Genomic DNA, 57,671 nt, shown 5'->3' on the forward strand with positions numbered 1-57,671 from the left:
GCGATGGCGTCGGTGAGGCCACCACCGCACCCATCTGGTGCGACGCCGAAAAAATTCAAACGCCAAACCGTCCCCATGGCGACAGTTCGGCGCCTTTACGACATGAGTTCGCGCAATGGCATGGCCGCTGCAACACCCAGTAATCATTCCAACCCGTTCAGGGAGCGCCACACGATGAACACACAACTCAAACCCACCTTGGGCACCCTGCATTTATGGGGCATTGCCGTCGGGCTGGTGATTTCCGGCGAATACTTTGGCTGGAGCTATGGCTGGGGCGTGGCCGGCACGCTGGGCTTTTTGGTGACCTCGTTGATGGTCGCCGCCATGTACACCTGCTTTATATTCAGTTTCACCGAACTGACCACCGCGATTCCTCACGCGGGCGGGCCGTTCGCCTACAGCCGTCGCGCCTTTGGCGAGAAAGGCGGTTTGATCGCGGGCCTGGCGACCTTGATCGAATTTGTCTTCGCACCACCCGCGATTGCCTTGGCCATCGGCGCTTACCTGAACGTGCAGTTCCCGGCACTCGATCCGAAACACGCGGCTGTGGGGGCCTACATCGTGTTCATGGGCCTGAATATCCTGGGGGTGAAGCTCGCCGCGACCTTTGAACTGGTGGTGTGCGTGCTCGCCGTCGCTGAATTGCTGGTGTTCATGGGCGTGGTCGCGCCGGCGTTCAGCTTCAGCAACTTTGCCCTGAACGGCTGGGCGGGTTCCGACACCTTTGGCGCACCGGCCATTGCCGGGATGTTTGCGGCCATTCCTTTCGCCATCTGGTTCTTCCTCGCCATCGAGGGCGCAGCCATGGCAGCTGAAGAGGCGAAAGATCCCAAGCGCACTATTCCAAAAGCCTACATCAGCGGCATCCTGACCTTGGTGATCCTGGCCATGGGCGTGATGTTCTTCGCCGGTGGCGTGGGCGACTGGCGCACCCTGTCGAACATCAACGACCCGCTGCCGCAGGCGATGAAAAGCGTGGTGGGCACCGGCTCCGGCTGGCTGCACATGCTGGTGTGGATTGGTCTGTTTGGCTTGGTGGCAAGCTTTCACGGCATCATCCTCGGCTATTCGCGGCAGTTCTTTGCCCTGGCCCGTGCTGGTTACTTGCCGCCGTTCCTGGCCAAACTGTCGCGTTTTCAGACACCGCACCGGGCCATTATCGCCGGCGGTGTGGTCGGTATCGCCGCGATCTACAGCGACGGCCTGATCAACCTGGGTGGCATGACGCTGACCGCAGCGATGATCACCATGGCGGTGTTCGGCGCCATTGTGATGTACATCATGAGCATGCTCAGCCTGTTCAAGCTGCGTAAGACCGAACCGCTGCTGGAACGCACCTTCCGCGCACCGGGCTATCCGATCGTGCCGGCTATTGCGCTGGTATTGGCGCTGGTGTGCCTGGTGGCCATGGCCTGGTTCAATGCGCTGATCGGCTTGATATTCCTGGGCTTTATGCTGGCGGGGTTCATCTACTTCCAGCTGACCGCCCAAGACCGTGCCGACGCACCGGCTGATGCGATGTTGACCGGGCGCTAAGGTTAACGAGGCGGAACAGGCCTACAATGAACTACTCAGAACGCCTGTTACTCAAAGCCGTTATTAGCGTGGGAACATCCTCCGACGCTGGTCCGCCTCAAGGAGAGCCTTATGCCGTGGTATGCGTGGTTGATTTTAGTGGTAGCGATCGGGTCGATCGTCGGTGGGCTGCTGATGCTGCGTGACAGCGCCAACAAGGTGGAACTCACCGACGAACAACGCAAACGCGTGGTCGAGCGCAACGCCCAGGCGGACGCCAAGGATGCGCAGGACCGCTGAAGCAGGTTATTCCCAGGCTGCCTTGGCAATATGCAAGCCGTGCTGCCCCTTGTAGGCAGCACGCTCAGGCTGGCTCCAGCCGTTGAGCAACTCCTCCTCCAAGCGATAGATCTCTACGCCCAGCGGGCGGCACACGGTCAATGGGTCTTGCGCGTCCGGCCCCCACATCGGTAGCGACAAGTCCCCGCCCGGGCACGTCGACAATGCGCAGAGCAAATCAATCTCGGCAAAAAACTCCAGGTAATCGCCCTTCTGCGCCGGGCAGGCTTTCATGAAGTACATGTCGTCATGATTAAGGCCGGTGCACTGGAAAATATTCAGCACATCGTGCACGTCAAATTCGGTCAGGCCATGGGGCAGCACGGCGCGGGTCAAGTTGGAATGGCAATGGTGGTGGAAGTCTTCGCCGGTGAGCATGCGGTTCACATACGGGTCACAGCGAGTGCCGAGCAAATCGTGCAGGCGCCCACCGTGTTCATCGATGCCGTAGCCCGCCAGGCTGTCATCAGTGATGGTCACCAAGGGGCGCAGAAACGGCAGGTTCGACCATAGCCGGTCATGGGTACTGACATGGGCGCCCTGCAACTGCCGCGTGCGTGCCGCCCATAGGCGTTCGCGCGGGTCATTGGCGTTCCACACATTGAAATCGCCGACCTGTGGCCCTACCGGCGTTGTCACGCGAAACACATGCCCGGCCGGCACTTTCCACGCCCTGCCCGTGCGAATCGGCACTTCAAACTGCTCGATCAATGTGCGTTTACCCGCCTGGTCGCGAATACGTGCGTAGAAGGCCGTGTCCACTTGCAGCGCCGAGCCTTTGCTGACCTGATAGGCAGCCGGATAATCTTTGTACATGGGTGCAATCCTCCATCAAGGGTAATCAAACAGCGCCAGGGACAGCTGTTCAGAATCGTGCAGATAGAGGCTCATCGCCTCCTGCGCAGCTGGTTTATTGCCCTGCGCCAGCAAGGTGTAGATCTCACGATCACGCTCCAGCCAGGGCGACTGAAAACGTTGTTCATCGGGCGCCGCACAAAACACCAGGCGCAATTGAGCAATCACTTGGGCGAAAAACTCATCGAATAAAGGGCTGCGCATCAACCCGACAATGTGCTGGTGGAACACCAGGCTATGAGTGGCAACGGCGCGCCAATCTTCGCGCTCTCGCGCCAGCGTGGTGGCGTCGATGGCATTTTGCATACGCACGTCATGGTCGCCCGTCAGCGTGCCACTCTGGGCGATGGCCTGCAGCTCAAGGGTACGGCGGACCACGAACAGGTCACGCACGTCGTCGCGCGCCACACGCCGGACCATCACGCCCTTGTTGCGCACATAACGGGTGAGCCCCTCCTGCCCCAAACGGTGTAACGCTTCGCGAATGGTATTGCGCGAGGCGTTGTAGCGCTTGACCAGGTCCACTTCGACCAGCGCCACACCTGGCAGCAGCCGCCCACTCATGATGTCGGCGCGCAGTTCAAGGGCAATCTGATCGGCTAGAGACAAGCTGAGCGTCATCATGGCACCTCGATTGTTGAACAATTCATGCAACGGATGTAATCACTTTTCATGCCAAGCCCGCTGAATACTGTCTCTATGGGTAAACAGGTTCGACTCCGCTAAAATGCGCACTCGTTCTCGAGGCCGTCCTATGCGTTATTCAACAGACCACAAAGCCCAGACTCACCAACGCATCATCAAGGAAGCCTCCGTACGATTTCGCCGCGATGGTATTGGCGCCACCGGCCTGCAGCCCTTGATGAAAGCGTTAAACCTGACACACGGCGGGTTCTACGCGCATTTCAAGTCCAAGGATGAACTGGTGGACAAAGCCCTTCTGGCCGCCGCCGCAGAGCTGGATGCCCATTGCGCAATGTTGTTCAGCCAGAAACGGCCGCTGGATGCGTTCATCGACAGTTACCTTTCGCAATGGCACCAGACCTCGCCGGGTGAAGGCTGCCCGCTGCCCACGATGTCGTCGGAGCTGGGCCTGCGAGGGCAGCATAGTCCGGTAACGGATGCGGTACTTGAAGCCAGGTTGACGCAGATCGACTCAGCATTGGAGCACCCAAAGGGGGAACACGAGAGCCTGGTACTGATGTCGACATTGGTGGGCGCATTGGTGTTGGCCAGAAGCGTCGAAAACCCGGGACTGGCAGCCCATATCATGGAAGTGGTACGCGGGTGTTTGAAAGAACAGGTCTCGGACAAACAGAAGGCCGGTCAATGACCGGCCTCTTGCCCAGGATTTACACCCTTAGTTGATTGCCAGCCTGTCGCGGTTTTTCTCCAGCAACGCCTTGCCGATGCCTTTGACTTCCAGCAACTCGTCTACCGCCGTGAAAGGCCCGTTGCTGTCGCGATAGGCGATGATCGCCTTGGCCTTGGCGGCGCCAATACCGAACAGGTCGCGGCGCAGGACTTCAGCATCGGCGGTGTTGAGATTGACCTTGGTGGATTGCTCGACGTTAGCCATCTGGGCCGTGATAGGCGCCGGGGCTTCGGGTTTGATGGAGGGGGCTGCGGTGGTTGCTACGGAGAGGCTGGTGAGGACGGCAAAGATCAGGGAAGAGATATAGGCGTTTTGCATTGGTGACACTCCATGACATCGGTAGAAGAAAAGCAGCTTTCCAAAAGCTGCTTTTCTAACTTAGGCGATGTGGGGAGAGAGTCAAAAGCGGGTGAGTAACAGGGTGTTAACTCACGGCTCCAAACGGCGCTGCTGGTAGATCCAATCGACGATTTCGCCGTCGGGCGAGTAGCCACTGACTGTCTCGCGCAGGATCTGACGCACACGGGTGTAATCGTCCTCACTCACCGCGCCGAGCAATTCGCTCAGTTTGCTTTTGAGTACGTCCCACGCCAGGTGATCCTCGTTGGCGCTCATAATCATCGGGTGCTGGGTAGCGACGACGTTGTTGCCGATCAGCAACTCCTCGTAAAGCTTTTCGCCTGGCCGCAATCCGGTGAACTCAATCGCGATATCCCCGAGAGGGTTTTTATCCGTGCGTACACTCAGCCCGGATAAATGAATCATCTTTTCCGCAAGCTCTACAATTTTTACGGGCTCACCCATGTCCAGAACGAACACGTCCCCCCCCTGCCCCATGGAACCGGCCTGGATCACCAGCTGGGCCGCTTCGGGGATGGTCATGAAATAACGCGTAATTTTTGGGTGTGTGACGGTCAATGGACCGCCTGCCTTGATCTGCCGGTGAAAAAGCGGAATCACTGAGCCGGAAGAACCCAGTACATTGCCGAACCTGACCATCGTGAAGCGCGTTTTGTTTACGCGGGCCACGCCAGACTTGTCGCCAAACATCACCGGCGCTTTTTCAACGCTGAGGGCTTGCAGGGCTAATTCTGCAAGGCGCTTGGTACTCCCCATCACATTAGTGGGGCGAACAGCCTTGTCGGTGGAAATCAGCACAAAGTTCACCACACCGGCCTTCAAGGCTGCCTGGGCGGTATTCAAAGTACCAATGATGTTATTCAAGACACCTTCGGCAATGTTGTGTTCGACAATCGGCACATGCTTGTACGCAGCCGCATGATAAACCGTGTCGACGTGCCAGCTCTTCATAACATCAAGTAATTTATTCTCGTCGCGTACCGAACCCAGAATAGGCAATAACTTAATGGGCATTGACTCATGCGCAACGCGGTGTTCAAGTTCGGACAGGATACTGTAGAGGTTAAATTCGCTGTGTTCGAACAAGAGTAAGGTCTTGGGTTTCTGCGTCAAAATCTGCCGGCATAGCTCAGACCCGATCGACCCCCCTGCTCCCGTGACCAAGACCGACTGGCCAACGATACAACGTGCAAGCAGGTCTTCCTGGGCTGGCACTGCATCACGCCCCAGCAAGTCGGCAATATCGACTTCCTGAATATCGTCGACCTTGACGCGGCCACTGGCCAGGTCCATAAAATCCGGAACACTGCGCACATGCAGCGGAAAACGCTCCAAGTTTGAGAGAATCTCACGCCTGCGCCCGCGGCCCGCCGAAGGCACTGCGAGCAATATCTGCTGAGCGCCTGTTGTGTCGATCATCTGCTGAATATGCTTGGGCTTGAACACCTGCAGCCCAGAGATGACACGACCTGCGATACTCCCGTCGTCATCGATAAAGGCGACCGGCCGCATGACACGCCCCATGCGCAACGCAGCAACCAATTGATTACCCGCCGAGCCGGCTCCGTAAATGGCAACTTTCGTCAAGCCATCATCACGATTGGTAAAGGGAACATGCTGTGCTGCAGAGAACCAATCCCCCATGAAGTACTGGCGCATCGCTAGTCTCAACCCGCCTACGGTAACCAGGCACAACCACCAATAATTGAAAATAACCGAGCGTGGAACAACGTATTGATGGTTGCTGTAAAGATAGACAGCCAAGCCAAGAATAAGTGAAGAAAGGCTCACCGCCTTGATAATAGTAATAAGTGCATCGTTACCAAAGTAACGCATGACGGCGCGGTACATGCCAAAGCGAACAAACAGGGGAATGGCAATAACCGGAGCGCTCACGAACAGCCATAAGTATCGCTGGATCGGTTGTTCCATCTCGGCAATTCCAAGCCGTACGACGAAGGCCAACCATAATGAAATCCACACCAGTACAATATCGACAAGCACCTGAAGAATGCGCTTGTGGCGGCGCGGCAGATTTAATAAAAAAACTCTCATCTTATCCATGCCCCTCTCCAACACTTTTCCACGCTCCTAGAATCAAAACCCTGCCCGCGAATAGACGAAAATAGCGATCCACAATGAATAACCCGCACTGAACAAAAATCGTACAGACGTGGCAACTGCATGAAAATCTCCTTTCAGAAAAATCGCACTCCTTTGACGACCTTTCCTTGGGTTAATAACCCCTATTCTGTACAGAAAATACCACGGTGGTACTCGACACCTACAGTAAACACCATAGATGGGATGATACCCTTGTTGTGTCGGAAATCCTTTGAAATCCTTTCTCAGCCCCAAAAAAACCAGGACGGGTAGGCACTGACCCCTACGAAACCGCGGGGTTCGAGCGCTCACGAACAAAAAATGGCGAACACCTGACAAGCTGCTAGGCTTGGCCCGAGACGTTGAGTTGCAGCCGTATCATTAGCTAGCACAGCAACAGTATCGTATAGCAAAATGTAACAAAAATGGTCACCCTTAAAACAATACGAGAGAGGCTGATGCCACCGTCGATGTTCATTAATGGTATAGCTGGACTCTAAGTCCCTTAATCTAGAACGTCCCGCGAATGCCCTTTTAGAGCCAGTCGAACAGCTGTTCCATTCCAATCTTGGAAAAAACACGCCTAAAGAGGCTATACTCCGCAACGCGTTCACCTGCGCCGCTACAGCGGAAAGCGCTGTAGGAAAAATCTGTAAGCATCCGCCGCGACAAAATAATGACCGGATCACCCGCACTTGACGGTTGACTTTAATCATAGAGATGCTAATCCGCGATCATGTTTTAACGAAACTAACCAGCCCCAATGCAAGCCAATTTTTGCCTTGGAGCCGAATGGGAGGGATACTTTAGAGTATGCGCACTACTTGCTGAGTGATCATCGCAGGTGTACATACGCACTGCCAAACGGGACGAAAGGAGGACGCCCGAGAATTTTCACTAGACCCAGGCAAATGGCTTGGAATTCGCACGAACCTCAACTCACGGGCCTGCAACTGCCTGCGATTGGAATTCCAAAAAATAACGCATGCACAACTATCAGATGTCATGTTTCCACTATCTGATTGTGCTGTCCCGCGGCCCTGCGCCCTGGCATAGCGTGTGCAAAAACGTATCACAACTGACGGCACCCTAATCCGCGGATTATGACGTAAGCGTGCATTGATTTTTACTTTAAGTAGCGGTGTTGCATGACTTTAAGAACCCTGTGTGTATTCGGCACACGACCTGAAGCAATCAAAATGGCTCCCTTGGCGTTGAGCCTTGCAGCAGATGAGCGCTTCACTGCCAAGGTCTGCGTGACTGGACAGCACCGAGAAATGCTCGACCAAGTGCTCAGTCTCTTTGAAATCAAGCCTGATTTCGATTTGAACATCATGAAGTCCGGCCAGGATCTGACCGATGTCACGAGTGCCATCTTGCAGGGAATGAAAACTGTCTTCGCAACCTTCAAACCGGATATTGTCCTGGTCCATGGCGACACAGCGACGACGTTCGCCACCACATTGGCCGCTTACTATCACCAAATTCCTGTGGCTCACGTCGAAGCCGGCCTGCGCACCGGAAACCTCTATTCTCCGTGGCCTGAAGAGGCAAACCGCAAGCTGACTGGCGCTCTTGCGGCATTGCACTTCGCACCCACTGAAACGTCCAGGCAGAATTTGCTGAGAGAGGGGGTCGCAAGCCAAAGCGTCCATGTGACCGGCAACACTGTCATTGACGCGTTGCTGGATGTGGTGGGCCGAATCAAGACCCGTCCGGCCCTGCAACAGCAATTTCACCAGCAGTTCTCGTTTCTGGGCGATTGCCAGCGAGTGATCCTGGTCACGGGTCATCGCCGCGAAAGTTTCGGCGGTGGCTTTGAGAATATCTGCCAGGCCTTGATCAATACGGCCCTGGAGTTCCCCGATGTCGAGATTGTGTACCCCGTTCACCTGAATCCGAATGTACGCGAGCCAGTCAATCGCCTGCTCAGCGACATCCAGAATATCCATCTGATCGAACCCCTGGATTATCTGCCCTTTGTGTATTTGATGGATCGCTCTTATCTAATTTTGAGTGATTCAGGTGGCATTCAGGAAGAGGCCCCCTCTTTAGGTAAACCTGTGCTGGTGATGCGTGACACCACAGAGCGTCCAGAGGCGGTTGACGCGGGCACAGTCAAACTTGTCGGGACTGAAATTGAGGCCATTACCTCTAACTTGAGAGTCTTGCTGACTGATGTTGAAGCCTATGGCCAGATGAGCTTCGCTCACAACCCCTATGGTGACGGAAAAGCATCCGCACGAATTCTCGATGTACTTTCACGAATTAAAAAGGCTAATTCATGAGCTTTGAAACTGTTTCTGTAGTCGGCCTCGGCTATATAGGGCTTCCGACGGCAGCTGTTTTCGCTGCACGTAAGAAAAAAGTCATTGGCGTCGACGTCAACCCGAACACAGTTGCAACCATCAACCGCGGCGAAATCCATATTATCGAACCGGATCTGGATATCGTCGTACGGGCCGCCGTTACCGAAGGCTATTTGCGGGCAACTCTAACCGCAGAGCCGGCCGATGCCTTCCTGATTGCCGTCCCGACACCGTTCAAGGGCGATCACGAACCCGATCTTTCCTACATCGAATCAGCCAGCCGAGCCATTGCTCCCGTCCTGAAAAAGGGTGACTTGGTCGTGCTGGAATCAACCTCCCCAGTCGGGGCTACCGAGCAAATGTCTGCCTGGCTGGCAGAAGCCCGTCCGGACCTGACATTTCCGCAAACCCATGGCGCAGAGTCGGACATCCGCATAGCGCATTGCCCCGAGCGCGTGCTGCCGGGTCACGTACTGCGGGAGTTGATCGAAAACGATCGCATCATCGGCGGGCTTACCAGCAAATGTTCAGAAGCAGCGCGGTCTCTGTATAAAACATTCGTTGAGGGTGAATGCATCATCACCGACGCCCGCACCGCCGAAATGTGCAAACTCACAGAGAACAGCTTTCGCGACGTGAATATCGCGTTTGCCAATGAACTGTCGATGATCTGCGACGAACTCAACATCAATGTATGGGAGCTGATCCGCCTTGCGAATCACCACCCTCGCGTTAATATCCTGCAACCTGGCCCCGGTGTGGGCGGTCACTGCATCGCTGTCGACCCCTGGTTCATTGTCAGCAAAACGCCCGCCCTGGCACGCCTGATCCGCACCGCAAGGGAAGTGAATGACAGCAAGCCAAAGTGGGTATTGGAGCAGGTTCAACTGGCTATCGGTCAATTCCTGCAGGAACACCCGTCGAAAACCGCCAAGGACGTTACGGTTGCCTGCCTCGGGCTGGCCTTCAAGCCGGACATCGACGACTTGCGTGAAAGTCCATCCTTAGAGATCACCGCACACATTGCCCAGTCCCATCCCGGTACTGTTCTGGCGATTGAACCGAATATCGCGCACCTGCCGGCTCGCCTTGAAGGTATTGCAACCCTGAGCGGAATCGATCAGGCGCTGTCATCTGCGCACGTGATTGTCCTGCTGGTCGATCACAGCGTATTCAAGAAAATCCCGGGCGCACGCCTGTCCTCGCTCAAAGTCATCGACACACGCGGTGTGTGGGCTTGAAAAAAGCTTGATGAATACCGCTTGGAAATCGACGCAAGCCGTTAGTATTGCGTCGGTTTCCGAGCACCGAGCTGGGCACGTTTGTTAAATGATCATGCAATTGCATTTGTCATGATGAGGTTCAAGAGGTTCTGGCATGGTCAATTTATTGATCCAGGTGCTGACACTGATAAGTGGCCTGGTTGTTAACTTTGTGATTCCCGGACTTTACGGCTTGGAAGCGTACGGCGCATTCATCAAGGCCAACGTGCTGGTATTTTTATTTCAAAAACTGTTGGATATCGTCAATGAGCAGCTGATTGCCACCGTGGAGGCCGAGTACATTCTGGTGACTTCATTATTTATGGCCGTACTGATTTTTGTACTGTTCAGCGCTGTGAACCTGATTGACCACATTGGCAACCCACTCCTGCTTGGGGTGATGCTTTTGAGCTCGGCATGCCTGTTATCGCTGTTCGGGCTACGCCTGCAATGCTGGATCGTGGCCTACCTGGTGCTATTTCTTGGCGTGTTTTTCACGCTCCTGTTTATCAGCTACCAACAAATAGTCTCGCTGACTATCGTCGACATACTGATTCTGACCAACTTGATTCCGTGCGCGTTTGCGGTAGCGGTGCTGTTTTTCAAAGGTGCGAAACTGCCCGTCGGCAAACAGCTGCTGCAGACCTGCCAAGGTGTGCTGCTGTTATTACCCAGAATGATATCCATCACCCTGGTGTTCAATCTGTTCACCAACATCTTGCCCTTCATTCTTTCCAAGAGCCTGCCCGTGCGCGACCTTGGATTGTTCAGGGTCATCGTCTCGATCATTCAATCCGCTACCAGCCTGTTCCCCATCAACGTCAGGGCAGTGTTTGTCGCCTTCGTCTCGGGCGGGCAACGCCAAGCGCAATATAGAATCATCACGTCGATCGCTATTTTCTACTTCGCGTTGGTAGGCTTATCGGGGTACGCAGCGGTTTGGCTGTTCCCTCAGTACTCGAACTATCTGGTGATGCTGCCCTGCCTGCCAGTGCTGTACTGGGCAGTGGTAACAGAGCGCTATCTGGTCGCCTCCGGCCTGCACCGTAAAGTCATCGTGGCAAACCTTGTCATTGCCCCACTGGCCATAACGAGCATGATTCTGTTTGTCAAAGACTTGAACCAGGCACAGTTGTTCTACGCTATCGGGTTCTCGGCCTACTTGTTGTTCCTGCACATAAGCTGCCGTCCAGGCATTCGCTTGCCGGTAGTTTTTTGGGTCGCCTTACTCTCTCCCCTGACTATCTTTTTGACACACATCAGCCTGGTCTGGGCCGTGCTGTATATGTGCTCGCTCATGATCATTGCAGTGGGAGCACTCCAGCTTCGACCCGCTGATCTTCGCACGCTGAGGTTTTAACCGTGAACGCAGTAAAACTTTATCGAGTTGGAAACTGGCTGCACCGGCGTCGAGTGCCGTTATTACCAGGCCTTGTTCGAAATGTGATTTTCCTACTGTTCAACTCTTACATTCCAATTACCGCAACGATCGGAAGGGGCACGATATTCGCCTATGGCGCGATCGGCGTTGTACTGCACGCAAATGCCAAGGTTGGCGACGGCTGTGTGCTGGGCCAAGGCATCACCATCGGCGCCGCTGAGGGTTATGTCACCAGCGAGATCAATCGCTGCCCCGTCATCGGTGACAACTGCTACATAGGGGCCGGGGCAAAGATCATTGGCGATATCGTCATCGGCAATAACTGTCAAATTGGCGCTTCAGCGGTCGTATTGAAAGACGTGCCTGATAATTCAATCGTTGTGGGAATACCCGCAAAAGTGATTGGACAAACAGCCAGCGACTATAAAGCCATACGCCCTTGAACAATGGAGTACCGCAATGCGTCAACCTGACTGCGTAAAAAATTCCATGGCGATCACGGCGGCAGCGCTCATCGCCATTTTATTTATGCTGGATCCTGGCGTGCTTTTCTACACGGCCATTATCGGCAGCGCTTTATTGGTATTGACGGCCATCATGTCGCCTTGGCTGGGTTTATTGGCGCTATTCCCATTGGCCTTTGCTCTCCACCCCGCGCCCACTTCGTTGGGCGCTCAGGAAGTGGCGTTTGCTGCCCTGCTGGTGACGGTATTCCTCAGCGCATTGATCAAATTGCTCCGTACTCTGGGTTTTACATCGGTCCTGCGCCTGTTCGCCGCGCCATTGCTAATAGGCCTTGGGTTTCTAGTGCTGAACCTGGTTGTAGCGATGTACCACCATGTTCCGATGACTGATTGGCTCAGAGGGGTCGTGCCCTTTCTGTTTATCTATGCACTGATCCCGATCTGCGCTCTTGTAGGCCGCGAAGAAAACAACGTTCGTTGGCTCGGCGCTTCGGTGGGAACCCTGATTTTATTGACCGCAGGCTACATCGTTTTCTATTACTTCTATCACGGTCTGTGGCAGCCGTACTGGACCCTTGAGGTCAACGGGGAGATGGTAAAAATCCCTTATGAAGAAGCGCTGCGCAACGTTAACGCACAGGGCCCAATGCGTGATCGCATCACCATGGTGCTGGCGCAAGCAACCGACGCGATCCTGCCGCTGGGCATGGTGCTCGGCTATGTCGTCGGCACGCTGACGCCTGACCGAAGGGTTGCATGGATCAGTGGCCTGATATCGCTGCTGTGCACAGCCGCCGTGCTGATCACATTCACACGAAGCATGCTGATCAGTGCATTTCTCGTCATTGGCTTGTTCGCGCTCTATACCTTTTTCGCGCGCAGGCACTTATGGCTAAAAGTAGTATCCGGCATTGTCATTCAAGCGCTGTTTTGCCTTGTGTTTATTTTTGCCACCGGCATGCAAGACGTATGGCTCGGGCGCATGAACTCCCTGGCGAATACTGCATTACCTATCGCAACCTCTTCCATTGCGTCCATGGGAGAGAAACACACGCAACCTGACGCTGCGGCGCCTGTAGCCTCCGAATCCAAGCCCGCTGCCAACGAGAAGCAGGACTTCAACGTCTCTTCCCGGGTACAGGAATATAAAATCGCCTGGCGCATGTTTCAGGACCACCCCGCGCTGGGCAATGGTATCGGGATCAAACACGAGATGCGCTGGGAGAGACCCGGCGGTGATTCATTCACGGAGTCAGTTGGCTATATCCATAACTGGCCACTGTACATGCTGATGGTCGGCGGCGTCTTAGGGCTGCTGATGTACATCACTGTCCTCGGTGCTCCCGTTTTATATCGGTTCACCACTCTAAAATCCGACCCCGCTCACCTCACCGTGATTCGCACGGCGGTCATGACGCTGGCGATCTACGGGTTGTTCTTCGCGGTGTTTCGCCTGATCTCTTTCAACTTACTGCTCGCAGCAGCTTGGGGCGTAATGCTGGCGCATAAGCATTCAAATCAAATGATGGGTACCGCCTTGCCTGACGGGCATACAGCGTCACTCTCCAACACCAGGCCGGAAACGGTCGTCAAAGACCCCAGGGAGACGTCGGTATAATGTGTGGCCTCAGCTTTTTTGCAGTCAAAGACGGTGTACCCGAGACCCAGGCCCAAATGGAAAAAAGCCTGGCGGTTACACGGCACCGTGGCCCGGATGCATCCGGCACCTATTTCGCCAGTGTCGCGGGCTATCAGGTAGGGCTAGGACACAACAGGCTGAGCATCCTGGATTTGTCACCGACTGGCAGCCAGCCGATGTTTGCCGACAATCATGGTGTAAGTATCGTGTTCAATGGCGAGGTGTTTAACCATCACGAATTGCGCCGGCAACTGATCGAAAAAGGCTATACCTTCAAAGGCACCTCCGATACCGAAGTTATCCTGCAATTGTACGTAGAACATCAAGAGCAGGCCTTTGCACTGCTTGAAGGCATGTTCACGTTTGTCATATTGGATGAGCCGCGCCAAAAAACCTTTCTGGTAAGGGACGTCGTTGGCATCAAGCCGGTGTATTGCTACACCGGCGTCGACGGCTTCTACGCCTGCTCAGAAATCCGCGGCCTGAAATGTTTTTCGCAGGTAAACACCGACATAGACCCTGATGATGTCTTTGAGTTTTTCAACAACGGCTTTCTCTACGAGCCCAACACCGGCTACACATCCATCAAGAAACTGATGCCCGGTAGTTACCTGGCGTTCGACCTGGCAACCGGCAAGATGACAACCCAGCGTTACCAGAGCGCCATGCACTTCAAGACCGAGCAAAGCCTCGTGCAGGATGTGCGTTCTGCCGTGACGCGCCAATTGGAAGCGGACGTCCCGGTCGGGGTATTTTTCAGTGGTGGCGCAGACTCCAGCATCCTGGCAAGTTTCACCGGTGATGCTGACTTATTTTTTGCACAGTACGACGCAACGGACGACTCCGCTGTCGATACGAAGTTTTCCGCCAGGATCGCCGAACACCTTGGCAAAAAGCTGGTGGTCACGGAGATTCTCGACTCAGATATAGACCCCTTCGAGTCCATCGACTTCGTCGCTGCCAACACCGAAGAACTGGTATCCGACTATACGTTCTGGGCAACCTACCGCTTGTCCACCGAAGCCAGGAAAAGTGGATATACCGTCATGCTCAGTGGCATGGGCGGAGATGAGGCGTTTGCAGGATACCCACGCTACACAGTACTCAAGCATCACACACTCATCAGGCTGCTGTATCCCGCATTAAGTGCACTGCTAAAACTCAAGTTATTTCCAAAGCGGCTCGACAAAAAGTTCGAACGGTTGGTGTCCTATGCTCAGGAAAACTATTGGCCCCTGGCGTATTCGCGCATGCTGGGGTACTTCTCCCGCCAAGAGTTGCAGGGCTTTTTTCGTGACTACAACGAGCTTGAACGACACTACAAGCAACGCCTGTCCGGCGTAATGGATCAGTACAGCGGCGCCGTTGAAGACAAAGTCAAATGTGCACAGCATTTTGACCAGACAGGCTTCTTGAGCCATAACCTGAGTGTCTCGGACAAGGCCAGTATGTTGGCCAGTATCGAACTGCGCGTTCCGTTGCTGGACGAGCGTGTGGTGGCCAGCGGTCTTGCAACCTCAAGTGCAGATTTGCTTAAAGGCGGAGCGCCAAAGGCCCCACTCAAACAGCTCCTGAAAAGTCTGCTTCCCGCCTCATTGGTTGATCGCCCCAAAACAGGCTTCAACCCACCTCTGGATGGCATTATTCAACGCATAGGCCAACAACGCCTGCTCGCCGAGTTCGAGCGCATCTACACCTATGTGGCCCGAGGAGAGGTGGAAAAATTAGTGAACAATCATTTTTCAGGCAGCGCAAACAACACCTACAAACTCTGGCAGGTGTTGTACTTCGAGCGCTGGCTGAAAATAAATTTCCCTTAACTGGCGTCAGTCAATACTCACTACTTTAACTTTCAAGTGACTGACCTAAGCAGGACGTTGATGCAACGAATAATCAAGCTCTACCACACCGTTAAAATGCTGCGATTGAAGCAGGTTGTTTACCGTCTTTACTATCGCTTCGCTAAAGTTCGGCCTTTTTCGGCACAAGGCTTTACCCGGCGCCCCGGAATTAACCTGGCGAAGGCTCCCCATTGGTGTGCCTCGCGCTTCGGTGCCGACGAACAGTTTGAATTCATGGGCCTGACGGCACCGATTGATTGGCACGATCAGACACGCCCGAAAATTTGGCAATACAACCTGCATTATCTGGATCATCTGGCCTCTTCAGGCGAAGACCGAAGAGACTTCGACACGCGCCTGGTCAACAGTTGGATCACAAACAACGCCCCCTTTCACGGATGCGGCTGGGAACCCTATACGCTCTCTTTGCGCATCGTAAATCTGATCAAGTGGATGCAACAACAACCGAGCCTGGAACCGCACTGGCTGGACAGCCTGGCTACACAGGCCTACGCGCTGTCTGAACAGATCGAATATCACATTCTCGCTAACCATTTGTTCGTGAATGGCAAGGCACTGGTGTTTGCCGGGAGCTTTCTGAACGGCGATCGGGCAGACAGCTGGCTGTCCAAGGGTTTGAAGATCCTTGATGAGGAAATCAAGGAGCAGTTTCTGGCGGACGGTGCGCACTTCGAACTTTCACCCATGTACCACGCGTCTCTTCTTTGGGACATCTGCGACCTGCTGAACCTGGCCACTCACTCCGAGCTGCCGGAACTTAACATTCGCAAAAACCAATGGAAGCACCAGATTGAGCAAGGCCTGGTCTGGTTACGCAGCCTCCAGCACCCGGATGGTGGCATTGCGTTCTTTAATGACTCGGCATTCGGCATTGCACCCACACTGCTCGATATAGAGGCGTACGCGTTTGAATTGGGATGCCGTGCGCCCAATGGCATGCCCACCGCTACGATTGCAGCTGTACACCAGGCTGAAAGTGGCTACGTGGCGATCAATTTTGGCGATCAGTGCAAGGCATTGTTGAACCTTGCGCAGGTTGCGCCTGATTACCAGCCAGGTCATACCCATGCGGACACCCTGAGCTTCGAACTCAGCCTGTTTGGACAGCGCGTGTTCGTCAACTCTGGAACGTCTCAATACGGCGAAGACGCGGAACGTCAACGGCAACGCAGCACGGCAGCGCACAACACAATAGAAGTGAACGGTGAAAACTCATCTGAAGTCTGGGCCGGATTCAGGGTCGCACGACGCGCACGCACCTGCGTGGATAAGCTGGAACACACAGTCGACACCGTACGTGTCAGTGGCAGCCATGACGGCTACCTGCGTCTACCGGGGAAAAACCTGCACGCTCGTGAGTGGGTTGCGATGGCCGGTGAATTACAGGTGATAGATTCCGTCTCCGGCAAATTCGATCAAGCTGTATCAAGGCTATTTTTACACCCTGATATCCACACCACTCAACAAGGCAACACGGTAACGATCACCCTGCCCGGCGGTCAGGTCGCTGTCGCGACACTAGAGGGCGCAACCCGGATCAATGTGGTGTCTTCCACATGGCATCCGGAATTCGGCAAGTCTGTTCCCAATCAGTGCATCGTCGCTGAAATGTCGACAGACAAACTGACCACCCGCATAACCTGGTGAGGCTTACGTGAAACTTTTGATTTTGAGCTTTTACTACCAGCCTGATCTGTCAGCCGGTTCATTCCGCACGACAGCACTGGTAGACGCACTTCTGGAGCAACTCCCTGCAGACGCCCATATTGAGTTGATCACAACCCTGCCGAATCGCTACAGCTCCTTCAGCAGTCAAGCCCCGGAACTGGAGAAGCACCCGAGGCTCACCATCCGCCGAGTGGCCCTGCCTGGCCACAAGAGCGGGATGGTCGATCAAGCAAGAGCGTTTCTGGTGTATGCCAACGCTGCACGCAAGATTGTGCGAAACCAAGACTACGATCTTGTCTATGCGACTTCTTCACGCCTGATGACCGCTACGCTGGGAGCGGTGATCGCACGCACAAAACGAACGCCACTCTACTTGGATATACGCGACATCTTTGTCGACACGATCAAGGATGTGCTGTCCAAAGAAAAAGTCTGGTTGCTTAAACCCTTATTATCGCTGGTTGAACGTTTTACCATTCACTCGGCGCAAAAGGTCAACCTGGTCTCTGAAGGTTTTCTTCCTTACTTCAAATCACGCTATCCCGACCAACGCTACTCCACCTATACGAATGGCATCGATGGCGAATTCCTGGATGCGCAACCCGTCGCTGAAGAAAAGGTGCCCAGCCCGATCCTGGACATTGTCTATGCGGGAAATATCGGTGAAGGCCAGGGGCTGCACAACATTATCCCCCAACTGGCCAAACAACTTGAAGGGAAGGTGCGATTCCGCGTGATCGGCGACGGAGGCCGGATCGAGCTGTTAAAACAAGCCATTGTCACTCACGCCTGTACTAACGTTGAACTCTTGAAACCGGTCAAGCGCGAACAATTGATCGAGGCTTATCAGTCGGCGGATGTGCTTTTCCTGCATTTGAACGACCACGACGCCTTCCGCAAAGTCTTGCCATCAAAAGTCTTTGAATACGCTGCACTGGGCAAACCGATCTGGGCGGGCATCTCTGGTTACGCAGCCAGTTTTGTCTCTGAACATATTGACAACGCTGCCGTGTTTGCGCCGTGTGACGCCGCCGCAGGGATCCAGTCCTTCAAGACTCTCAATATTATGACGCGCCCGCGCCATGCCTTCGTCGAGCGTTTCGCGCGTGGCCGCATCATGCGCGAAATGGCGAAAGATGTTCTTTCACTCACAGGAACTCCTTGATTATGCAAATCCTCCTGACGGGAGCGAGTGGCTTTGTCGGTAGCGGGTTAATCGCGCCACTGCTTAAACGCCAGCACTCGATTACCGCTGCTGTACGCGAGCTCAAGGCCGATCTTGATACGCGCGTCAACCAGCGCCTTATCGGCGGGCTATCCGACGATCAGGATTGGCAGTTGTTGCTCGAGAGCCAAGAAACGGTGATCCACCTGGCCGCCCGGGTCCATGTCATGAGTGACGCATCCACCGATCCACTTGCCGAATACCGGCGGATCAATGTCGAAGGCACCTTAAACCTGGCCCGCCAAGCGGCGGCTGCCGGGGTTAAGCGCTTTATATTTATCAGCTCGATCAAGGTCAATGGCGAGAGCACGGCGACTGGCGCGCCGTATACGGCTGACGGTCCCACAACCCCTACCGACCCTTACGGCATCTCCAAAAAGGAAGCAGAGCAAGGCCTGCGAAAACTGGCTTCTGAAACTGGCATGGAAGTGGTGATCATTCGTCCCGTATTGGTCTACGGACCCGGCGTTCAAGCGAACTTCCTGAGCATGATGCGCTGGTTGCATAAAGGCCTGCCCTTGCCCTTTGGCGCCGTGAACAATCGACGCAGCCTGGTTGCCCTGGACAACTTGATTGATTTGATTGTGACGTGCACCGAGCACCCCGCTGCCGCCAATCAAACCTTCCTGGTCAGTGACGGGGAGGACCTCTCGACCACAGCGCTTTTGCGTCGAATGGGAACGGCTCTGAACAAGCCCGCACGCTTGCTACCTGTGCCGAGTTGGTTGCTGCAAACCGGCGCCACTGCGCTGGGTCGCCGGGCACTCGCTCAAAGGCTATGCGGCTCCCTGCAGGTCGATATTGGCAAGACCCGCGAACTGCTGGGCTGGACACCGCCGAGCAGCGTTGACCAGGCACTGAGTAAAACAGGTAAACACTTTTTGGAACGGCAAACTAAATGAATATGTGGTGGTTGTTACCGGCTGTGACGATTGTCGCACTCCTTTTAACGGGGGCCTTGCGTCATTACGCTCTGGCTCGAAGCCTGATCGACATCCCGAATGCGCGCAGCTCGCACGTCGTGCCTACGCCCAGGGGCGGTGGTGTCTCGATCGTCGTCAGCTTTCTGTTAGCGCTATTGCTGACTGCCAGCCTTGGCCTGATTACATGGCCACTCACGTACGCATTATTCGGCGCCGGGACCGGCATCGCGGTATTGGGTTTTTTGGACGACCATGGCCATATCAGCGCACGTTGGCGCCTGCTAGGGCACTTTATAGCCGCGGCATGGGCACTGTTCTGGATCGGTGGCCTGCCGCCGCTGGTGGTGGCGGGATTCGCCGTCGACTTGAGCTGGATCGGCCATATGCTGGCAGCGGTCTACCTGGTATGGCTGCTGAACTTGTATAACTTCATGGATGGAATTGATGGAATCGCCAGCGTCGAGGCTATTTGCGTATGCCTTGGCAGTGCGCTGCTCTATTGGCTAACAGGTCATGAGCTGATCGCGTTTACACCGTTATTACTGGCGTTTGCAGTGGTTGGTTTCCTGTATTGGAACTTCCCAAAAGCCCGTATCTTCATGGGCGATGCGGGCAGCGGGTTCCTCGGCATCACGCTGGGGGTGCTGTCGCTGCAAGCGGCCTGGGTCTCGCCGCAGCTACTGTGGAGCTGGCTGATCTTGCTGGGTGTGTTTATCACTGATGCGACATGGACCTTGCTGCGCCGCCTGCTCAGAGGCGACAAAGTCTATGAGGCCCACCGCAGCCACGCCTACCAGTTCGCTTCTCGCCAGTTCGGTAAACACGCACCCGTTACCCTGGTGGTAGCGGCAATCAACATTGGATGGCTGTTACCTATGGCGCTGCTCGTGGGCAACGGCACGGTGGATGGCTTTCTGGGACTGCTGGTGGCCTATCTGCCGCTGATAGCGTTGGCCGTAAAGTTCAGGGCTGGAGAGAAAGAACCGAATTGAACCAGTGCAAAGGGGCGGCGATCGCCTCCCCTTCCTTCCACTCATCAATAGTGGCCAGGATCAAACTCGAGTCTTGCGCCGCGCCCTGGCAACCCACGCCATCAGTGGGCCAACAAGCATTCCGACCAATAAAGCGAGCACTACGAAAACAGAAATTGGTAACTGCGGGGCTGCCCAACTCAGAAACTGCAGAGAAACCGACTGTTGATTTTCCAGCACAAATGCCACGATGCACAGCAGCAGCACCAACACTACCAGCATTGCAATAACACGCGTCAATCTACTCATGCCCACTCCCTCACGAGTATCAAACCTCGTCTTCATCCTCATTAACTCGATCGCGCAATTCCTTGCCCGGCTTGAAGTGAGGCACAAACTTACCGTCAAGGCTGACGGATTGCCCGGTTTTCGGGTTGCGACCCACTCGCGGTGCACGGTAGTGCAGGGAGAAACTGCCAAAACCACGGATCTCAATCCGATCCCCGGTAGCCAGGCATTGGGACATCTGTTCAAGCATAGTCTTGATAGCCAGCTCTACATCCTTGGATGAAAGCAGCCCTTGATGGGTGACAATTCGTTCGATCAACTCCGACTTCGTCATATTTTTCCCTTCTTTTTCAAGCAGCTAGGAAAAGCGCTTCGAAGGTTTTAGCATGACTTGGTGAATTTGAACAGCCCACCTGCCAACTTATCTGCAGCATAAACGGATACCCGGAACACATGCTTGACCCCCTCAATTACAGATCACCAACATGGTACGAGTGACAGCGCCGGCAGGGTTCCAGCCGAACAGATAGTCACCCTCCTCGTCCTTGGCGTCACTGGATCGGGTGATGACCTTGTAGCCCTGCATCTTGCACTCCCGGGCAGCGCGCTTCTCACACTTGTCCCAGTTGCTGCCAAGGCCCGAGCAGTCGATCTCAATGCCGCTGACGCCGCGCTTGGCGTGGGTTTTGGCACTGGTGGCAGTGCAGCCTGCCAGCAGCACCACTGCAAATAAAACGATAAGCCTGTTCATTCAAATCCTTATTGAAACAACAACACAGCGGAGCATTTGTTAAGAACTATAGTCAGCTCTGACACTGGGCTGCACGCCTTGGTTCTAACTTGTTGATTCAACGAATTTCAGGCACAAAAAAGGGCGACCGAAGTCGCCCTTTTTCTATGGTCTGACAGAACTTAGTTCTGCTTTTCCATTTGTGCACGCAGCAGGTCGCCCAGAGTGGTCGGACCCGAAGCGATGTCAGAGGTAGCTGGCTTGTCGCGCAGGCTCTGGATTGCTTCTTTCTCTTCGATCTCGTCCTTGGACTTGATGGAGAGTTGGATCACGCGGCTCTTGCGGTCAACGCTGATGATCTTGGCTTCTACTTCCTGGCCTTCTTTCAGAACGTTGCGCGCGTCTTCAACGCGGTCACGGCTGATTTCGGAGGCTTTCAGAGTCGCTTCGATATCGTCGGCCAGAACGATGATGGCGCCTTTGGCGTCAACTTCTTTCACAGTGCCTTTAACGATTGCGCCTTTGTCGTTCTCTTGAACGTACTCGGAGAACGGATCGCTTTCCAGTTGCTTGATACCCAGGGAGATGCGCTCGCGCTCTGGGTCAACCGACAGGATAACGGTGTCCAGCTCGTCGCCCTTCTTGAAACGACGAACAGCTTCTTCGCCCACTTCGTTCCAGGAGATGTCGGACAGGTGAACCAGGCCGTCGATGCCGCCGTCCAGACCAATGAAGATACCGAAATCGGTGATCGACTTGATGGTGCCGGAGATTTTATCGCCCTTGTTGAACTGGCCAGAGAAATCTTCCCATGGGTTAGATTTGCACTGCTTGATGCCCAGGGAGATACGACGACGCTCTTCGTCGATGTCCAGAACCATAACTTCCACTTCGTCGCCGACTTGTACGACTTTCGAAGGGTGGATGTTCTTGTTGGTCCAGTCCATTTCGGAAACGTGTACCAGGCCTTCCACGCCCTCTTCCAGCTCTGCGAAGCAGCCGTAGTCGGTCAGGTTGGTAACACGCGCGGTTACGCGAGTGCTTTCTGGGTAACGAGCTTTGATAGCAACCCATGGATCTTCGCCCAGCTGCTTCAAGCCCAGGGAAACGCGGTTACGCTCACGATCGTACTTCAGAACCTTGACATCGATCTCGTCGCCAACGTTGACGATTTCGGAAGGATGCTTGATACGCTTCCAAGCCATGTCGGTAATGTGCAGCAGGCCATCGACGCCACCCAGATCGACGAATGCGCCGTAATCGGTGAGGTTCTTGACGATACCTTTGACTTGTTGGCCTTCCTGCAGGGATTCCAGCAGAGCTTCACGCTCGGCGGAGTTCTCTGCTTCCAGGACGCTGCGACGGGAAACGACAACGTTGTTGCGCTTCTGGTCGAGTTTGATGACCTTGAATTCGAGTTCTTTGCCTTCCAGGTGCGTGGTGTCGCGCACAGGACGAACGTCGACCAAAGAACCTGGCAGGAACGCACGGATGCCGTTAACGTCGACAGTGAAGCCGCCTTTAACCTTACCGTTGATAACGCCCTTGACCACTTCTTCAGCTGCGAAGGCTGCTTCGAGAACAATCCAGCATTCAGCGCGCTTGGCTTTTTCACGGGACAGCTTGGTTTCACCGAAACCGTCTTCAACCGAGTCCAGAGCAACGTGAACTTCGTCACCGACATTGATAGTCAGATCGCCAGCATCGTTGTAGAACTGTTCCAGCGGGATCAGAGCTTCAGACTTCAGACCAGCGTGAACGGTTACCCAGCGAGCTTGGTAATCGATATCAACGATAACACCGGTGATGATGGAGCCTGCCTGAAGGTTCAGGGTTTTTAGGCTTTCTTCAAAGAGTTCCGCAAAGCTTTCGCTCATTTTAATTCCTGTTGATAAGGGCGAAGAATACGCCCATCTCCACACCCCAGACGGTGTGGGTCAGTTTCAGTTAAAAGAAGCCACCGCAGGACTATGACTGGTCCCCTGCGGCCTTCTTGATCACCCGGCGATATCGCGAATGGCGATTTCACTCAAGATGCGTTCCAGCACCTGCTCGATGGACAACTCCGTGGAATCCAGCTGTATGGCGTCAGCCGCCGGCTTTAGCGGGGCTACCGCACGCTGGGTATCACGCTCATCGCGTGCACGGATCTCATCTAGCAGACTCGACAGACTAACACCATCGACTTTGCCCTTCAACTGCAAGTAACGGCGGCGAGCACGCTCCTCGGCGCTGGCGGTCAGGAAAATCTTCAGCGGCGCCTCGGGAAACACCACGGTACCCATGTCACGGCCATCAGCGACCAGGCCCGGCGGCTCCTGAAACGCCCGCTGGCGCTGCAGCAATGCGTCACGCACGGCCGGCAGAGCGGCAACCTGGGAGGCCCAGGAGCCGACTTGTTCGTTGCGCAGGTCATCTGTCACGTCATCACCCTCAAGGATGATGCGCTGCGGATGACCTTCCGTCGCGCCGACGAACTGCACATCAAGGTGCGCCGCCAGCAGCTTCAGGGATTCTTCGTTGGTCAGGTCGACGCCATGGTTGCGTGCGGCAAAGGCCAGCAGGCGGTAAAGCGCGCCGGAATCCAGCAGGCACCAGCCCAGGCGCTTGGCCAGAATGCCGGCGATCGTGCCTTTGCCCGAGCCGCTTGGCCCGTCGATGGTAATCACCGGTGCTTTGATATTCACAATTGAGCCTCTTGGGCAACACGGATGCCGACGTGGGCACACAGTGTAAGAAAATTCGGAAAAGACGTAGCAACATTGGCGCAGTCACGGATACGAATCGGCGCGGCCGCCCGTAGGGAGGCCACGCTGAACGCCATGGCGATGCGGTGATCACCATGGGATTGCACTTCGCCACCGCCCATCGGGCCACCGTCAATGATAATCCCATCAGGTGTCGGTTCACACTTCACGCCAAGGGCCAACAGACCATCGGCCATGACCTGGATGCGGTCGGACTCCTTGACCCGCAGTTCTTCGGCGCCACGCAGCACGGTGCGCCCTTTGGCGCAGGCCGCCGCCACGAACAACACCGGGAACTCGTCGATCGCCAGCGGCACCAGGGCCTCGGGAATCTCGATGCCTTTTAACTCAGCGGCGCGCACGCGCAGGTCGGCAACTGGCTCACCGCCCACTTCACGCGGGTTTTCCAGGGTGATATCCGCGCCCATCAGCCGCAGGATATCGATCACGCCAGTGCGCGTCGGGTTGACGCCAACGTGCCCCAACAGCAACTCGGAGCCTTCAGCAATCGAAGCCGCCACCAGAAAGAACGCCGAAGAGGAAATATCCCCCGGCACTTCTATATGTGTAGCCTTCAATGCATGGCCCGACTCGACAGACGCCGTAGCCCCCGCCACGGCAACCGGATAACCAAACCCACGCAACATCCGCTCGGTATGATCACGGGTCGGCGCAGGCTCGGTCACCGAGGTCTTGCCCTCGGCATACAACCCGGCCAGCAACAGGCAGGACTTCACCTGCGCACTGGCCATCGGCATCGAATAGTCCAGGCCTTTGAGCGCCTGGCCACCGCGAATTGTCAACGGCGGATGCCCGTCCGGCCCGGTCTCGATCACTGCGCCCATTTCCCGCAGTGGCTTGGCCACGCGGTTCATCGGGCGTTTGGACAGCGATGCATCACCGGTCAACACACTGTCAAAGCGCTGCGCCGCGAGCAACCCGGACAGCAAACGCATCGACGTACCGGAGTTACCCAGGTAGATCGGCCCCGGCGCCGGCTGCAAACCGTGCAACCCCACACCATGAATCGTCACGCGCCCGTGGTGCGGCCCTTCAATCACAACGCCCATGTCACGAAACGCCTGCAGGGTTGCCAGGGCATCTTCGCCTTCGAGGAAACCTTCGACTTCGGTCACGCCGTCGGCCAATGAGCCCAGCATGATCGAGCGATGGGAGATCGACTTGTCGCCCGGCACCCGGATCTGCCCGCTCAAGCGGCCGCCCGGGTTGGCGAGAAAGGTCTGCTCATTGGCGTTCACAGCGGTTTCCATGTAGGCCCGGCGCGCCAGGATCTTGCTGAAATGCTCACGCGCAACCCGCGCACGGGTGAACACGCCCAATAATTGATGGCCATCACCCGCATCAACCGCATCGCGCAAGGCGTCGAGGTCACTGCGGAAGGTGTCCAGGGTGCGCAACACAGCTTCACGATTGGCGAGGAAGATGTCGTGCCACATCACCGGGTCACTGCCGGCAATCCGCGTGAAATCGCGAAAACCACCGGCGGCGTAACGGAAAATCTCAAGGTTTTCGTTGCGCTTGGCCAGAGAATCCACCAAGCCAAAGGCCAGCAAGTGCGGCAAATGGCTGGTCGCCGCCAACACTTCGTCGTGGCGCTCGACCTGCATGTGCTCGACATCCGCGCCCAACTCGCGCCACAGACGATCCACCACCGCCAAGGCCGCCGGATCGGTCTGCTCAAGCGGGGTCAGAATCACCTTATGGCGACGGAACAACTGCGCATTGGACGCCTCGACGCCGCTCTGCTCGGAACCGGCAATGGGATGGCCCGGCACAAAACGCGCCGGCATGCCGCCAAACGCGAGTTTGGCGGCGCGTACCACATTGCCTTTGGCACTGCCGACGTCCGTGAGGATCGCCTGCCCAAGGTCCATGCCGGCCAGCAAGGCCAGCAACTTCTCCATCGCCAGAATCGGCACGGCGAGCTGGATCACATCCGCGCCCTGGCACGCCAGCGCCAGGTCTGCCTCACAGCGGTCCACCACGCCCAGCTCCACCGCCAGCTTGCGCGATTGCGGGTCCAGGTCCACACCGACCACCTCGCCACACAGCCCGCTTTCACGCAGGCCCTTGGCGAAGGAGCCACCGATCAACCCCAGGCCGACCACCACCAGGCGACCGATCATAGGCACAGCAGGTTGCAATGCAGTGACATCAACCACGAGCCAGAACCTTGGCCAACGCCTCCAGGAAGCGACTGTTTTCGGCCGGCAAGCCAATGGTGATACGCAGGTGGTTCGGCATGCCGTAGTTGGCCACCGGGCGCACGATCACGCCTTCGCGCAGCAGGCCCTGGAACACCGGCGAGGCGACTTGGCCGAGGTCCACACAAATGAAGTTGCCCTTGGAAGGAATCCAGCCCAGGCCCAGCTCACGGAAACCTTCCTGCAGCTGCAGCATGCCGCTTTCGTTGATGCGACGGCCTTCTTCGAGGTACTCGGCATCCTTGACCGCCGCACACGCCGCCGCCAACGCCAGGCTGTTGACGTTGAACGGCTGGCGCACACGGTTGAGCACATCGGCAACCACCGCGGTGGACAAGCCGTAACCCACGCGCAGCGATGCCAGGCCGTAGGCCTTGGAGAAGGTGCGCGACACCAGCAGGGCCGGGTAAGCCGCCAGGAAGTCCAGGCCGTCCGGCAGGTCGCTGCCTTCGGCGTACTCGATGTAGGCTTCGTCCAGCACCACCAGCACGTGCTCGGGCACGTCCTGCAGGAAGTCGTTCAGCGCCTGGGCGTCGAACCAGGTGCCGGTCGGGTTGTTCGGGTTGGCGATAAACACCACGCGGGTTTGCGCGTCGATGGCCGCCAGCATGGCCGGCAGGTCATGGCCCCAATCCTTGGCAGGAATGACGCGGGCGTCAGCCCCCACAGCCTGGGTCACGATCGGGTAGACGGCGAACGCGTGCTCGCTGAACACCGCATTCAGGCCTGGCGCCAGGTACGCACGGCCGACCAGCTCAAGAATGTCGTTGGAACCGTTGCCCAGGGTTACCTGGTTCGGTTCGACGCGGCAGTTCTCGGCCAGCAGCGACTTGAGGGCGAAGCCATTACCGTCCGGGTAGCGGGTCAGCTCAGTCAGTTCCTCACGAATCGCCGCCAATACTTTTGGGCTTGGGCCCAGCGGGTTTTCGTTACTGGCCAGCTTTACGATCTTCGACGGGTCCAAGTTCAACTCACGCGCCAGCTCGTCCACAGGCTTGCCTGGAACGTAAGGCGACAGTTGTTGCACGCCCGGCTGAGCCAGGGCGAGGAAGTTGCCACTCATGTTAAAGCCTCACAAAACCGCTTTCGGGTAAGAGCCCAGCACCTTGAGTGCCACGGCTTCTTGACTGATTTTCTCCAGCACCCCTTTGACCAGCGGGTCGCGGTGGTGGCCGATGAAGTCGATAAAGAACACATACGTCCATTTACCGCTGCGCGAAGGGCGAGTTTCGATTCGCGTCAGGTCAATCCCGTTATCGTGGAACGGCACCAGCAGCTCATGCAGTGCGCCGGGCTTGTTGCTCATGGAGACGATGATCGAGGTTTTGTCGTCGCCGGTCGGCGGCACTTCCTGGCTGCCGATCATCAAGAAGCGCGTGGAGTTATCCGGGCGGTCTTCGATTTTTTCGGCCAGGCGCGTCAGGCCATACAGGCCCGCAGCCATGTCACCGGCGATGGCCGCCGAATTCCACTCACCCTTGACCCGCTTGGCCGCTTCGGCGTTGCTGGACACCGCCACGCGCTCGACATTCGGGTAATGCGCGTCCAGCCACTTGCGGCACTGGGCCAGCGATTGGGCGTGGGAGTAGATACGGCTGATGCTGTCGGTCTTGGTGTTCTCGCCCACCAGCAGGTGGTGGTGGATACGCAGTTCGACTTCACCGCAGATCACCATGTCGTGCTCAAGGAAGCTGTCCAGCGTGTGGTTGACCGCGCCTTCGGTGGAGTTTTCCACCGGCACCACGCCAAAATTCACCGCACCGGCCGCCACTTCGCGGAACACTTCATCGATGGCCGCCATCGGTTTGCTGATCACCGCGTGGCCAAAATGCTTCATGGCCGCTGCCTGGGTGAAGGTGCCTTCCGGGCCGAGGTACGCCACCTTAAGTGGCTGCTCCAGCGCCAGGCACGACGACATGATTTCACGGAACAACCGCGCCATCTCTTCGTTGCCCAACGGGCCTTTGTTGCGCTCCATCACGCGCTTGAGCACCTGGGCTTCGCGCTCAGGCCGGTAGAACACCGGCACTTCGCCTTCAGCCAGGGACGCCATTTTCACGCGGGCGACTTCCTGGGCGCAGCGCGCACGCTCACTGATCAGCTCCAGGACTTTCTCGTCCAGGCTGTCGATGCGTACACGCAGGGCCTTGAGTTCTTGCTCAGACATTAGCCGTGTTCCTTTTCGAACTCTGCCATGTAGGCAACCAGCGCGTTGATCGCGTGGATGTCGACAGCGTTGTAGATGGAGGCGCGCATGCCACCGACCGAACGGTGGCCCTTGAGGTTCAGCAGGCCACGTGCGTCGGCACCGGCCAGGAATGGCTTGTCCAGGCGATCATCGGCCAGACGGAACGGCACGTTCATCCACGAGCGGTCGGTGAGGTTGATCGGGTTGCTGTACAGGCCACTGGCGTCGATGAAGTCGTACAGGGTGCGCTTCTTCTCTTCGTTGAGCTTGCCCATGGCGGCAACACCGCCCTGCTCTTTCAGCCATTCAAACACCAGGCCCGACAGGTACCAGGCGAACGCCGGCGGCGTGTTGTACATCGAGCCATTATCGGCCGCGACCTTGTAGTTGAGCATTGTCGGGCACAGCGAACGCGCGCGACCCAGCAGGTCTTCGCGGACGATGTTGACCAGGATGCCGCTCGGGCCGATGTTCTTCTGCGCACCAGCGTAGATCATGCCGTACCTGGACACATCGATCGGGCGCGAGAGGATGTCCGAAGACATGTCGCACACCAACGGCACGTCACCCACTTCCGGCACCCAGTCAAACTCCAGGCCGCCGATGGTTTCGTTGGCGACGTAGTGTACGTAGGCCGCGTCTTTGGACAGCTTCCACTCGTTCTGACCCGGAATGGCGAAGTAATCGTACGGCTTGGCGGTACCCGCCACGTTGACGTGACCGTAGCGCGAGGCCTCTTCAATCGCCTTCTGACCCCAAATACCCGTGTCGATATAGTCGGCAGTGCCGTCTTCCGGCAACAGGTTCAATGGGATTTGCGCGAACTGCTGGCTCGCGCCGCCTTGCAGGAACAGCACTTTGTAGTTGGAAGGGATGTCCAGCAAGTCGCGCAGATCCTGCTCGGCCTTGGTGGCGATGGACACAAACTCATCGCTGCGATGGCTCATTTCCATCACGGAGAGGCCTTTTCCATGCCAGTCGAGGAGTTCACCCTGCGCACGCTGCAGGACTGCTTCAGGAAGCGCCGCGGGACCGGCACAGAAGTTATAGGCTCTCTTGCTCACATCCAATCTCACTCTGATCTGGTTGGGGCTGCAATCATGTTCGGCAACGGCCTTGCGCTGGAGCGAGCCCTTGTGGGAGCTGGCTTGCCTGCGATACAGGCACCTCGGTAGTTGCAGTGATACCGCGGTGATGCTATCGCAGGCAAGCCAGCTCCCACAGGGATCGAAGCCAGACCAAGGACATGTGTTTCAAAGGGGACAAACAACAAGGGGGCGAATCTTCATCCGCCCCCCTGTGTGTCCGCTTATTCCTGCGGTTCTTCTTCGTCTGCGGCAGCATCGAGGGTTGGCTCGTCGACGTTGTCATCGCCGGTTGCGATCACCTCGCCATCGAATACCGCACCGTCTTCGCCTTCCAGCTCTTCGCCTTCGACTTCCGATGGCTCCTGGACGCGCTCCAGGCCCACCAGTGTTTCATCGCTGGCCAGCTTGATCAGCGTCACGCCCTGGGTGTTACGGCCCAGGCTCGACACTTCAGCCACACGGGTACGCACCAGAGTGCCCTGGTCAGAAATCAGCATGATCTCCTCACCATCAAGCACCTGCACCGCGCCAACCAGACGGCCGTTGCGGTCGTTGCTGACCATGGCGATTACGCCCTGGCCGCCACGCTTGTACTCCGGGAACTCGCTGATGGCGGTCCGCTTGCCATAACCACGCGCCGAAGCGGTGAGGATCTGGCTGCCTTCTTCCGGGATCAGCATCGAAATCAGCTTCTGCCCTTCCGGCAGACGCATACCGCGCACACCGCGAGCGGTACGGCCCATGGCGCGAACGTCGGATTCCTTGAAGCGTGTCACTTTGCCGCCATCGGAGAACAGCATGACTTCACGCTCGCCATCGGTGATGGCCGCAGAGATCAATACGTCGCCTTCGTCCAGCTCCAGGGCGATCAGGCCCACGCTGCGCTGGCGGCTGAAGGATTCCAGCGGAGTCTTCTTCACGGTGCCTTTGGCGGTGGCCATGAAGATGAAGTGACCTTCGGTGTATTCCTCAACCGGCAGCATGGTGGTGATGTATTCATCACTGTCCAGCGGCAGCAGGTTGACCAACGGACGACCACGGGCAGCGCGGGAGGCTTCCGGGATTTCGTAGGTCTTGAGCCAGTACACCTTGCCTTTGCTGGAGAACAGCAACAGCGTGGTGTGGCTGTTGGCAACCAGCAGGTGAGCGATGTAGTCCTCATCCTTCACGCCGGTAGCCGATTTACCTTTACCGCCACGACGCTGAGCCTGGTACGCAGCCAATGGCTGGGTCTTGGCGTAGCCACCGTGGGAAATGGTCACCACACGTTCTTCTTCCGGGATCATGTCACCCAGGGTCAGGTCGAGGCGCGCATCGAGGATTTCGGTGCGGCGCACGTCGCCGTATTCGGCACGGATCACTTCCAGTTCTTCGCGGATCACTTCCATCAGGCGCACAGCGCTGTTGAGGATGCGGATCAGCTCGCCGATCTGGTTGAGAATCTCCTGGTACTCGGCCAGCAGTTTCTCGTGCTCCAGGCCGGTCAGACGGTGCAAACGCAGTTCCAGAATGGCCTGGGCCTGTTCCGGCGACAGGAAGTACTTGCCGTCGCGCAGGCCGTATTGCGGGTCCAGGGTTTCCGGACGGCACGAATCGGCACCGGCACGTTCAACCATCGCCACGACGGCGCTGGATTCCCACGGCATCTTGATCAGCGCTTCCTTGGCTTCCGACGGCGTCGGCGAAGCCTTGATCAGCGCGATCACCGGGTCGATGTTCGACAGCGCTACCGCCTGGCCTTCCAGGATGTGGCCGCGCTCGCGGGCCTTGCGCAGTTCGAACACGGTGCGGCGGGTGACCACTTCGCGGCGGTGACGTACGAAGGCTTCGAGCAGATCCTTGAGGTTCAGGATGCGCGGGCGGCCGTCGATCAGGGCCACTACGTTGATACCAAACACGCTTTGCAGCTGGGTCTGGGCGTAGAGGTTGTTGAGGATCACCTCAGGCACTTCGCCACGACGCAGCTCGATCACCACGCGCATACCGTCTTTGTCAGACTCGTCGCGCAGTTCGGTGATGCCTTCGAGCTTCTTCTCTTTAACCAGCTCGGCGATCTTCTCGATCAAACGCGCCTTGTTCAGCTGGTAAGGCAGTTCGGTGATAACGATCTGCTGGCGGCCACCGACCTTGTCGATGTCTTCGATCATCGAGCGGGCGCGCATATAAATGCGGCCACGGCCGGTACGATAGGCTTCGATGATGCCGGCACGGCCGTTGATGATCGCGGCAGTCGGGAAGTCCGGACCGGGGATGTATTGCATCAGCTCATCGACGGTCAGCTCAGGGTTGTCTATGAGGGCCAGGCAACCGTCGATGACTTCACCGAGGTTGTGCGGCGGGATGTTGGTGGCCATGCCCACGGCAATACCGCTGGAACCGTTGACCAGCAGGTTGGGAATACGGGTTGGCATGACAGCCGGGATCATTTCGGTGCCGTCGTAGTTCGGCACCCAGTCCACGGTTTCTTTATGCAGGTCAGCCAGCAGCTCGTGCGCCAGCTTGGTCATGCGCACTTCGGTGTATCGCATGGCCGCAGCGTTGTCGCCGTCGACCGAACCGAAGTTGCCCTGGCCGTCTACCAGCAGGTAGCGCAGGGAAAACGGCTGGGCCATCCGAACGATGGTGTCGTACACCGCAGTGTCGCCGTGAGGGTGATACTTACCGATCACGTCACCGACAACACGGGCAGATTTCTTGTACGGCTTGTTCCAGTCGTTACCCAGCTCGCTCATCGCGAACAGCACACGCCGGTGCACGGGCTTCAAGCCATCGCGCGCATCAGGCAGTGCCCGACCGACAATTACGCTCATTGCGTAGTCGAGGTAGGACTGTTTCAGCTCGTCTTCGATATTGACCGGGAGGATTTCTTTGGCCAGTTCGCCCATGAGAAGCCTGATTCCTTTTTCGGGTGAAACCTCGTCACATCCATATGGGACGAACGAAGCTCGCCGTTGCTGGCAGAGTGCCTGACAACGACTTACGACAAATCAACGAGTTATGACACGGATCTGCACGTTATGGGCAACCCCTCGGGGCGGCCCTGGAAACCGCCGGATGTTATCACAATCGCCGCCACGCACCTATCCCCCTGATGCGCATGGAGGCTAGTAATTTGACGGATGACAGGCTTGAGAGGGACGAGAGAGGCTCAGAGCGGGGTGGGTGCTGTTTTTTGAGGCTGGATCCAAGGGTTTTATTGACTTACAGGGCCAATCGCGGGCAAGCCCGCTCCCACATGTTGGCCTGCGAGCACCGTAAGTGTGGGAGCTGGCTTGCCTCCGATAGCGATCCAACAGCCACCAAAGCCCTCAATGCAGGCGCTTACGGCACATCAACTTGGCCAGCTTGGCAGTATCAGGCCGTTCGACAATGCCTTTTTCGGTCACGATCACATCAATCAGGTCCGCCGGCGTCACGTCGAAGACCGGATTAAACGCCGCAACCTCCAACCGCTGCCCGCCCACCTCAAGCAACTCCGCGGCATCACGCTCTTCCAGGCTGACATCATCACCGGTGGCCATCATCAAATCGAGCGTCGAACTGGGCGCCACCACCATAAAACGCACGCCGTGGTGCATGGCACACACCGCCAATTGATAAGTGCCGATCGGGCCGATCACATCACCATTGGCCGCAATGCAGTCGGCGCCGACCACGACCCAGGTCACGCCCTTGGTCTTGAGGATATGCGCCCCCGCCGAGTCGGCATTGACCGTGGCCGGGATACCCTCGCCCGCCAACTCCCAGGCCGTCAGCCGCGAACCTTGCAGCCACGGGCGGGTTTCGTTGACATAGACATGTTCGACCAAACCCTCGAGGAACGCTGCGCGGATTACCCCAAGGGCCGTGCCCACGCCGCCAGTGGCCAGGGCGCCCGCATTGCCATGAGTGAGGATCGCCTGGGCGTTGCCCTGGTGCTTGCGAATCCGTTCGAGGCCCAATTGGGCCATGACCAGATTGGCTTCGCGGTCGCTTTCATGGATCGCAATGGCTTCGGCTTCCAGCACCGCCAGCGGGTCGGCGTGTTTTTTGACCCGATCCAGGCGGTCACGCATGCGCTTCAAGGCCCAGAACAGGTTAGCGGCGGTCGGACGGCTATCGGCCAGCAATGCGTAGTCTTCTTCCCATGCCGCCTGCCAGTCACCGCCTTCGGCGATCCGCTCGCGGGCGGCCAGCACCAGGCCGTAGGCAGCACTGATGCCGATAGCCGGCGCGCCACGCACAGTCATGCTGCGAATGGCTTGGGCGACTTCAGCCGCCGAAGTGCAGGCCACCCAGGTTTCCCGCGAGGGCAAGGCACGCTGATCGAGCAGGTGCAGTGCGCCATCACGCCAATCGATGGCCTTCACTTTCTCTGCAGCTAACAGTCGGTCGCGCATCCCTTACCCCGCACTCATGAACAAAAGCCGCCGATTATAGCGATCCGCCAGCCAGGACGCTCGGGTATACTTCGCCCTTCTTTTATAGCTGCCTGGGAAGAAGCCTGCGATGACCTCCACTGCCGCCCCGCTCGACTTATTGCTGCTGCCAACCTGGCTGGTACCTGTCGAACCCGCTGGCGTGGTGCTCAAGGAGCACGGCCTGGGCATCCGTGACGGGCGCATTGCGTTTATCGGGCCACGGGCGGCGGCCTTGAAGCTGACAGCCAGCGAAGTGCGCGAGCTGCCGGGCATGCTGCTCAGCCCCGGTTTGATCAACGCCCACGGCCACGCGGCGATGAGCCTGTTTCGCGGCCTGGCCGACGATCTGCCGCTGATGACCTGGCTGGAAAAACACATCTGGCCCGCCGAAGCCAAATGGGTCGATGAAGCTTTCGTGCGCGACGGCACCGACCTGGCCATCGCCGAACAGCTCAAGGGCGGCATCACCTGCTTCTCGGACATGTACTTCTACCCCAAGGTCGCCAGCGACTGCGTACACAACAGCGGCATGCGCGCGCAGATCGCGCTGCCGATCCTCGACTTCCCGATCCCAGGCGCCAGCAGCGCCGATGAGGCGATTCGCCAGGGCGTGGAGCTGTTCGGCGACCTCAAGCACCACCCGCGTATCAAGATCACCTTCGGCCCTCACGCGCCCTACACCGTGAGCGACGCCAACCTGGAAAAAATCCGGGTGATTGCCGAAGAACTGGACGCCGCCATCCATATGCATGTGCACGAAACCGCCTTCGAAGTGCAACAAGCCGTGGACAAGACCGGCGAACGCCCACTGGCGCGCCTGGGCCGTCTGGGCCTGCTCGGCCCACGCTTCCAGGCCGTTCATATGACCCAAATCAGCGAGGACGACCTGGCTTTGCTGGTAGAAAGCAACACCAGCGTCATCCATTGCCCGGAATCGAACCTGAAACTGGCCAGCGGTTTTTGCCCGGTGGAGCGTCTGTGGCAGGCTGGCGTGAACGTGGCCATCGGCACCGACGGCGCGGCCAGCAACAATGACCTCGACCTGTTGGGCGAAACCCGCACGGCGGCGATGCTGGCCAAGGCTGTCGCCGGCTCGGCCACTGCCCTGGACGCCCATCGCGCCCTGCGCATGGCTACGCTCAATGGGGCGCGTGCCATGGGCCTGGACAGCGAGATTGGCTCGCTCGAAGTCGGCAAGGCGGCGGATATCGTCGCATTCGATCTTTCGGGGCTGGCGCAACAACCGATCTACGACCCGGTCTCAACGCTTATATATGCCACCGGACGCGAGTGTGTGAAACACCTTTGGGTCGCCGGCAAGCAGTTGCTCGACGACCGGCGATTGACCCGCATGGATGAACAGCAGTTGACCGCCACGGCCATCGCCTGGGGCCAACGGATCAGCGGGCACAGCGAATAACGAAGGTCTTGAACCGCGCCGTTCAGGACTGAATAACCGATTTATCAGATTTAGAGGATTCACCATGAGCAACGTCGACCACGCCGAAATCGCCAAGTTTGAAGCCCTGGCCCACCGCTGGTGGGACCGCGAAAGCGAGTTCAAACCCCTGCACGACATCAACCCGCTGCGCGTCAACTGGATTGACGAGCGCGTCAACCTGGCCGGCAAGAAGGTGCTGGACGTCGGTTGCGGCGGCGGCATCCTCAGCGAAGCCATGGCCCAGCGCGGCGCCACCGTGATGGGCATCGACATGGGCGAAGCGCCGCTGGCCGTGGCCCAACTGCACCAGTTGGAATCCGGCGTGAGCGTCGAATACCGCCAGATCACCGCCGAAGCCCTGGCCGAAGAGATGCCCGAGCAGTTCGACGTGGTTACTTGCCTTGAGATGCTCGAGCACGTGCCAGACCCGTCCTCGGTGATCCGCGCCTGCTTCCGTATGGTCAAGCCGGGCGGCCAGGTGTTCTTCTCCACCATCAACCGCAACCCCAAGGCCTACCTGTTCGCGATTATCGGCGCCGAATACATCATGAAGCTGCTGCCGCGTGGCACCCACGACTTCAAGAAATTCATCCGCCCAAGCGAGCTGGGCGCCTGGAGCCGTCAGGCCGGGCTGACCGTCAAGGACATCATCGGCCTGACCTACAACCCGCTGACCAAGCACTACAAGCTGGCGAGCGACGTGGACGTCAACTACATGATCCAGACCCTGCGCGAGGAGTAAGCCTGTGAAGTTGCGAGCAGTTCTCTTCGACATGGACGGCACCTTGCTGGACACCGCGCCGGACTTTATCGCGATCTGCCAGGCCATGCGCACCGACCGAGGCCTGGAGCCGATCAACCCCCAGCACATCCGCGATGAAATTTCCGGCGGGGCACGGGCGATGGTCGCCGTGACCTTCTCGATGGACCCCGAATCCCCTGGCTTTGAAGCGTTGCGCCTGGAGTTCCTGGAGCGCTATCTCAAGGGCTGCGCAATCCACAGCAAACTGTTCGACGGCATGGCCGAGTTACTGGAAGACATCGAGAAATCCAAACTGGTCTGGGGCGTGGTCACCAACAAACCGTTGCGCTTTGCCGAACCGATCATGCAGCAACTGGGCCTGGCCGAGCGTTCGGCACTGCTGATCTGCCCGGACCACGTGAAGAACAGCAAGCCCGACCCCGAGCCGCTGATCCTGGCGTGCAAGATGCTCGACCTTGACCCGGCCAGCGTGTTGTTCGTGGGCGATGACCTGCGCGATATCGAGTCTGGCCGCGACGCTGGCACCCGCACTGCGGCGGTCACCTTCGGCTACATCCACCCGGACGACAACCCACGCAACTGGGGCGCCGACGTGGTAGTGGACCACCCGCTGGAGCTGCGCAAGGTGCTGGATAACGCGCTGTGCAGTTGCTGATTGTTCGAGATACCCACTAGCACTGAGATCACTGTGGGAGCTGGCTTGCCTGCGATAGCGGTCTGCCAGCTAGCACTTGCGGTGACTGATACTCCGCCATCGCAGGCAAGCCAGCTCCCACATGAAATGGATTCCACTTCAAGGCCTGTTTCAGCTTGAATTCTGTCGAGGTTTTTTATGTTTGATTACTCCGCACGTCCAGAACTGCTCAAAGACCGGGTGATCCTGGTGACCGGTGCCGGTCGCGGGATCGGCGCGGCGGCGGCAAAAACCTATGCCGCCCATGGCGCTACCGTGCTGTTGCTGGGCAGGACCGAAGCCAACCTGGCCCAGGTGTATGACGAGATCGAAGCGGCCGGCCAGCCGCAGCCGGTGGTGATCCCGTTCAACCTGGAAACCGCCCTGCCCCATCAATACGATGAGCTGGCAGCTATGATCGAAAAAGAATTCGGTCGCCTCGACGGCCTGCTGCACAACGCCTCGATCATTGGCCCACGCACGCCGATCGAGCAGTTGTCCGGTGAGAATTTCATGCGCGTGATGCACGTAAACGTCAACGCGATGTTCATGCTGACCAGTACATTATTGCCACTGCTCAAGCTGTCCCAGGATGCGTCGGTGGTGTTCACCTCCAGCAGCGTCGGGCGCAAGGGCCGTGCGTACTGGGGCGCTTATGGCGTGTCGAAGTTTGCCACCGAAGGCTTGATGCAAACCCTGGCCGACGAGCTGGAAGATGTGGCATCGGTACGCTCCAACAGCATCAACCCGGGCGGCACACGCACCAGCATGCGTGCCCAGGCGTATCCGGGCGAAAACCCGATGGAAAGGCCTGCACCGGAAGACATCATGCCGGTGTACCTGTACCTGATGGGGCCGGACAGTGCCGGGATCAATGGGCAGGCGTTTGATGCGCAGTAAGCACTGACACTGTTCACCTGAAACCCCAATGTGAAACTGGGTTCATGTGGGAGCTGGCTTGTGTGGGAGCTGGCTTGCCTGCGATGCGGGCAACTCGGTCTATCTGTTAAACCGAGTTGATACCATCGCAGGCAAGCCAGCTCCCACATTTGCTTAGCGGTGACCGTTAGTTCTTCACCACTTCCTCAAGGGTAAAACGCCCCAGCGGGTTCTGCAGGAAGTTGCTCACGTTCTTGCGTGAGATGTTGATGTACGGGCTGTAGTACAGGTCAATCCAGTTCACATCCTGCTTCGCCAGCTTCTGCAACTCCACATACATCTGCTCCCGCTTGGCCGGGTCGGCCTCGATCCGCGCCTGCGCTACCAACTCTTTAACCTTATCGTTCTTGTAGCGGGTCATGTAGTTCTGGTTGGTGTCATGGCCGAGCACGAAGGTGGTCTTCTGGTCCGGGTCGAGGATGTCGTTGGTCCAGTACATCACCGAAATATCGTACTCACCGTCCACCAGCATCTGCCAGCTTTGGGTCGGGTCGACCTTTTGCAGGTTGGCGGTCACGCCGACCTTGGCCAACTGGTCCTTGATGATCACCGCAATCTGCTCGTCAGCTTCGTTGCCGGCGTTGACCACGTAGTTGAGTTTCAAGTCCTTGGCACCAGCCTCTTCCAGCAGTTTCTTGGCGGCGGCTGGGTCATACGGGCGTTGCAGGTTGTTGGCGTAGTGGTACAGCGAGCCTTTGGGGATGTAGGAATAGGCCACGGTGCCTTGGCCGTACGTGGCGCTCTTGACCAGCGACTGCTTGTCGATGGCCATGTCCAGCGCCTCGCGCACCTGCGGCTTGGCCAGCAGGCCGTGGGCGTGGTTGATCAGCAGGTGATCTTCGCGGGTCGACGGGTCGGCATGGATCACCACGCTTTTGTCTTTCTTCAGCTCTTCCACGCGGGAGAACGGCACGAAGATCGCCGTGTCCAGCTCGTTGTTCTGCACCATGCGCATGCGCGTGTTGTCGTCGGTGACCGAGACCCACTCCACGCCATCCAGACTCACGTTCCTGGCCTGCCAGAAGTTCGGGTTCTTTTTGAGGATCACGCGGTCGCCCTTGCGCCATTCCTCCACGGTAAACGCGCCGGAGGTCACCGGGTTTTCCGAGTAGGCGTCTTCGCCCATCGTGGTCATGGCTTTTTGCGACAGGATCGATACCGTCGGCGAAGCCAGTTGCGAGAGGAAGGCCACAGCCGGGGTTTTCAGCGTGACCACCAGGGTCTGCGGGTCGCTGGCCTTGGCCGTGCTGATCAGGCTGAACGGATCTGCCCACAGCGACGCCTTGTTGTCGCGGATGCGCAACAGGCTGAACGCCGCGTCATCGGCGGTGATCGCCGAGCCATCAGAGAACTTGGCGTCACGCAGCTTGAAGGTGTAGGTCAGGCCGTCCTTGGAAATCTCCCAGCTTTCAGCCAGGCCCGGTTCCATCTTGGTGCCCAGGTTATCCACGCGCACCAAGGTGTCGTAGACGTTGGCGAACACCCACGTATCGCGGTTCTGTGCGCTTTTGATCGGGTCGAACGTGGTGCTGTCTTCACGGCAGCCGATGGTCAGCACGCCGGCGGCGTGGGCCAGCCCGGCAGTGAGGGACCAGGCGGTCAGTGTCGCGGCGGCGAGCAACTTCAAGTGGCGCGATTGCATGTCATAACTCCTTGTTCATGAATGGCAGAAGTGGGTCAAAACAGAGGTTCTTCAAGCACGCAACTGTACCGATGCTCGTGCAGGTAATGGGTCGGCGGCAACACCACGGAACACATCGTCCGGGCATGCCGGCAGCGCGGGTGAAAGGCGCAGCCGGTGGGCAACTTCAGCGGGCTCGGGGGCTCACCGGGCAACGGTTCTGCGGGCAACGGCCGGTGCGGATCGATCTCGGGAATCGCCTCGATCAACGCCGCCGTATACGGATGGCGTGGCGCAGTAAACACTGATTCCACTGGCCCTTCTTCGACGATTTTGCCCAGGTACATCACCGCCACGCGGTCGCACAGGCGCCGCACGATGGCCAGGTCATGGGCGATAAACAGAATCGCCAGGTTCATGCGCTGTTGCAGCTCCAGCAACAGGTTGATGATCTGGCCCTGAATCGACACATCCAGTGCCGCCACGCATTCATCGGCAATGATCAGACGCGGCTCCACCGCCAGGGCGCGGGCGATGCCGACGCGCTGGCACTGACCACCGCTGAGGGAGCCGGGTTTACGGCTGGCGAGTTCAGGGCGCAGGCCCACCAGGTCAAGCAGCTCGACCACGCGAGCCGGTATCTGCTCCGGGGCGACCTTGCGCTGCACCCGCAGCACTTCGGCAAGGGTTTCGCCAATGCTGTGTCGCGGGTTCAGGGCAGCGTAGGGGTCCTGGAAAATCATTGCGGTTTCATGCCGCAGGCGGGCGATGTCGATAGCACTGCCCCGCGCCATGTCGACGCCATCGAACAACACCTGCCCGGCGCTGATCGGGGTGAGGTGCAAAATTGCCCGCCCCAGCGTGCTTTTGCCACTGCCGGACTCGCCCACCAACCCCAGGGTTTCACCTGCGGCCAGGTTGAGCGACACACCATTGACCGCCCTCACCCACTGTTTATTAAGGCCCAACACACCCGTGCCGGACGCGGCAAACCGCACCTCCAGGTCCTTGATCTGCAACAGGCTCATGGGCGCTCTCCCAGCGGATAGTGGCAGGCTACGCGCGCACCTTCGGGCAGCAGCTCAGTACACAACGCCGCCACTTGCGGGCAGCGCGGGTTGAAGCGGCAACCGTCGGGCAAGGCATCCAGTAACGGCGGCTGGCCAGGGATGGTGCGCAGCAAGGCGTGGCCGCTGCTGTGGGCGGGTTGGCAATCGATAAGGCCAGCGGTGTACGGGTGTTGTGGATGGGCCAGCACGTCGTATTTGCTCGCGTGCTCGCACAGGCGTCCGGCGTACATCACCGCGATGGAATCACAGGTTTGCGCCACCACGCCCAGGTCATGGGTGATCATGATGATCGCCAGGCCACGCTGGTCTCGCAGCTCCAGCAGCAGGCGCAGGATCTGCGCCTGCACCGTCACGTCCAGCGCGGTGGTCGGCTCGTCGGCAATCAGCACTTGCGGGTTGCAGCCCAGGGCCACGGCGATCATCGCGCGCTGGCGCATGCCGCCGGAGAACTCATGGGGGTAGTTGTCGACCCGCGCCTTGGGATCGGGAATACCGACCTGGCGCAGCACCTCGATGGCTTGCAGGCGCGCGTCTTTTTTCGACGCACCCTGATGCAAACGGATGCCTTCGGCGATCTGCTCGCCGATGCGCATCAACGGGTCAAGGTGACTGCTGGGGTTCTGGAAAATCATGCCCAGTTGCCCACCGCGCACGGCGCGCATGCCAGCCTCATCGAGTTGCAACAGGTCGCGACCGGCCAGGCGCACAGCGCCGCCTTGCACCCGCAGGTTGGGCGACGGCAACAGGCGCATCAGGCCGCGACAGGCCAGGGTTTTGCCCGACCCGCTTTCACCCACCAGGCCGAGGATTTCACCTTCGGCCAAATCAAAGGACACACGATCAACCAGCGTGACCTCTCGCCCACCATTGTTGGCGATCACGCTGAGGTCCTGCACGTGAAGCAGGCTCATGAACGATCCCCCAATACTTGCGCCACACCATCGGCGAGCAGGCTGAAACCCATGGCCAGGGTCACAATGGCCAGGCCCGGGAAGGTGCAAAGCCACCAGGCGGTGGTGATAAACGCCTGCCCTTCGGCGACCATCGTGCCCCACTCCGCCGTCGGCGGTTGCACGCCCAGGCCCAGGTAGCTCACGGCGGCGCCATTGAGCAGCACCAGCACGGCGTCGGACATCGAAAACACAATCGAGCCAAACATCGCGTTGGGCAATAAGTGCCGGAACAGAATGCGCCCATGGCCAAAGCCCAGGCTCTTGGCGGCCAGGGCGAAGTCGCTTTCCTTGAGCACCAGGATCTGCGAGCGGATCAACCGCGCATACGACACCCAGCCCACCAACGCCATGGCGATATAAAAACTCTGCAAGCCCGGCCCGAGGATGGCCATGATCGCCAGCATCAACACCAGGAACGGGAACGCCAGCACCACGTCGATCACGCGCATGCACACGCTGTCGAAGCGCCCGCCGATGTAGCCGGAAACAGCGCCGATAAAAGTGCCGATCAGGAACGGGAAGATCACGCCGATAACGGCCAGTTGCAGGTCAATCCGCGCGCCCCAGATCACCCTCGAAAGGATGTCTCTGCCGTAGTTATCCGTGCCAAATGGGTGGGCAAGGCTGGGCGCCAGCAAACTCAGATCGGTGTTCTGCGCAATCGGGTCATACGGCGCGAGCCACGGCGCGAACAACGCCAGGGCCAACCACATAAACAAGATCAACAGCCCCCACGCAGCGGTCAGCCGGCCGTTGCGAAAACCAAACCGCAGGCGCAAACGCCACGGCGCAATCAGTGGTCGGCTGCTCATTGCATCTTCACCCGTGGGTCGAGGGCCACGGTCGCCACGTCCGCGACGAAGTTGACCACCACCGTCGCACACGCCAGCACCATCGCCACGCCCTGCACCACCATGTAGTCGCGGGTAAAAATGCCGCGCACCAATAATTGGCCGATGCCGGGAATCGCGAACAGGCTTTCGATCACCACCGTGCCGCTGATCAGCCAGCCGATATTCACCGCCAGCAGGTTAACCGCCGGCACCAGGGAGTTGGGTAACACATGCCGACGAAACACCGCCGCCTCCGATAACCCGCGTGCGCGGGCAGCGGTGACATGGTCAGCCTGCAACTCCATCAGCATGCTCGCCCGCAGGTTGCGCACCAGCACCGCCGCCAGCGCCAGCGCAATGGTCAAGCACGGCAGGACCATGTGGTGGGCTTTATCTGTAAACGTGCGACCGTAGCCCGATACCGGGAACAAGCCCCACTTCACACTCAGCAACAGAATCAGCATCAAGCCCAGCCAGAAGGCCGGCATGCCCAGGCCGACCGTGGTGAACACGCGGATCAGGTTATCCGCCCAACCGCCTTTGTTGCGCGCCGCCACGGTAGCCAGCGGCACCGCGATCAACAGCGCCAGCAGCACACTGCCGAGCACCAGCACCAGCGTCGGCTCAATGCGGGTGACGATCAGTTTCAACGCGTCGACCTTATAGAGCAGTGACTGGCCGAGATCGCCCTTGAGCAGGTTCTTGAGGAAGTAGAAATATTGCAGCCACAAGGGCTGGTCCAGGCCGTATTGGGCGCGGATTTTCAGCAGCGCGTCCGGCGTGCTGCGCGAGCCCAGCAAGGCCCGCGCCGGATCGCCGGGGATCGAGCGCACCAGCACAAAGGTGATCAGGCTGATGCCAAACAACACCGGCAGCAATTGCAGCGGCCGGGACAGCACAAAACGGTAACGCGCAAGATTCATCCGTCAGCCTCGGTGGCGAGCGAGGAAGTCCAGCAGCACCGGGAAGTACGCGTGGGGTTCCTCATAAAACGGCATATGGCTGCTGTTGGGGAATACATGCAACTCGGCGTGTGTGGCGGCGAGTTTCATGCGATGGGCGCAAGCGGGTGTCAGTTCGTCGTGCTGGCCGGTGGTGATCAGGATCGGCATCTTGAAATCGGCCATCTCCGGGATGCGGTTCCAGTCCTTGAGGTTGCCGATATAGAGGAACTCGTTGGGGCCTTGCATGGTTTCGTAAGGCCCCATGTTCCAGTCGCCCAGGGAGCGCTTGACCGGCTCCGGCCATTCGTCCAGACGGCAGACGTGGCGGTAGTTGAGCAAGGTGATAGCGGCCTGGTACTGCGGATGGTCGAGTGTGCCCATGGCTTCATGGCGCTGCATCATGGCCACGGTTTCGCTGCCGAGGGCACCGCGCAGGCGTTCGAGCTCCTGGGACAGGTGCGGAATATCGCCGACGGTGTTTTCCAGGATCAGGCTTTTCAGGGCGTCAGGATAGTGGATGGCGTACTCGATGCCCAACCAGCCGCCCCACGAATGCCCAAGCAGATGCACACGGCCCAGGCCCAGTGCCTGGCGCACGGTTTCGACTTCTTCGACATAACGGCCAATTTCCCACAGGGAAACATCTGATGGTCTGGCTGATGCGCCCGTGCCAAGCTGATCGAATGCAACCACTCGCAGGTTATGCTCTTTGAGCCAGCCATGGGCGTCGCGCAAGTAGTCACACGGCAGGCCCGGGCCGCCGTTGAGACACAAGAGCACCTCATCGCCGTCGCCAAAGCTGTAGGCCACGAGGTTATGGCCATCGACCTGCACGTTGTACTGCTGGTCGGGGGCAATTTCACGCCACATGCATACATTCCTTGTGTTGTATCGGCCTGGCAGGTAGCGGCCGTTTACAGGGCCAACACTACCGAGGATGCCGCGCGTCCATAACCTAGTAGTTCTTATAGGTTTGGCCTGGCAGTCCTTCGCCGGGGCGTGGCATTCTACTTGCCGCAAGTCGAGATTCAAATGAATTCGGGAGCAGAACGGATGCTGTCCAAACTTACTGCCTTCAACAACCGCCTCATGCCCGGCAGGAGCCTGGTTGAACAGATGGACAACACGTTTGTCCTCGCCCAGCAGTTGGGCTTTGATGCGTTGGTGTATGACTACACGCCGGTGCCCATCGACCAGGACGGTTCGCTGATCACGCCTTCGGTGCTGGAGTCGCGCAACACACCGTCGGACTGGCACGCGTTATGGTGCAGCGAAGGTTTTTACCAGATCGACCCGGTGCAGCACCTGGCCTTGAGCACGGTGTCGCCGTTCGTGTGGTCCTATGAGGCCAAAGCCGACACTGCGCTGCAAAAGATCATCGACCCGTGCCATGCGCCCGTGTCCTCTTACCTGCATGAGCGCCAACTGACCTGCGGCGTCACCGTGCCGATCCACCTGCCGCGTGGCGGCTTCGCGTCGCTGACCGGCCTGCGCACCGGCAAGGCCAGCACGGTGCTGGAAGATGCCCAGCAAACCTTGACGGACTTCAGCCTGATCACCCACGCCTTGCAGGAAGCGGCCTACCCGCTGCTGAGCAAAGAGCTACGCACCTACCCGCACATCCATCTGACCAAGCGCGAGCGCGAGTGCCTCAAATGGGCGGCCGAGGGCCTGACCGCCGCCGAGATCGCCACGCAGTTAAGCCGCTCACTGGCGGTGGTCACCCTGCACCTGGCCTCGGCCATGCACAAACTGGGCGCCAAGAACCGCGTACAGGCGGTGGTGCGCGCGACCCATTACCGCCTGCTCGAAGATTGATCCGTCGGTAAAACCTAGCTGTTTTGCTAGTTACTTAAACGCTGCGTGCCGACTATCGTATCCCTGATCCTTTTTTTCAGAGCAGGGTACGAAATGGAATTCATCGAGAAAGTCCGCGAAGGCTACGCGGCCTTCGGCGCCTACCAGACCTGGTACCGCGTCACTGGCGACCTGGGCACCGGCCGCACGCCCTTGGTGATCCTCCATGGCGGCCCCGGTTGCACCCATGACTACGTAGACGCGTTCAAGGACGTCGCCGCCAGCGGCCATGCGGTGATTCACTACGATCAAATCGGCAATGGCCGCTCTACGCACTTGCCGGACAAGGACGCGTCGTTCTGGACCATCGACCTGTTCCTCGACGAGCTGAACAACCTGCTGGACCACCTGCAGATCAGTGACAACTACGCGATCCTGGGGCAATCCTGGGGCGGCATGCTCGGCAGCGAACACGCGATTTTGCGACCCAAGGGCCTGCGCGCGTTTATCCCGGCCAACTCGCCCACCTGCATGCGCACCTGGGTCAGCGAAGCCAACCGCCTGCGCCAGCTGTTGCCCGAAGGCGTGCACCAAACCCTGCTAAAACACGAACTGGCCGGCACTTACCAAGACCCGGAATACCTTGCGGCGGCGCGGATCTTCTATGACCAGCATGTGTGCCGAGTAAACCCATGGCCGGAAGAAGTGGCGCGCACCTTTGCAGCGGTGGACGCCGACCCGACGGTGTACCACGCCATGAGCGGCCCGACCGAATTTCACATCATCGGCAGCTTGAAGGATTGGAGCGTGATCGGGCGCCTGTCGGCGATCAATGTGCCGACGCTGGTGATATCAGGACGCCACGACGAGGCCACGCCCTTGGTGGTCAAGCCGTTCCTGGATGAAATCACTGACGTGCGCTGGGCGTTGTTTGAAGACTCCAGCCACATGCCCCACGTGGAAGAACGCCAGGCGTGCATGGGGACTGTGGTGAAGTTTCTGGACGAGGCGTGTTCGCTGCCGCACCGAGCACTCAAGGCCGGCTGAGTTCAACTGTGGGAGCTGGCTTGCCTGCGATAGCGGTACATCAGTTACAGGTGCAGTGACTGGCTCGCCGCCATCGCAGGCAAGCCAGCTCCCACAGTTTTAGACCTCGGTGGTCTCAGGCTTTGCGGCCTTCCTCGGCACCTCAGCCACCACTGGAATCTCCTTCCCTTCAGCATCAAACAATTTACCGCCACTGAAGTAATCGCCATCGCGCAACGCCGCCACGTCGTGGAAGCACAAACTGCGCTCGGTGCCGGCCACAAACACCGACTGCTGGTCCGAGTTACCGGCGGTGAAGTGGTTGAACGCCAGGTTCAGCAGAATCGCCATGATCGCCGACGAACTGATGCCCGAATGGAAAATGGTCGCAAACCAGGTGGGGAAGTGATCATAAAAGTTCGGCGCTGCAATCGGGATCATGCCGAAACCGATGCTCGTTGCCACGATGATCAGGTTCATGTTGTTGCGGTAATCCACCTTGGACAGCGTGCGAATCCCACTGGCCGCCACGGTGCCGAACAACACAATACCGGCGCCGCCAAGCACCGAAGTCGGCACCGCCGCAATCACCCGCCCCATAAAGGGCAGCAGGCCCAACACCACCAGAAATACACCGCCAGTGGCCACTACAAAGCGGCTTTTCACTCCCGTAACCGCCACCAGGCCGACGTTCTGGGCGAAGGCGCTTTGGGTGAATGAACCGAAGATCGGCGCAAACATGCTCGACAGCATATCGGCACGCAGGCCATTACCCAGGCGCTTGGACTCGACTTTGGTGTCGATGATCTCGCCGACCGCGAGGATGTCCGCCGAGGTTTCCACCAACGTCACCATCACCACGATGCACATGGAAATGATCGCCGCCACATGGAAGGTCGGCATGCCGAAATGGAAAGGTGTCGGGAAGCCGAACATCGGCCCTTGGGCGACGCTGGAGAAGTCCGCCATGCCGAGGAATACCGCGATCACGGTGCCAATCACCATGGCCAACAGAATCGACAGGCGCGAGATGGTCGCGCTGCCGATCTTGCTCAGTAGCAACACCAGCACCAGGGTCAACGCCGCCAGGCCGATGTTGGCCATGCTGCCAAAGTCCGCTGCGCGGCTATTGCCGCCCATGGCCCAGCGCGCCGCCACCGGCATCAGCGTCAGGCCGATGGTGGTGATCACGATGCCGGTGACCAGCGGCGGGAAGAACTTGGTGATCCGTGAGAATACCGGCGTGATCAATAAGCCGATAAATGACGCGGCCATCACCGCCCCGAGAATCGCCGGCACCCCGCCCGCGCCATCACTGCCTACGATGGCCACCATGGTTGCCACACCGGCAAACGACACGCCCTGCACCAGCGGCAACTGGCAGCCAAAAAACGGCAGGCCGAGGGTTTGCAGCAACGTGGCCAGGCCACCGGCAAACAGCGAGGCGGCGATCAGCAGGCCGATATCCGCCGGCGACAACCCGGCCGCCTGGCCGACGATCAGCGGTACGGCAACGATGCCGCCATACATGGTGAGCACATGCTGCAGGCCGTAAGCCATGTTGGCCGCGACGCCGAGATTCTCGTCTTCTGGCCGCTGCGGTGACGCCTTCGGGATAGTCATGGTGAGGGGTTCTCTGTTTTTGTTGTGCGAACACTGTATGCAATGTTTGGACTTGATGTCCATAGAGTTGTATACAATCAATCGAACAAGATACCCTCCATCGGCGTTACAAAAACTATCCGGCCGTCATGAGCCAGAACGCCAAAGGACCTAGAACAATGAAAAAGGCATTACAGGGCGCCACCGTTGCATTGACCCTTCTCGGCGGTGGGGAGGCCGTCGCGCTGGAATGGATGAACAACAGCGTAGGGTTTCGCTACGGCCAGCACTTCACCAACCCCAACAACCCCGACGACTTCAGCAAGCGCATCTACAGCTTTACCCACGCCAGCGGCTACCAGTACGGCAGCAACTACCTGAACCTCGATGTGTTTCTGTCCGACAGCAGCGACCCACGCAAGGGCACCGACCAGGGTGGCAGTGAGGTCTACGCCGTGTACCGACACCAGCTGTACGCCTCACGGGTATTCGATGTGCCTCTGGGCACCGGCCTGGTCAAGGATTACGCCCTGACCCTGGGCTTCGACGCCAACCGCAACAACAACTTCGCCTCAGCTAAAAAACGCGCGCTGGTGGTCGGCCCGACGTTGAAGTTCAACACCGTCGGCGTGCTGGATTTGAGCCTGATGTACTACAAGGAAAAGAACCACACCGGCATCCCCGGTGCGAAAGAGTCGAACCACACCTTCGACGACACCTACATGCTCAACCTGACCTGGATGCGCCCGTTCGACATCGCCAACCACGCGGCGAAGTTCCAGGGGTTTATCAATTACGTCGGGGAAAAGGGCGAGGACTACCACGGCCGCGACACCGCGCCGGAAACCCTGATGCGCACCGCGCTGATGGTGGCGGTGCGGCCAGGTAAAAGCGTGAAGCCGAACCTGTACCTGGGGGTGGGTTACGAGTACTGGCATAACAAGTTCGGGGTGGATGGTGGCATGGGCACCCGGACCTCCACGCCTACGCTGAATATGGAAGTGACGTTCTAACTGAAGAAACCCAATCAACTGTGGGAGCTGGCTTGTGTGGGAGCTGGCTTGCCTGCGATGCAGACAACCCGGTGCATCAGGTACACCCTGTTGATGCCATCGCAGGCAAGCCAGCTCCCACACTAGCCCTCTCCCACATTTTTGCTTGGGTTTCAGTTTTAGGCGCTTGCGAGTTCCGACTTATCGGCTTTCGGCCGCGCCAGCCAGTAACCCAGCACCGCCAACGGCGCAGTCGCCAACATCACAATCACGGTGATCAACAGCGGCTGGTCGATCAACGACGACACCAGCAGGCTGCTCAGAAAGCACAGGCCCAACTGCAGGGTGTTCTGCAGCGCCGCCGCCTTGCCGGAATTTTCCGCAAAGGGCATCAACGCATTCGCCACCACGATCGGGTAGCTGGCGCCGTTGACCAACGCCATCAGGCAGAACGGAATCAACAAGGTGGTCAGGGTCGGCACGGTCAAGGTCGCAACCAGGTACAACGCCACCATGCTGATGCAATAGGCCACCAGCAACCACGGCAGCAGGGTTTTGCCCTGGTAATGCTGCAAGGCGCTGCGACAGCTGTAACCGCCGACCAGAAAGGACAAGGTCGGCAACACGTAACTCAGGCCGATGTCATTCGGGCTGTAACCCATGTCGCCAAGGATGAACGGCGACGCGGTGAGCCAGGCAAAGAAGCTGGCCGAACAGGCGGCGAAGATCATCACATTGCCGGTAAATACGCGGGAGGTCAGCAACTGCCCGTAGCCAAGGCGCGAAGGTTCGCCCTCCTCGGCCAGACGTTTCGGCATTTTGCGCAGCAACAACGTCGGCAACAGCAACAGCACTGACACAACCAGCAATACCGCGAAAATCGCCTGCCAGCCAAAGTGGTTCAGCACCATCGCGCCCAACAGCGGCGCCAACGCCGGTGACAGCGACATCAGCGGCATGATGCTGGCGAACACACGGTGGGCCTTGTCGGCCGGGTAACGGTCAATCACCAGCGCCTGCCAACTCACAGCGGCGGAACACACACCAATCGCCTGGATAAAACGCAACGCCAATAACTGCGGCGCCGTCTCGACCCAGAACATCCCGGCGCAGCCCAGCACAAACAGGCTCAGCCCGGCGAGCAGCACCGGCTTGCGCCCCAGGCGATCGGACAATGGCCCCCACAGCAACTGCCCGAGCGCAAAGCCGGCGAGGAAAATACTCAAGCTGGCGCCCACCGCGCCCGCACTGATCTGCAACTGCTCGCCCATGGCGCCAAACGCCGGCAAGTACATGTCCATGGCCAGATAACCGAGCATGCTCAGCCCCGCCAAATACCAGGTGAAACCAAAAGAATTTTTCATTGAAGCCTTGTGGATGCTGCCATCAAACTATTTGCTGACTGGCGCCCATTATGAAGCTGACAGGCTGTGTGTGAAGCGATAATAATTGGACACTTGAATCAAATATTTTGAAGGCAACCGCTATGTGGTCCGAATACTCCCTGGATGTAGTCGATGCCGTGGCACGCCATGGCAGCTTCAGCGCCGCTGCCCAGGAATTGCACCGCGTGCCGTCAGCCATCAGCTATACGGTGCGCCAGTTGGAGGAATGGTTGGCGGTGCCGCTGTTTGTGCGCCGCCATCGCGATGTGGAGTTGACCCCCGCTGGCCGTCTATTTATAGACGAAGCGCGCGGGGTGATGAAAAAAATGCTTGGAACCCGGCGTTTGTGCCAGCAGGTGGCCAATGGCTGGAGCGGCCAGTTGAAGGTCGCGGTGGACTCCATCGTCAAACCCCAGCGCTGCCGGCAACTGGTGCTGGATTTTTATCGGCAATTCCCTGAGGTGGAATTGCTGCTCGAATACGAGGTGTACAACGGCGTTTGGGACGCCCTGGCCGATGAGCGCACCGACATTGTGATCGGTGCCACCAGCGCAGTGCCGGTGGCCAGCCGCTTCACGTTTCGGGACATGGGCCTGCTCAACTGGCTGTGTGTGGTCAGCGCCCAGCACCCGCTGGCAAGCGTCAACGGCTTGCTCAGTGACGACCAACTGCGCCCGTTCGCCTCGCTGTGCATGACCGACACCTCGCGCAACCTGCCCAAGCGTGACACCTGGACCCTGGATAACCAGCGCCGTTTGGTCGTGCCCAACTGGGCCTCGGCACTCGATTGCCTGCGCGATGGGCTGTGCGTGGGCATGGCGCCGGCTCATCAGGTATTGCCGTGGGTCGAGCGTGGCGACCTGGTGGCGCTGCAACTGAGCCGACCGTTTCCGGCCAGCCCGTCGTGTGTGGCGTGGGCGCAGGATAAGGTATCGCCGGCGATGAGTTGGTTATTGGAGTACCTGGGCGATACCGAAACCATGAACCAGGAATGGCTCAATGGCCCGGATCTCTGAATATCACGCCGATCCAATGTGGGAGCTGGCTTGCCTGCTCCCACATTTTGATCCGGTTTCAATCCAGGAGACGGGTGATGGCCCGCACAATCATCTCAACCTCCTTGGCATCCAGCGTCAGCGGCGGCAACAGGCGGATGATCTTGCCCCGCGTCACATTGATCAGCAGCCCATGCTCCTGGGCCGCACGCTGGGCCAGGTCACGGTAAGGCCTGGCCAACTCGATGCCGACCATCAAGCCCTGGCCGCGAATCGCCAGCACCTGCGGGTGCTCGCTCAACTCCACCCGCAACCGCGCCAGCAGGCGCTCGCCCTGTAGCGCGGCGTTGTGCAGCAAGCCTTGTTCTTCAATGATGTCCAACACCGTGCAACCCACGCGGCAGGCCAGCGGGTTACCGCCAAACGTGCTGCCGTGGCTGCCTGGCGTGAACAACTGGGCCACCGCGTCCCGGGCCAGGCAGGCACCGATGGGCACGCCGTTGCCGAGGCCTTTGGCCAGGGTTATCACGTCGGGCACGATGCCTTCGTGCTGGAACGCAAACCAGGCGCCAGTGCGGCCGATACCGGTCTGGATTTCATCGAGCATCATCAACCAGCCGTGGCGCGTGCAGTGGTCGCGCAGCGCCTTCAGGTAACCGGGCGGCGCGGGCAGCACGCCGCTTTCACCCTGGATCGGCTCGAGCAAGATCGCCGCGATGCGCGTGCCGAATTGCTCGGTAATGGCCGCCAATGCGGCCAAGTCGCCAAAGCGCACCTTGAGAAAGTCCCCCGGCAGGCGCTGGAAACCCAGGCGCACCGAAGGCCCGTCACTGGCGGCCATAGTGCCCAGCGTACGCCCGTGAAACGCGTTCTCCATCACCACCACCAAAGGCTCTTCAATGCCTTTTTTCCAGCCATGCAACCGCGCCAGTTTCAGCGCGGTCTCGTTGGCTTCGGCACCGGAGTTATTGAAGAACGCACGGTCCAGGCCGGATAACCGCGTCAGGCGCTCGGCCAGGCGCTGCTGCCAGTCGATGCTGTAGAGATTGGAGGTGTGCAGCAACAGTCCCGCCTGCTCGCTGATCGCCGTGACCAATTTGGGGTGGGAGTGCCCGACATTGGTTACCGCCACACCGGCCACGGCGTCGAGGTATTCACGGCCCTGCTGGTCCCACAGGCGCGTGCCCAGGCCACGGGTAAAGCTCAGGGCCATGGGTTGATAGGTGGTCATCAGGCAGGCGGCGGTCATGGTGGCAGGCTCCAGTGCATCGTTGTGATGCTGCCAGTATCGTTAGCCACCTGAGCTGGATAAACTGCGCATTCCTGCAATGACTTTAAATCAGGGCTTGATAATGGATCTGTTCCAGTCGATGTCGGTGTACGTGAAAGTGGTCGAGGCCGGCAGCATGACCGCCGCCGCGCAGGAATGCGGGCTGTCGACCACCATGGTCGGTAACCACTTGCGCGCGCTGGAGCAACGGCTGGGGGTCAGCTTGCTGAAGCGCACCACGCGCAAACAGAGCCTCACCGAATTTGGCGGGCAGTATTACCAGCGTTGCCTGGAAGTGCTGGGGCTGGTGGCCGACTCTGAACTATTGGCAGAGCAGATCCACAGCGAAACCCCCAAAGGCAGCCTGCGCATCACCGCGCCACCGGTGTTCGGCACCGAACGCCTCACACCGGCCTTGAGCGAATTTGCCCAGCGCTACCCGCAGATCAATCTGTATGTCGAACTCAGCAATGAGCGCATGGATCTGGTCGACAGCGGCTTCGACGTTGCGATCCGCCTGGGCGAGTTGGAAACCTCAAGCCTGATCGCCAGGCCGATGCAGGCCTATACCCTGACGCTCTGTGCGTCACCGGCGTACCTGGCGCGACGTGGCATTCCGCAGACGCCCGACGACTTGCGCCAGCACGACTGCCTGGCGTTTGCCTACCCGGCGAACGATAACTGGCGAGACACCAGCAAACTGTGGCGCATGACCGGCGATGCAGGCGAAGTGGAGGTGCCGGTGGCCGGAGCATTGACCATCAACAGCTCCCAAGGCTTGCGCCAGGCAGCCGTGAACGGCATGGGCATCATCATGCTGGCCGATGCCCTGGTGCAGCCGGACCTGGAGAGCGGCAAGCTGGTGGCGTTGCTGACCACCTATCAACTGCCCAGCCGCCCCATGCACCTGCTCTACCGACAGGACCGCTACCGCCTGCCCAAGCTGCGCGCTTTTGTGGATTTCGCCATGGAAAAGTGGGCGCGCTAAAAGCTCACCCCCAACGCGCGCAAACGCGCGGCAGTGCGCTCGGCCGACACATGGTGAATGCCCTGCCAGCCGAGGGCTTCAGCGGCCTCGATATTGCCGGCAACGTCGTCGATAAACACCACTTCCCTGGCCTGGATATCCGGCAAGTGAGCGCGAACCTGATCAAGGCTCGCGTGATAGATCGCGGGGTCCGGCTTGATCAACTTCAACTCGCCAGACACGACGATATCGCGCAAGTGCTGCAGAAACGGGTAGTTGGCCCGTGCGTAAGGGAAGGTTTCAGCCGACCAATTGGTGAGCCCGAACAGCGGCATATCGGCCTTATGCAGCGCCTCAAGAATGGCCACGCCATCGGGCAACGCGCCACGCAGCATTTCGTGCCAACGGTCGTAATAGGCCTGGATCAGGGGTTCATGCTGCGGGTATTGCTCGATAAGGTGGCGGGTGCCTTCGGCCAGGCTGCGGCCGGCGTCTTGCTCGGTGTTCCAGGCTTGGGTGCAGATGGTGTCGAGAAAGTGTTGCCGTTCGGCGTCGTCGGCAATCAGCTTGCGGTAAAGGTGCTGCGGGTTCCAATCGAAGAGGACACCGCCAAAATCAAAAACTACTGCACGAATCGTCATCAGATCCTCCGTTAGCGTGGCTTGATAGCCGAGGGAGTCTGGCAGATTTTGGAAAGGAAGAGTTGCGCGCCGAAGCGTAGGAAGGTTCCCAAAAGGGAGGCTTACAAAGATCAAATGTGGGAGCGGGCTTGCTCGCGAAAGCGGTGTATCAGTCACCAAATAGGCTGGCTGATAAACCGCTTTCGCGAGCAAGCCCGCTCCCACATTTTTTTTGACCGTGTTTAGGCTTGGATCAGGCCCTTGATCTTCACAGTCGGATTCACATCAGCTTCATAGTCCACGCCGTCGATTTCAAACCCGAACAAACGCAGGAACTCCGCCTTGTAGCCAGCGAAATCGCTGATCTCGTTGACGTTGTCATCGGTCACCTGATTCCACAGTGCAGCCACGGCGTCCTGAACCTTCGGCTCCAGCTCAGCCAAGTCGGCGCGCAGGCGGCCGTCGGCGTCCAGCTTCGGCTCGCTGCCGTACAGGCTGTCTTTGAACAGGCCGTAAACCTGTTCGATGCAACCTTCGTGGGTGCCCTGCTCTTTCATCACTTTAAACAGCAGCGACAGGTACAGCGGCATGATCGGGATCGCGGAGCTTGCCTGGGTAACCACGGCCTTGAGCACCGACACACGGGCGTCGCCCTTCAGCGCAGCGAGGTTGTCGCGCAGGGTCAGGACTTTTTTGTCGAGGTCTTTCTTGGCTTCGCCGATGGAGCCGTTCCAGTAAATATCCTGGGTCAGCTTCTCGCCGAGGTAGGTGAACGCAGTGGTCTTGGCGCCTTCGGCCAACACGTCGGCGTCACGCAGGGCGTCGATCCACAGCTGCCAGTCTTCGCCGCCCATGACTTTCACGGTGCCGTCGATTTCTTCCTGGGTTGCAGGCTCAAGAGTGGTGTCGACCACAACGCCTTTGTCGGTGTTGATACCGCGCAGGGTCACGGCCTTGCCGATCGGCTTGAGGGTGGAGGTGTGCACCACGCCTTGCGGGTCGGTACGGCGTGGCGCGGCCAGGCTGTAAACCACCAGGTCGATCTTGCCCAGGTCTTTCTTGATGGTTTCGATGGTCAGGCGCTTGATCTCGTCAGAGAACGCGTCGCCGTTGATGCTCTTGGCGTACAGGCCTTTTTCCACGGCAAACTTCTCGAACGCCGCGCTGTTGTACCAGCCGGCGGAGCTCAGCTTGCCTTCTTCGCCTTCTTTCTCAAAAAACACGCCCAGGGTGTCGGCGCCGCAGCCAAACGCAGCACTGATGCGCGCGGCCAGGCCGTAACCGGTGGAAGCACCGAGGACCAGCACCTTTTTTGGGCCGCCTTCGATGGCGCCATGCTGGGTTACGTAGTCGATCTGCTCTTTGACGTTCGCTTCACAGCCAACAGGGTGAGCGGTCACACAGATAAAGCCACGAACCCGCGGTTTGATGATCATAAAATTTCTGCCTCTTCCAAGGGGTCGACGGCCAGTGGTGGCCATTCAACTTCAATCGTACCGGTCTATGACGCGCGAAAAACCGAAGCGTCACGATAGACGCAAATCTTCTGTTTACAAAATCCAATCGGCAAAACAGCTGGCGCGCAGCACCGCCTGGTTAAAAACTGTGTTCAACGTTCACAAATTCGCAATATTTAAAACGCCCGGCGCCGTGATAACCCACTATCATGGCGGGATTGTTTCGCTTTGTTTCAGGTCCGGAGCCTCGCTTCATGAGTAAAAGTGCTGTGCAAAAAAAATTGGTCTCAGTCGCCTGGGTACTCGGCGTTCTGCTGTTCATCTATTGCTTCCCACGTACCAGCCTGGTGTTTCTGCTGCTGGTGCTGTTCTGCGGCATTTATGATTTCCTGCGCAACGGCCTGTACGACCGCGACACCATCAAGAAATACTTCGTTGGTAACGGCCGCAACACCTGGATATTGGCGCCGTTCAATACCCTGTTCGACCTGTTGAGCCTGCGCAACCGCCACGTCTACACCATGCGTGACCTGCCGCCCGCCTGGCGCGAAGACCTGCAACAAGTCATCGACGACGCCATGGCCAACAAGGACGAAATCATCAGCTACCTGGACGAGCGCATGGCCGAGAAAAAGCGCGGCATGTTGTTCTTCCAATGGTACGGTCGCCCGATCGAAACCACCCTGGACATTCCGCAACTGCGCAAGAAACTGCCGTTTGTGAAGACCATCGGCGTCTCGGTGTTCAACGAAAACCGCTCCACGTCCTTCCACTTCGGCCCGCTGCGCATGATGTTCCGCGTGCTCTACAACATGGCGCCGGCGCCGCATCACGACGGTGTTTACATCCAGGTGGGCAAGCACAAGCACTACTGGCACGATGACCCGCTGTTCATCTTCGATGACACGCTGATGCATGCCTCCTTCAACAAAAACGACGCAAAGCGTTACTGCCTGTTCATTGACATCGTGCGGCCGACCTTGCTGCCCTCAGTGCTCAACGCCGTGATTTCGGGTTTTGCCGGGTTGGTGTTTACCCTGCGTCGGGTTTTCTACAAAAACTGGAAGCTGATTCAGTAAGTTCTGCGGCATGATGGTGTTGACGGCGTTTGCGCCCTGCCCTTCTGGCGGCCAAACTAACTGTCTAGTGCGACCGAGTTCGGCGCTCACCATTCTCCAGCCATCGCCGCCCCTGGCGGCTGCGATGGCTGTGCTTTCAAGGAATCAGAATGCCCCAACGTCAAGTCATCAATGCCTCCGTCAGCCCCAAGGGCAGCCTCGAAACCCTGTCCCAACGTGAAGTCCAGCAACTGAGTGAAGCCGGTTCCGGCAGCATCTACACGTTGTTCCGCCAGTGCGCCCTGGCCATCCTCAACACCGGCGCGCATATCGACAACGCCAAGACCATCCTCGACGCCTATAAAGACTTTGAAGTGCGTATTCACCAGCAAGACCGTGGCGTGCGCCTGGAACTGTTGAACGCCCCCGCCGATGCCTTCGTCGATGGCGAGATGATCGCCAGCACCCGCGAAATGCTCTTCAGCGCCCTGCGCGATATCGTCTACACCGAGAACGAGCTGGACAGCCAGCGCATCGACCTGAGCAACTCCCAGGGCATCACCGACTACGTGTTCCACCTGCTGCGCAACGCCCGTACATTGCGCCCGGGTGTCGAACCGAAAATCGTGGTGTGCTGGGGCGGGCACTCGATCAATACCGAGGAATACAAATACACCAAGAAAGTCGGCCACGAACTGGGCCTGCGCAGCCTTGACGTGTGCACCGGCTGCGGCCCCGGCGTGATGAAAGGCCCGATGAAAGGCGCGACCATTTCCCACGCCAAGCAACGCATTACCAACGGCCGTTACCTGGGCCTGACCGAGCCGGGCATCATCGCGGCCGAAGCACCGAACCCCATCGTTAACGAGCTGGTGATTCTGCCGGACATCGAAAAACGCCTGGAAGCCTTTGTGCGCGTGGGCCACGGCATCATCATCTTCCCGGGCGGCGCCGGCACGGCCGAAGAGTTCCTGTACCTGCTGGGCATCCTGATGCACCCGGATAACCGCGATGTACCGTTCCCGGTCATCCTCACCGGGCCGAAACAGGCCGCGCCGTACCTGCAACAACTGCACGCGTTCGTCGGCGCCACCCTCGGCGAAGCGGCGCAGGCGCACTACCAGATCATCATCGACGACCCGGCCGAAGTGGCCCGCCAGATGACCGTCGGGCTCAAGGCCGTGAAGCAGTTCCGCCGCGAGCGCAACGACGCGTTCCACTTCAACTGGCTGCTGAAGATCGACGAAGGCTTCCAGCGCCCGTTCGACCCCACCCACGAAAACATGGCCAGCCTGCAACTGAGCCACGCGCTGCCGCCCCATGAGCTGGCGGCCAACCTGCGCCG

50 protein-coding genes (1 of these 50 only partly in view) are annotated in these 57,671 nt (G+C 58.5%); 24 read left to right on the forward strand and 26 right to left on the reverse strand.

Going from position 1 to position 57,671, the window contains the following annotated elements; genetic code table 11:
* The first annotated feature begins 174 nt into the window (after positions 1 to 174).
* Together eat and AB4P96_RS23120 are read left to right on the forward strand one after the other, a co-directional pair.
* On the forward strand, positions 175 to 1,539 hold the full coding sequence (eat, locus tag AB4P96_RS23115; protein ID WP_017136084.1) for an ethanolamine permease: 1,365 nt from the start codon (positions 175 to 177) through the stop codon (positions 1,537 to 1,539).
* 111 nt (positions 1,540 to 1,650) lie between these two features.
* Positions 1,651 to 1,818, forward strand: a complete 168-nt coding sequence (locus AB4P96_RS23120) for a DUF2897 family protein (RefSeq protein ID WP_017136085.1) — start codon at positions 1,651 to 1,653, stop codon at positions 1,816 to 1,818.
* Between the two features lie 6 nt (positions 1,819 to 1,824).
* Here the strand turns inward: AB4P96_RS23120 and AB4P96_RS23125 are convergent, their stop codons facing one another.
* Positions 1,825 to 2,673, reverse strand: a complete 849-nt coding sequence (locus AB4P96_RS23125) for a DUF1989 domain-containing protein (RefSeq protein WP_138449011.1) — start codon at positions 2,671 to 2,673, stop codon at positions 1,825 to 1,827.
* Positions 2,674 to 2,688: 15 nt separating this feature from the next.
* Positions 2,689 to 3,333, reverse strand: coding sequence for a GntR family transcriptional regulator (locus AB4P96_RS23130; protein ID WP_236447522.1), 645 nt, complete (start codon positions 3,331 to 3,333; stop codon positions 2,689 to 2,691).
* A gap of 133 nt (positions 3,334 to 3,466) precedes the next feature.
* Between AB4P96_RS23130 and AB4P96_RS23135 the strand changes: the two genes are divergently transcribed.
* On the forward strand, positions 3,467 to 4,045 hold the full coding sequence (locus tag AB4P96_RS23135; RefSeq protein WP_169985677.1) for a TetR/AcrR family transcriptional regulator: 579 nt from the start codon (positions 3,467 to 3,469) through the stop codon (positions 4,043 to 4,045).
* A 27-nt stretch (positions 4,046 to 4,072) separates the two neighbouring features.
* Here the strand turns inward: AB4P96_RS23135 and AB4P96_RS23140 are convergent, their stop codons facing one another.
* Entirely contained in the window at positions 4,073 to 4,405 is a 333-nt protein-coding gene (locus tag AB4P96_RS23140) for a helix-hairpin-helix domain-containing protein (protein WP_017136089.1), read from the reverse strand.
* 111 nt (positions 4,406 to 4,516) lie between these two features.
* Positions 4,517 to 6,511, reverse strand: a complete 1,995-nt coding sequence (locus AB4P96_RS23145; protein WP_099549089.1) for a nucleoside-diphosphate sugar epimerase/dehydratase — start codon at positions 6,509 to 6,511, stop codon at positions 4,517 to 4,519.
* A gap of 1,187 nt (positions 6,512 to 7,698) precedes the next feature.
* Here AB4P96_RS23145 and wecB point away from each other — a divergent pair.
* From wecB to AB4P96_RS23195, 10 genes are all read left to right on the forward strand, one after another.
* The gene (wecB, locus tag AB4P96_RS23150; RefSeq protein ID WP_099549090.1) at positions 7,699 to 8,838 is read left to right on the forward strand and encodes a non-hydrolyzing UDP-N-acetylglucosamine 2-epimerase; all 1,140 of its coding nucleotides are present in this window, start codon (positions 7,699 to 7,701) and stop codon (positions 8,836 to 8,838) included.
* Positions 8,835 to 10,100: a UDP-N-acetyl-D-mannosamine dehydrogenase gene (gene wecC, locus AB4P96_RS23155; protein ID WP_099549091.1), complete on the forward strand. Its 1,266-nt coding sequence runs from the start codon at positions 8,835 to 8,837 to the stop codon at positions 10,098 to 10,100. Before wecB ends, wecC begins: the two co-directional genes overlap by 4 nt.
* A 136-nt stretch (positions 10,101 to 10,236) precedes the next feature.
* Positions 10,237 to 11,481, forward strand: a complete 1,245-nt coding sequence (locus AB4P96_RS23160) for a hypothetical protein (protein WP_236460665.1) — start codon at positions 10,237 to 10,239, stop codon at positions 11,479 to 11,481.
* A 2-nt stretch (positions 11,482 to 11,483) separates the two neighbouring features.
* Positions 11,484 to 11,945, forward strand: coding sequence for a serine O-acetyltransferase (locus tag AB4P96_RS23165; RefSeq protein ID WP_026013606.1), 462 nt, complete (start codon positions 11,484 to 11,486; stop codon positions 11,943 to 11,945).
* Between the two features lie 16 nt (positions 11,946 to 11,961).
* The gene (locus AB4P96_RS23170) at positions 11,962 to 13,584 is read left to right on the forward strand and encodes an O-antigen ligase (protein ID WP_186617322.1); all 1,623 of its coding nucleotides are present in this window, start codon (positions 11,962 to 11,964) and stop codon (positions 13,582 to 13,584) included.
* A complete protein-coding gene (gene asnB / locus AB4P96_RS23175; RefSeq protein WP_186617320.1) occupies positions 13,584 to 15,425 on the forward strand; it encodes an asparagine synthase (glutamine-hydrolyzing) in 1,842 nt (613 codons plus the stop codon). Before AB4P96_RS23170 ends, asnB begins: the two co-directional genes overlap by 1 nt.
* A gap of 60 nt (positions 15,426 to 15,485) precedes the next feature.
* Positions 15,486 to 17,114: a heparinase II/III family protein gene (locus AB4P96_RS23180; RefSeq protein ID WP_395600125.1), complete on the forward strand. Its 1,629-nt coding sequence runs from the start codon at positions 15,486 to 15,488 to the stop codon at positions 17,112 to 17,114.
* A gap of 7 nt (positions 17,115 to 17,121) precedes the next feature.
* Positions 17,122 to 18,300 (forward strand): glycosyltransferase family 4 protein, encoded by a 1,179-nt coding sequence (locus tag AB4P96_RS23185; protein WP_395600126.1) that lies wholly within the window; start codon positions 17,122 to 17,124, stop codon positions 18,298 to 18,300.
* Between the two features lie 2 nt (positions 18,301 to 18,302).
* A complete protein-coding gene (locus AB4P96_RS23190) occupies positions 18,303 to 19,262 on the forward strand; it encodes an SDR family oxidoreductase (protein ID WP_138449026.1) in 960 nt (319 codons plus the stop codon).
* Complete coding sequence (locus AB4P96_RS23195; protein ID WP_017136099.1) at positions 19,259 to 20,275, forward strand: glycosyltransferase family 4 protein; 1,017 nt, start codon at positions 19,259 to 19,261, stop codon at positions 20,273 to 20,275. The genes AB4P96_RS23190 and AB4P96_RS23195 overlap by 4 nt, the downstream gene beginning before the upstream one ends.
* Before the next feature lie 60 nt (positions 20,276 to 20,335).
* On the opposite strand, the gene AB4P96_RS23200 is transcribed toward AB4P96_RS23195, so the two are convergent.
* The 11 genes from AB4P96_RS23200 to mtnA all read right to left on the reverse strand — a co-directional run bounded on the left by AB4P96_RS23200 (position 20,336) and on the right by mtnA (position 33,899).
* Positions 20,336 to 20,563, reverse strand: coding sequence for a LapA family protein (locus AB4P96_RS23200; protein ID WP_169985671.1), 228 nt, complete (start codon positions 20,561 to 20,563; stop codon positions 20,336 to 20,338).
* Positions 20,564 to 20,582: 19 nt separating this feature from the next.
* Entirely contained in the window at positions 20,583 to 20,876 is a 294-nt protein-coding gene (gene ihfB, locus AB4P96_RS23205) for an integration host factor subunit beta (protein WP_003172657.1), read from the reverse strand.
* Between the two features lie 132 nt (positions 20,877 to 21,008).
* The gene (locus AB4P96_RS23210) at positions 21,009 to 21,293 is read right to left on the reverse strand and encodes a hypothetical protein (RefSeq protein ID WP_017136101.1); all 285 of its coding nucleotides are present in this window, start codon (positions 21,291 to 21,293) and stop codon (positions 21,009 to 21,011) included.
* A 161-nt stretch (positions 21,294 to 21,454) separates the two neighbouring features.
* Positions 21,455 to 23,149, reverse strand: a complete 1,695-nt coding sequence (gene rpsA / locus AB4P96_RS23215) for a 30S ribosomal protein S1 (RefSeq protein ID WP_017136102.1) — start codon at positions 23,147 to 23,149, stop codon at positions 21,455 to 21,457.
* Between the two features lie 120 nt (positions 23,150 to 23,269).
* Complete coding sequence (cmk, locus tag AB4P96_RS23220; protein ID WP_003172653.1) at positions 23,270 to 23,959, reverse strand: (d)CMP kinase; 690 nt, start codon at positions 23,957 to 23,959, stop codon at positions 23,270 to 23,272.
* On the reverse strand, positions 23,956 to 26,166 hold the full coding sequence (locus AB4P96_RS23225) for a bifunctional prephenate dehydrogenase/3-phosphoshikimate 1-carboxyvinyltransferase (RefSeq protein ID WP_395600998.1): 2,211 nt from the start codon (positions 26,164 to 26,166) through the stop codon (positions 23,956 to 23,958). The genes cmk and AB4P96_RS23225 overlap by 4 nt, the downstream gene beginning before the upstream one ends.
* Positions 26,167 to 26,194: 28 nt before the next feature.
* On the reverse strand, positions 26,195 to 27,307 hold the full coding sequence (gene hisC / locus AB4P96_RS23230; RefSeq protein WP_395600127.1) for a histidinol-phosphate transaminase: 1,113 nt from the start codon (positions 27,305 to 27,307) through the stop codon (positions 26,195 to 26,197).
* A 9-nt stretch (positions 27,308 to 27,316) separates the two neighbouring features.
* A complete protein-coding gene (gene pheA, locus AB4P96_RS23235; protein WP_003172650.1) occupies positions 27,317 to 28,411 on the reverse strand; it encodes a prephenate dehydratase in 1,095 nt (364 codons plus the stop codon).
* The gene (gene serC, locus AB4P96_RS23240; protein ID WP_065939348.1) at positions 28,411 to 29,496 is read right to left on the reverse strand and encodes a 3-phosphoserine/phosphohydroxythreonine transaminase; all 1,086 of its coding nucleotides are present in this window, start codon (positions 29,494 to 29,496) and stop codon (positions 28,411 to 28,413) included. The genes pheA and serC overlap by 1 nt, the downstream gene beginning before the upstream one ends.
* A gap of 245 nt (positions 29,497 to 29,741) precedes the next feature.
* Positions 29,742 to 32,405: a DNA gyrase subunit A gene (gene gyrA / locus AB4P96_RS23245; RefSeq protein WP_017136106.1), complete on the reverse strand. Its 2,664-nt coding sequence runs from the start codon at positions 32,403 to 32,405 to the stop codon at positions 29,742 to 29,744.
* Between the two features lie 423 nt (positions 32,406 to 32,828).
* Positions 32,829 to 33,899, reverse strand: coding sequence for an S-methyl-5-thioribose-1-phosphate isomerase (gene mtnA / locus AB4P96_RS23250; protein WP_177032536.1), 1,071 nt, complete (start codon positions 33,897 to 33,899; stop codon positions 32,829 to 32,831).
* A gap of 109 nt (positions 33,900 to 34,008) precedes the next feature.
* Between mtnA and AB4P96_RS23255 the strand changes: the two genes are divergently transcribed.
* The 4 genes from AB4P96_RS23255 (at position 34,009) to AB4P96_RS23270 (ending at position 37,697) form a co-directional block, all read left to right on the forward strand.
* On the forward strand, positions 34,009 to 35,340 hold the full coding sequence (locus tag AB4P96_RS23255; protein WP_017136108.1) for a TRZ/ATZ family hydrolase: 1,332 nt from the start codon (positions 34,009 to 34,011) through the stop codon (positions 35,338 to 35,340).
* 64 nt (positions 35,341 to 35,404) lie between these two features.
* Positions 35,405 to 36,103, forward strand: a complete 699-nt coding sequence (gene ubiG / locus AB4P96_RS23260) for a bifunctional 2-polyprenyl-6-hydroxyphenol methylase/3-demethylubiquinol 3-O-methyltransferase UbiG (RefSeq protein WP_003172645.1) — start codon at positions 35,405 to 35,407, stop codon at positions 36,101 to 36,103.
* Positions 36,104 to 36,107: 4 nt separating this feature from the next.
* Complete coding sequence (mupP, locus tag AB4P96_RS23265; RefSeq protein WP_099549098.1) at positions 36,108 to 36,779, forward strand: N-acetylmuramic acid 6-phosphate phosphatase MupP; 672 nt, start codon at positions 36,108 to 36,110, stop codon at positions 36,777 to 36,779.
* Between the two features lie 177 nt (positions 36,780 to 36,956).
* Entirely contained in the window at positions 36,957 to 37,697 is a 741-nt protein-coding gene (locus tag AB4P96_RS23270) for a YciK family oxidoreductase (protein ID WP_169985664.1), read from the forward strand.
* Positions 37,698 to 37,863: 166 nt separating this feature from the next.
* On the opposite strand, the gene AB4P96_RS23275 is transcribed toward AB4P96_RS23270, so the two are convergent.
* The 6 genes from AB4P96_RS23275 to AB4P96_RS23300 are packed head-to-tail and all read right to left on the reverse strand — an operon-like array spanning position 37,864 to position 44,027.
* Entirely contained in the window at positions 37,864 to 39,378 is a 1,515-nt protein-coding gene (locus tag AB4P96_RS23275; RefSeq protein WP_176991199.1) for an ABC transporter substrate-binding protein, read from the reverse strand.
* Between the two features lie 35 nt (positions 39,379 to 39,413).
* Positions 39,414 to 40,385, reverse strand: a complete 972-nt coding sequence (locus AB4P96_RS23280; protein ID WP_236447634.1) for an ABC transporter ATP-binding protein — start codon at positions 40,383 to 40,385, stop codon at positions 39,414 to 39,416.
* Positions 40,382 to 41,338, reverse strand: a complete 957-nt coding sequence (locus AB4P96_RS23285) for an ABC transporter ATP-binding protein (RefSeq protein ID WP_395600128.1) — start codon at positions 41,336 to 41,338, stop codon at positions 40,382 to 40,384. Before AB4P96_RS23285 ends, AB4P96_RS23280 begins: the two co-directional genes overlap by 4 nt.
* Entirely contained in the window at positions 41,335 to 42,192 is an 858-nt protein-coding gene (locus AB4P96_RS23290; protein ID WP_017136112.1) for an ABC transporter permease, read from the reverse strand. Before AB4P96_RS23290 ends, AB4P96_RS23285 begins: the two co-directional genes overlap by 4 nt.
* Positions 42,189 to 43,136: an ABC transporter permease gene (locus tag AB4P96_RS23295; protein WP_017136113.1), complete on the reverse strand. Its 948-nt coding sequence runs from the start codon at positions 43,134 to 43,136 to the stop codon at positions 42,189 to 42,191. Before AB4P96_RS23295 ends, AB4P96_RS23290 begins: the two co-directional genes overlap by 4 nt.
* A gap of 3 nt (positions 43,137 to 43,139) precedes the next feature.
* On the reverse strand, positions 43,140 to 44,027 hold the full coding sequence (locus tag AB4P96_RS23300; protein ID WP_017136114.1) for a proline iminopeptidase-family hydrolase: 888 nt from the start codon (positions 44,025 to 44,027) through the stop codon (positions 43,140 to 43,142).
* A 183-nt stretch (positions 44,028 to 44,210) separates the two neighbouring features.
* Between AB4P96_RS23300 and AB4P96_RS23305 the strand changes: the two genes are divergently transcribed.
* Positions 44,211 to 44,975, forward strand: a complete 765-nt coding sequence (locus tag AB4P96_RS23305; RefSeq protein WP_170038929.1) for a LuxR family transcriptional regulator — start codon at positions 44,211 to 44,213, stop codon at positions 44,973 to 44,975.
* 93 nt (positions 44,976 to 45,068) lie between these two features.
* Positions 45,069 to 46,001 (forward strand): proline iminopeptidase-family hydrolase, encoded by a 933-nt coding sequence (locus tag AB4P96_RS23310; RefSeq protein ID WP_170038927.1) that lies wholly within the window; start codon positions 45,069 to 45,071, stop codon positions 45,999 to 46,001.
* A gap of 99 nt (positions 46,002 to 46,100) precedes the next feature.
* On the opposite strand, the gene AB4P96_RS23315 is transcribed toward AB4P96_RS23310, so the two are convergent.
* Positions 46,101 to 47,603 carry a nucleobase:cation symporter-2 family protein gene (locus AB4P96_RS23315; RefSeq protein WP_395600129.1) on the reverse strand — a complete coding sequence of 501 codons (1,503 nt, stop codon included), beginning with the start codon at positions 47,601 to 47,603 and terminating at the stop codon, positions 46,101 to 46,103.
* Between the two features lie 158 nt (positions 47,604 to 47,761).
* Here AB4P96_RS23315 and AB4P96_RS23320 point away from each other — a divergent pair, with 158 nt between their 5' ends.
* Entirely contained in the window at positions 47,762 to 48,595 is an 834-nt protein-coding gene (locus AB4P96_RS23320; RefSeq protein ID WP_017136118.1) for a hypothetical protein, read from the forward strand.
* 158 nt (positions 48,596 to 48,753) lie between these two features.
* Here AB4P96_RS23320 and punC read toward each other — a convergent pair whose 3' ends face one another.
* Complete coding sequence (punC, locus tag AB4P96_RS23325; protein ID WP_169985654.1) at positions 48,754 to 49,938, reverse strand: purine nucleoside transporter PunC; 1,185 nt, start codon at positions 49,936 to 49,938, stop codon at positions 48,754 to 48,756.
* A gap of 122 nt (positions 49,939 to 50,060) precedes the next feature.
* Here punC and punR point away from each other — a divergent pair, with 122 nt between their 5' ends.
* Positions 50,061 to 50,975 (forward strand): DNA-binding transcriptional activator PunR, encoded by a 915-nt coding sequence (punR, locus tag AB4P96_RS23330; RefSeq protein WP_099549104.1) that lies wholly within the window; start codon positions 50,061 to 50,063, stop codon positions 50,973 to 50,975.
* 58 nt (positions 50,976 to 51,033) lie between these two features.
* Here punR and AB4P96_RS23335 read toward each other — a convergent pair whose 3' ends face one another.
* Entirely contained in the window at positions 51,034 to 52,203 is a 1,170-nt protein-coding gene (locus AB4P96_RS23335) for an aspartate aminotransferase family protein (RefSeq protein ID WP_017136121.1), read from the reverse strand.
* Positions 52,204 to 52,306: 103 nt separating this feature from the next.
* Here AB4P96_RS23335 and AB4P96_RS23340 point away from each other — a divergent pair, with 103 nt between their 5' ends.
* Positions 52,307 to 53,212: a LysR family transcriptional regulator gene (locus AB4P96_RS23340; protein ID WP_138450197.1), complete on the forward strand. Its 906-nt coding sequence runs from the start codon at positions 52,307 to 52,309 to the stop codon at positions 53,210 to 53,212.
* Here AB4P96_RS23340 and AB4P96_RS23345 read toward each other — a convergent pair.
* Entirely contained in the window at positions 53,209 to 53,832 is a 624-nt protein-coding gene (locus AB4P96_RS23345) for an HAD family phosphatase (RefSeq protein WP_017136123.1), read from the reverse strand. The two genes, AB4P96_RS23340 and AB4P96_RS23345, sit on opposite strands and share 4 nt — an antisense overlap.
* Positions 53,833 to 54,053: 221 nt before the next feature.
* Positions 54,054 to 55,247 (reverse strand): enoyl-ACP reductase FabV, encoded by a 1,194-nt coding sequence (gene fabV, locus AB4P96_RS23350; RefSeq protein ID WP_065929256.1) that lies wholly within the window; start codon positions 55,245 to 55,247, stop codon positions 54,054 to 54,056.
* Between the two features lie 275 nt (positions 55,248 to 55,522).
* Here fabV and AB4P96_RS23355 point away from each other — a divergent pair, with 275 nt between their 5' ends.
* Together AB4P96_RS23355 and ppnN are read left to right on the forward strand one after the other, a co-directional pair.
* Entirely contained in the window at positions 55,523 to 56,347 is an 825-nt protein-coding gene (locus AB4P96_RS23355; protein WP_017137465.1) for an aspartyl/asparaginyl beta-hydroxylase domain-containing protein, read from the forward strand.
* 149 nt (positions 56,348 to 56,496) lie between these two features.
* Positions 56,497 to 57,671, forward strand: the 5' portion of a protein-coding gene (ppnN, locus tag AB4P96_RS23360) for a nucleotide 5'-monophosphate nucleosidase PpnN (RefSeq protein ID WP_017137464.1). It continues 199 nt past the right edge of the window; the window shows 1,175 of its 1,374 coding nt (coding positions 1-1,175); it begins with the start codon at positions 56,497 to 56,499; the stop codon falls past the right edge of the window.

Source organism: Pseudomonas sp. B19125, assembly GCF_044218855.1.
In the GTDB taxonomy this organism is placed as follows: domain Bacteria; phylum Pseudomonadota; class Gammaproteobacteria; order Pseudomonadales; family Pseudomonadaceae; genus Aquipseudomonas; species Aquipseudomonas edaphica.

Bases quoted from the DNA above. Each gene is read 5' to 3' on its own strand.
- AB4P96_RS23130 (WP_236447522.1), bottom strand. From the start codon at position 3,333: ATGACGCTCAGCTTGTCTCTAGCCGATCAGATTGCCCTTGAACTGCGC.
- AB4P96_RS23135 (WP_169985677.1), top strand. From the start codon at position 3,467: ATGCGTTATTCAACAGACCACAAAGCCCAGACTCACCAACGCATCATC.
- AB4P96_RS23355 (WP_017137465.1), top strand. From the start codon at position 55,523: ATGAGTAAAAGTGCTGTGCAAAAAAAATTGGTCTCAGTCGCCTGGGTA.
- AB4P96_RS23285 (WP_395600128.1), bottom strand. From the start codon at position 41,338: ATGAGCCTGCTTCACGTGCAGGACCTCAGCGTGATCGCCAACAATGGT.
- wecB (WP_099549090.1), top strand. From the start codon at position 7,699: ATGACTTTAAGAACCCTGTGTGTATTCGGCACACGACCTGAAGCAATC.
- AB4P96_RS23270 (WP_169985664.1), top strand. From the start codon at position 36,957: ATGTTTGATTACTCCGCACGTCCAGAACTGCTCAAAGACCGGGTGATC.
- AB4P96_RS23160 (WP_236460665.1), top strand. From the start codon at position 10,237: ATGGTCAATTTATTGATCCAGGTGCTGACACTGATAAGTGGCCTGGTT.
- rpsA (WP_017136102.1), bottom strand. From the start codon at position 23,149: ATGAGCGAAAGCTTTGCGGAACTCTTTGAAGAAAGCCTAAAAACCCTG.
- AB4P96_RS23340 (WP_138450197.1), top strand. From the start codon at position 52,307: ATGGATCTGTTCCAGTCGATGTCGGTGTACGTGAAAGTGGTCGAGGCC.
- asnB (WP_186617320.1), top strand. From the start codon at position 13,584: ATGTGTGGCCTCAGCTTTTTTGCAGTCAAAGACGGTGTACCCGAGACC.
- AB4P96_RS23300 (WP_017136114.1), bottom strand. From the start codon at position 44,027: ATGTGGCGTGAAATTGCCCCCGACCAGCAGTACAACGTGCAGGTCGAT.
- AB4P96_RS23275 (WP_176991199.1), bottom strand. From the start codon at position 39,378: ATGCAATCGCGCCACTTGAAGTTGCTCGCCGCCGCGACACTGACCGCC.
- pheA (WP_003172650.1), bottom strand. From the start codon at position 28,411: ATGTCTGAGCAAGAACTCAAGGCCCTGCGTGTACGCATCGACAGCCTG.
- AB4P96_RS23345 (WP_017136123.1), bottom strand. From the start codon at position 53,832: ATGACGATTCGTGCAGTAGTTTTTGATTTTGGCGGTGTCCTCTTCGAT.
- AB4P96_RS23310 (WP_170038927.1), top strand. From the start codon at position 45,069: ATGGAATTCATCGAGAAAGTCCGCGAAGGCTACGCGGCCTTCGGCGCC.
- AB4P96_RS23190 (WP_138449026.1), top strand. From the start codon at position 18,303: ATGCAAATCCTCCTGACGGGAGCGAGTGGCTTTGTCGGTAGCGGGTTA.
- punC (WP_169985654.1), bottom strand. From the start codon at position 49,938: ATGAAAAATTCTTTTGGTTTCACCTGGTATTTGGCGGGGCTGAGCATG.
- AB4P96_RS23320 (WP_017136118.1), top strand. From the start codon at position 47,762: ATGAAAAAGGCATTACAGGGCGCCACCGTTGCATTGACCCTTCTCGGC.
- AB4P96_RS23200 (WP_169985671.1), bottom strand. From the start codon at position 20,563: ATGAGTAGATTGACGCGTGTTATTGCAATGCTGGTAGTGTTGGTGCTG.
- AB4P96_RS23295 (WP_017136113.1), bottom strand. From the start codon at position 43,136: ATGAATCTTGCGCGTTACCGTTTTGTGCTGTCCCGGCCGCTGCAATTG.
- AB4P96_RS23255 (WP_017136108.1), top strand. From the start codon at position 34,009: ATGACCTCCACTGCCGCCCCGCTCGACTTATTGCTGCTGCCAACCTGG.
- AB4P96_RS23120 (WP_017136085.1), top strand. From the start codon at position 1,651: ATGCCGTGGTATGCGTGGTTGATTTTAGTGGTAGCGATCGGGTCGATC.
- AB4P96_RS23145 (WP_099549089.1), bottom strand. From the start codon at position 6,511: ATGGATAAGATGAGAGTTTTTTTATTAAATCTGCCGCGCCGCCACAAG.
- AB4P96_RS23210 (WP_017136101.1), bottom strand. From the start codon at position 21,293: ATGAACAGGCTTATCGTTTTATTTGCAGTGGTGCTGCTGGCAGGCTGC.
- AB4P96_RS23170 (WP_186617322.1), top strand. From the start codon at position 11,962: ATGCGTCAACCTGACTGCGTAAAAAATTCCATGGCGATCACGGCGGCA.
- AB4P96_RS23125 (WP_138449011.1), bottom strand. From the start codon at position 2,673: ATGTACAAAGATTATCCGGCTGCCTATCAGGTCAGCAAAGGCTCGGCG.
- AB4P96_RS23280 (WP_236447634.1), bottom strand. From the start codon at position 40,385: ATGAGCCTGTTGCAGATCAAGGACCTGGAGGTGCGGTTTGCCGCGTCC.
- fabV (WP_065929256.1), bottom strand. From the start codon at position 55,247: ATGATCATCAAACCGCGGGTTCGTGGCTTTATCTGTGTGACCGCTCAC.
- AB4P96_RS23335 (WP_017136121.1), bottom strand. From the start codon at position 52,203: ATGACCGCCGCCTGCCTGATGACCACCTATCAACCCATGGCCCTGAGC.
- AB4P96_RS23290 (WP_017136112.1), bottom strand. From the start codon at position 42,192: ATGAGCAGCCGACCACTGATTGCGCCGTGGCGTTTGCGCCTGCGGTTT.
- AB4P96_RS23180 (WP_395600125.1), top strand. From the start codon at position 15,486: ATGCAACGAATAATCAAGCTCTACCACACCGTTAAAATGCTGCGATTG.
- AB4P96_RS23225 (WP_395600998.1), bottom strand. From the start codon at position 26,166: ATGATCGGTCGCCTGGTGGTGGTCGGCCTGGGGTTGATCGGTGGCTCC.
- mtnA (WP_177032536.1), bottom strand. From the start codon at position 33,899: ATGCGCGACCGACTGTTAGCTGCAGAGAAAGTGAAGGCCATCGATTGG.
- AB4P96_RS23140 (WP_017136089.1), bottom strand. From the start codon at position 4,405: ATGCAAAACGCCTATATCTCTTCCCTGATCTTTGCCGTCCTCACCAGC.
- AB4P96_RS23195 (WP_017136099.1), top strand. From the start codon at position 19,259: ATGAATATGTGGTGGTTGTTACCGGCTGTGACGATTGTCGCACTCCTT.
- ihfB (WP_003172657.1), bottom strand. From the start codon at position 20,876: ATGACGAAGTCGGAGTTGATCGAACGAATTGTCACCCATCAAGGGCTG.
- AB4P96_RS23315 (WP_395600129.1), bottom strand. From the start codon at position 47,603: ATGACTATCCCGAAGGCGTCACCGCAGCGGCCAGAAGACGAGAATCTC.
- wecC (WP_099549091.1), top strand. From the start codon at position 8,835: ATGAGCTTTGAAACTGTTTCTGTAGTCGGCCTCGGCTATATAGGGCTT.
- hisC (WP_395600127.1), bottom strand. From the start codon at position 27,307: ATGAGTGGCAACTTCCTCGCCCTGGCTCAGCCGGGCGTGCAACAACTG.
- gyrA (WP_017136106.1), bottom strand. From the start codon at position 32,405: ATGGGCGAACTGGCCAAAGAAATCCTCCCGGTCAATATCGAAGACGAG.
- ubiG (WP_003172645.1), top strand. From the start codon at position 35,405: ATGAGCAACGTCGACCACGCCGAAATCGCCAAGTTTGAAGCCCTGGCC.
- AB4P96_RS23305 (WP_170038929.1), top strand. From the start codon at position 44,211: ATGCTGTCCAAACTTACTGCCTTCAACAACCGCCTCATGCCCGGCAGG.
- eat (WP_017136084.1), top strand. From the start codon at position 175: ATGAACACACAACTCAAACCCACCTTGGGCACCCTGCATTTATGGGGC.
- punR (WP_099549104.1), top strand. From the start codon at position 50,061: ATGTGGTCCGAATACTCCCTGGATGTAGTCGATGCCGTGGCACGCCAT.